Source organism: Exiguobacterium sp. s194, assembly GCF_018618275.1.
Lineage (GTDB): Bacteria > Bacillota > Bacilli > Exiguobacteriales > Exiguobacteriaceae > Exiguobacterium > Exiguobacterium chiriqhucha.
In genome coordinates, this window is sequence record NZ_JACSLT010000009.1 from 1 (window position 1) to 57026 (window position 57026).

At 53.5% G+C, this 57026-nt stretch carries 60 protein-coding genes and 2 other annotated features (1 of these 62 running past the window's edge); of the genes, 24 read left to right on the forward strand and 36 right to left on the reverse strand.

Annotated elements, in window-relative coordinates; genetic code table 11:
* Positions 1 to 140: 140 nt before the first annotated feature.
* The 4 genes from KNP85_RS11635 to pta all read right to left on the reverse strand — a co-directional run bounded on the left by KNP85_RS11635 (position 141) and on the right by pta (position 2426).
* Positions 141 to 329, reverse strand: a complete 189-nt coding sequence (locus KNP85_RS11635) for a hypothetical protein (RefSeq protein WP_138858686.1) — start codon at positions 327 to 329, stop codon at positions 141 to 143.
* Positions 305 to 604, reverse strand: a complete 300-nt coding sequence (locus KNP85_RS11640) for a rhodanese-like domain-containing protein (RefSeq protein ID WP_021066010.1) — start codon at positions 602 to 604, stop codon at positions 305 to 307. Before KNP85_RS11640 ends, KNP85_RS11635 begins: the two co-directional genes overlap by 25 nt.
* 36 nt (positions 605 to 640) lie before the next feature.
* Positions 641 to 1360 (reverse strand): DUF2711 family protein, encoded by a 720-nt coding sequence (locus KNP85_RS11645; protein WP_214803160.1) that lies wholly within the window; start codon positions 1358 to 1360, stop codon positions 641 to 643.
* A gap of 76 nt (positions 1361 to 1436) precedes the next feature.
* Positions 1437 to 2426 carry a phosphate acetyltransferase gene (gene pta, locus KNP85_RS11650; RefSeq protein WP_029594589.1) on the reverse strand — a complete coding sequence of 330 codons (990 nt, stop codon included), beginning with the start codon at positions 2424 to 2426 and terminating at the stop codon, positions 1437 to 1439.
* 338 nt (positions 2427 to 2764) lie between these two features.
* Here pta and hemQ point away from each other — a divergent pair, with 338 nt between their 5' ends.
* Positions 2765 to 3538, forward strand: a complete 774-nt coding sequence (gene hemQ / locus KNP85_RS11655; protein WP_021066007.1) for a hydrogen peroxide-dependent heme synthase — start codon at positions 2765 to 2767, stop codon at positions 3536 to 3538.
* Positions 3539 to 3777: 239 nt separating this feature from the next.
* Here the strand turns inward: hemQ and KNP85_RS11660 are convergent, their stop codons facing one another.
* Positions 3778 to 4713, reverse strand: coding sequence for an ATP-grasp domain-containing protein (locus KNP85_RS11660; protein ID WP_021066005.1), 936 nt, complete (start codon positions 4711 to 4713; stop codon positions 3778 to 3780).
* A 154-nt stretch (positions 4714 to 4867) separates the two neighbouring features.
* Here KNP85_RS11660 and KNP85_RS11665 point away from each other — a divergent pair, with 154 nt between their 5' ends.
* Positions 4868 to 6364, forward strand: a complete 1497-nt coding sequence (locus KNP85_RS11665) for a potassium/proton antiporter (protein ID WP_031199977.1) — start codon at positions 4868 to 4870, stop codon at positions 6362 to 6364.
* Positions 6365 to 6477: 113 nt separating this feature from the next.
* Positions 6478 to 6921 carry an Hsp20/alpha crystallin family protein gene (locus KNP85_RS11670; protein WP_214719152.1) on the forward strand — a complete coding sequence of 148 codons (444 nt, stop codon included), beginning with the start codon at positions 6478 to 6480 and terminating at the stop codon, positions 6919 to 6921.
* Between the two features lie 26 nt (positions 6922 to 6947).
* On the opposite strand, the gene trpA is transcribed toward KNP85_RS11670, so the two are convergent.
* Genes trpA through trpD form a run of 5 tightly spaced genes read right to left on the reverse strand, consistent with a single transcriptional unit; the run spans position 6948 to position 11182 of the window.
* On the reverse strand, positions 6948 to 7724 hold the full coding sequence (trpA, locus tag KNP85_RS11675; protein ID WP_214803163.1) for a tryptophan synthase subunit alpha: 777 nt from the start codon (positions 7722 to 7724) through the stop codon (positions 6948 to 6950).
* Entirely contained in the window at positions 7724 to 8905 is a 1182-nt protein-coding gene (gene trpB, locus KNP85_RS11680) for a tryptophan synthase subunit beta (protein ID WP_214803166.1), read from the reverse strand. Before trpB ends, trpA begins: the two co-directional genes overlap by 1 nt.
* The gene (locus tag KNP85_RS11685) at positions 8887 to 9459 is read right to left on the reverse strand and encodes a phosphoribosylanthranilate isomerase (RefSeq protein WP_214803169.1); all 573 of its coding nucleotides are present in this window, start codon (positions 9457 to 9459) and stop codon (positions 8887 to 8889) included. The genes trpB and KNP85_RS11685 overlap by 19 nt, the downstream gene beginning before the upstream one ends.
* A complete protein-coding gene (trpC, locus tag KNP85_RS11690; RefSeq protein ID WP_058764941.1) occupies positions 9435 to 10196 on the reverse strand; it encodes an indole-3-glycerol phosphate synthase TrpC in 762 nt (253 codons plus the stop codon). The genes KNP85_RS11685 and trpC overlap by 25 nt, the downstream gene beginning before the upstream one ends.
* Positions 10193 to 11182, reverse strand: coding sequence for an anthranilate phosphoribosyltransferase (gene trpD / locus KNP85_RS11695; RefSeq protein WP_214803172.1), 990 nt, complete (start codon positions 11180 to 11182; stop codon positions 10193 to 10195). The genes trpC and trpD overlap by 4 nt, the downstream gene beginning before the upstream one ends.
* A gap of 56 nt (positions 11183 to 11238) precedes the next feature.
* Positions 11239 to 11463 (reverse strand) — a binding site (T-box leader).
* 50 nt (positions 11464 to 11513) lie between these two features.
* Positions 11514 to 11743, reverse strand: a binding site (T-box leader).
* 189 nt (positions 11744 to 11932) lie between these two features.
* On the opposite strand from trpD, the gene KNP85_RS11700 reads away from it, so the two are divergent.
* A complete protein-coding gene (locus KNP85_RS11700; protein ID WP_412778522.1) occupies positions 11933 to 13300 on the forward strand; it encodes an amino acid permease in 1368 nt (455 codons plus the stop codon).
* Positions 13301 to 13395: 95 nt separating this feature from the next.
* On the opposite strand, the gene KNP85_RS11705 is transcribed toward KNP85_RS11700, so the two are convergent.
* From KNP85_RS11705 to KNP85_RS11715, 3 genes are all read right to left on the reverse strand, one after another.
* The gene (locus KNP85_RS11705; protein WP_214803175.1) at positions 13396 to 14928 is read right to left on the reverse strand and encodes a murein hydrolase activator EnvC family protein; all 1533 of its coding nucleotides are present in this window, start codon (positions 14926 to 14928) and stop codon (positions 13396 to 13398) included.
* A 459-nt stretch (positions 14929 to 15387) separates the two neighbouring features.
* The gene (locus KNP85_RS11710) at positions 15388 to 15753 is read right to left on the reverse strand and encodes a DUF423 domain-containing protein (protein WP_021065995.1); all 366 of its coding nucleotides are present in this window, start codon (positions 15751 to 15753) and stop codon (positions 15388 to 15390) included.
* 13 nt (positions 15754 to 15766) lie between these two features.
* Positions 15767 to 16372: a trimeric intracellular cation channel family protein gene (locus KNP85_RS11715; protein WP_021065994.1), complete on the reverse strand. Its 606-nt coding sequence runs from the start codon at positions 16370 to 16372 to the stop codon at positions 15767 to 15769.
* A gap of 93 nt (positions 16373 to 16465) precedes the next feature.
* On the opposite strand from KNP85_RS11715, the gene KNP85_RS11720 reads away from it, so the two are divergent.
* The gene (locus tag KNP85_RS11720; RefSeq protein ID WP_214803179.1) at positions 16466 to 18103 is read left to right on the forward strand and encodes an ABC1 kinase family protein; all 1638 of its coding nucleotides are present in this window, start codon (positions 16466 to 16468) and stop codon (positions 18101 to 18103) included.
* Here the strand turns inward: KNP85_RS11720 and KNP85_RS11725 are convergent.
* Entirely contained in the window at positions 18042 to 19634 is a 1593-nt protein-coding gene (locus KNP85_RS11725) for a GNAT family N-acetyltransferase (protein ID WP_214803182.1), read from the reverse strand. The genes KNP85_RS11720 and KNP85_RS11725 overlap by 62 nt on opposite strands.
* Positions 19627 to 20142: a glycerol-3-phosphate acyltransferase gene (locus tag KNP85_RS11730; RefSeq protein ID WP_214803186.1), complete on the reverse strand. Its 516-nt coding sequence runs from the start codon at positions 20140 to 20142 to the stop codon at positions 19627 to 19629. The genes KNP85_RS11725 and KNP85_RS11730 overlap by 8 nt, the downstream gene beginning before the upstream one ends.
* An 85-nt stretch (positions 20143 to 20227) precedes the next feature.
* Between KNP85_RS11730 and KNP85_RS11735 the strand changes: the two genes are divergently transcribed.
* Positions 20228 to 21640 carry an NAD-dependent succinate-semialdehyde dehydrogenase gene (locus KNP85_RS11735; protein ID WP_214716372.1) on the forward strand — a complete coding sequence of 471 codons (1413 nt, stop codon included), beginning with the start codon at positions 20228 to 20230 and terminating at the stop codon, positions 21638 to 21640.
* 38 nt (positions 21641 to 21678) lie between these two features.
* Here KNP85_RS11735 and KNP85_RS11740 read toward each other — a convergent pair whose 3' ends face one another.
* The 6 genes from KNP85_RS11740 to KNP85_RS11765 all read right to left on the reverse strand — a co-directional run bounded on the left by KNP85_RS11740 (position 21679) and on the right by KNP85_RS11765 (position 25767).
* Positions 21679 to 22311 carry an HAD family hydrolase gene (locus KNP85_RS11740; RefSeq protein ID WP_214803188.1) on the reverse strand — a complete coding sequence of 211 codons (633 nt, stop codon included), beginning with the start codon at positions 22309 to 22311 and terminating at the stop codon, positions 21679 to 21681.
* 119 nt (positions 22312 to 22430) lie between these two features.
* Positions 22431 to 22799: a rhodanese-like domain-containing protein gene (locus KNP85_RS11745; RefSeq protein ID WP_214803191.1), complete on the reverse strand. Its 369-nt coding sequence runs from the start codon at positions 22797 to 22799 to the stop codon at positions 22431 to 22433.
* 105 nt (positions 22800 to 22904) lie between these two features.
* Positions 22905 to 23177: a DUF5327 family protein gene (locus KNP85_RS11750; RefSeq protein ID WP_214803194.1), complete on the reverse strand. Its 273-nt coding sequence runs from the start codon at positions 23175 to 23177 to the stop codon at positions 22905 to 22907.
* Positions 23178 to 23245: 68 nt separating this feature from the next.
* Complete coding sequence (locus KNP85_RS11755) at positions 23246 to 24541, reverse strand: DUF2252 domain-containing protein (protein WP_214716378.1); 1296 nt, start codon at positions 24539 to 24541, stop codon at positions 23246 to 23248.
* Positions 24542 to 24554: 13 nt separating this feature from the next.
* Positions 24555 to 25505, reverse strand: a complete 951-nt coding sequence (gene msrA / locus KNP85_RS11760) for a peptide-methionine (S)-S-oxide reductase MsrA (protein WP_214716380.1) — start codon at positions 25503 to 25505, stop codon at positions 24555 to 24557.
* A gap of 79 nt (positions 25506 to 25584) precedes the next feature.
* A complete protein-coding gene (locus tag KNP85_RS11765) occupies positions 25585 to 25767 on the reverse strand; it encodes a hypothetical protein (protein WP_214716382.1) in 183 nt (60 codons plus the stop codon).
* Positions 25768 to 25855: 88 nt separating this feature from the next.
* On the opposite strand from KNP85_RS11765, the gene KNP85_RS11770 reads away from it, so the two are divergent.
* From KNP85_RS11770 to KNP85_RS11780, 3 genes are all read left to right on the forward strand, one after another.
* Entirely contained in the window at positions 25856 to 26191 is a 336-nt protein-coding gene (locus tag KNP85_RS11770) for a hypothetical protein (protein WP_214716401.1), read from the forward strand.
* A 90-nt stretch (positions 26192 to 26281) separates the two neighbouring features.
* A complete protein-coding gene (locus KNP85_RS11775) occupies positions 26282 to 27352 on the forward strand; it encodes a diguanylate cyclase (RefSeq protein ID WP_214803198.1) in 1071 nt (356 codons plus the stop codon).
* A 147-nt stretch (positions 27353 to 27499) separates the two neighbouring features.
* Positions 27500 to 28024, forward strand: a complete 525-nt coding sequence (locus KNP85_RS11780) for a hypothetical protein (RefSeq protein WP_058764968.1) — start codon at positions 27500 to 27502, stop codon at positions 28022 to 28024.
* Between the two features lie 247 nt (positions 28025 to 28271).
* Here the strand turns inward: KNP85_RS11780 and cydC are convergent, their stop codons facing one another.
* The 8 genes from cydC to arcA form a co-directional block, all read right to left on the reverse strand.
* On the reverse strand, positions 28272 to 29987 hold the full coding sequence (cydC, locus tag KNP85_RS11785) for a thiol reductant ABC exporter subunit CydC (protein ID WP_214803206.1): 1716 nt from the start codon (positions 29985 to 29987) through the stop codon (positions 28272 to 28274).
* Complete coding sequence (gene cydD / locus KNP85_RS11790) at positions 29984 to 31708, reverse strand: thiol reductant ABC exporter subunit CydD (protein ID WP_214803209.1); 1725 nt, start codon at positions 31706 to 31708, stop codon at positions 29984 to 29986. The genes cydC and cydD overlap by 4 nt, the downstream gene beginning before the upstream one ends.
* A gap of 128 nt (positions 31709 to 31836) precedes the next feature.
* Entirely contained in the window at positions 31837 to 32523 is a 687-nt protein-coding gene (locus KNP85_RS11795; RefSeq protein ID WP_214803212.1) for a Crp/Fnr family transcriptional regulator, read from the reverse strand.
* 134 nt (positions 32524 to 32657) lie between these two features.
* Positions 32658 to 35000, reverse strand: a complete 2343-nt coding sequence (locus KNP85_RS11800) for a glycoside hydrolase family 31 protein (protein ID WP_214803215.1) — start codon at positions 34998 to 35000, stop codon at positions 32658 to 32660.
* Positions 35001 to 35178: 178 nt separating this feature from the next.
* Positions 35179 to 36141, reverse strand: coding sequence for a carbamate kinase (gene arcC / locus KNP85_RS11805; RefSeq protein WP_029594557.1), 963 nt, complete (start codon positions 36139 to 36141; stop codon positions 35179 to 35181).
* A 15-nt stretch (positions 36142 to 36156) separates the two neighbouring features.
* Positions 36157 to 37632: an arginine-ornithine antiporter gene (gene arcD / locus KNP85_RS11810; protein WP_021065975.1), complete on the reverse strand. Its 1476-nt coding sequence runs from the start codon at positions 37630 to 37632 to the stop codon at positions 36157 to 36159.
* A 53-nt stretch (positions 37633 to 37685) separates the two neighbouring features.
* Positions 37686 to 38714, reverse strand: a complete 1029-nt coding sequence (gene argF / locus KNP85_RS11815; RefSeq protein WP_214715651.1) for an ornithine carbamoyltransferase — start codon at positions 38712 to 38714, stop codon at positions 37686 to 37688.
* Positions 38715 to 38730: 16 nt separating this feature from the next.
* Positions 38731 to 39960, reverse strand: a complete 1230-nt coding sequence (gene arcA / locus KNP85_RS11820; RefSeq protein WP_029594553.1) for an arginine deiminase — start codon at positions 39958 to 39960, stop codon at positions 38731 to 38733.
* 342 nt (positions 39961 to 40302) lie between these two features.
* Here arcA and mgtE point away from each other — a divergent pair, with 342 nt between their 5' ends.
* The 6 genes from mgtE (at position 40303) to KNP85_RS11850 (ending at position 46119) form a co-directional block, all read left to right on the forward strand.
* On the forward strand, positions 40303 to 41661 hold the full coding sequence (mgtE, locus tag KNP85_RS11825) for a magnesium transporter (protein WP_058764979.1): 1359 nt from the start codon (positions 40303 to 40305) through the stop codon (positions 41659 to 41661).
* 145 nt (positions 41662 to 41806) lie between these two features.
* Complete coding sequence (locus KNP85_RS11830; RefSeq protein WP_058765098.1) at positions 41807 to 43588, forward strand: solute:sodium symporter family transporter; 1782 nt, start codon at positions 41807 to 41809, stop codon at positions 43586 to 43588.
* Between the two features lie 108 nt (positions 43589 to 43696).
* Positions 43697 to 44722 (forward strand): serine hydrolase domain-containing protein, encoded by a 1026-nt coding sequence (locus KNP85_RS11835; protein WP_058764981.1) that lies wholly within the window; start codon positions 43697 to 43699, stop codon positions 44720 to 44722.
* A complete protein-coding gene (locus KNP85_RS11840) occupies positions 44722 to 45108 on the forward strand; it encodes a GNAT family N-acetyltransferase (protein WP_058764983.1) in 387 nt (128 codons plus the stop codon). Before KNP85_RS11835 ends, KNP85_RS11840 begins: the two co-directional genes overlap by 1 nt.
* Before the next feature lie 11 nt (positions 45109 to 45119).
* Positions 45120 to 45824, forward strand: coding sequence for an SDR family NAD(P)-dependent oxidoreductase (locus KNP85_RS11845; protein WP_214715664.1), 705 nt, complete (start codon positions 45120 to 45122; stop codon positions 45822 to 45824).
* 88 nt (positions 45825 to 45912) lie between these two features.
* Entirely contained in the window at positions 45913 to 46119 is a 207-nt protein-coding gene (locus KNP85_RS11850) for a hypothetical protein (protein WP_021065967.1), read from the forward strand.
* Between the two features lie 19 nt (positions 46120 to 46138).
* Here KNP85_RS11850 and KNP85_RS11855 read toward each other — a convergent pair whose 3' ends face one another.
* The gene (locus KNP85_RS11855; RefSeq protein WP_021065966.1) at positions 46139 to 46570 is read right to left on the reverse strand and encodes a hypothetical protein; all 432 of its coding nucleotides are present in this window, start codon (positions 46568 to 46570) and stop codon (positions 46139 to 46141) included.
* A 146-nt stretch (positions 46571 to 46716) separates the two neighbouring features.
* Here KNP85_RS11855 and KNP85_RS11860 point away from each other — a divergent pair, with 146 nt between their 5' ends.
* Positions 46717 to 47712, forward strand: coding sequence for an MDR family oxidoreductase (locus KNP85_RS11860; protein ID WP_214803218.1), 996 nt, complete (start codon positions 46717 to 46719; stop codon positions 47710 to 47712).
* A gap of 60 nt (positions 47713 to 47772) precedes the next feature.
* Here KNP85_RS11860 and KNP85_RS11865 read toward each other — a convergent pair whose 3' ends face one another.
* From KNP85_RS11865 to KNP85_RS11880, 4 genes are all read right to left on the reverse strand, one after another.
* Positions 47773 to 48117, reverse strand: coding sequence for a YflT domain-containing protein (locus tag KNP85_RS11865; RefSeq protein WP_021065964.1), 345 nt, complete (start codon positions 48115 to 48117; stop codon positions 47773 to 47775).
* A gap of 96 nt (positions 48118 to 48213) precedes the next feature.
* Entirely contained in the window at positions 48214 to 49674 is a 1461-nt protein-coding gene (locus KNP85_RS11870; RefSeq protein ID WP_214803221.1) for a UDP-N-acetylmuramoyl-L-alanyl-D-glutamate--2,6-diaminopimelate ligase, read from the reverse strand.
* Positions 49675 to 49829: 155 nt separating this feature from the next.
* Positions 49830 to 50030 carry a helix-hairpin-helix domain-containing protein gene (locus KNP85_RS11875; RefSeq protein WP_058764992.1) on the reverse strand — a complete coding sequence of 67 codons (201 nt, stop codon included), beginning with the start codon at positions 50028 to 50030 and terminating at the stop codon, positions 49830 to 49832.
* On the reverse strand, positions 50027 to 50260 hold the full coding sequence (locus tag KNP85_RS11880) for a hypothetical protein (RefSeq protein WP_021065961.1): 234 nt from the start codon (positions 50258 to 50260) through the stop codon (positions 50027 to 50029). Before KNP85_RS11880 ends, KNP85_RS11875 begins: the two co-directional genes overlap by 4 nt.
* A gap of 129 nt (positions 50261 to 50389) precedes the next feature.
* Here KNP85_RS11880 and KNP85_RS11885 point away from each other — a divergent pair, with 129 nt between their 5' ends.
* Together KNP85_RS11885 and KNP85_RS11890 are read left to right on the forward strand one after the other, a co-directional pair.
* On the forward strand, positions 50390 to 50605 hold the full coding sequence (locus KNP85_RS11885; protein WP_251128688.1) for a hypothetical protein: 216 nt from the start codon (positions 50390 to 50392) through the stop codon (positions 50603 to 50605).
* A 165-nt stretch (positions 50606 to 50770) separates the two neighbouring features.
* Positions 50771 to 51043, forward strand: a complete 273-nt coding sequence (locus tag KNP85_RS11890; protein WP_214803223.1) for an RNA polymerase sigma factor — start codon at positions 50771 to 50773, stop codon at positions 51041 to 51043.
* 6 nt (positions 51044 to 51049) lie between these two features.
* On the opposite strand, the gene KNP85_RS11895 is transcribed toward KNP85_RS11890, so the two are convergent.
* A complete protein-coding gene (locus KNP85_RS11895) occupies positions 51050 to 51838 on the reverse strand; it encodes an HAD-IIB family hydrolase (protein ID WP_214715671.1) in 789 nt (262 codons plus the stop codon).
* Between the two features lie 62 nt (positions 51839 to 51900).
* On the opposite strand from KNP85_RS11895, the gene KNP85_RS11900 reads away from it, so the two are divergent.
* The 5 genes from KNP85_RS11900 to KNP85_RS11920 all read left to right on the forward strand — a co-directional run bounded on the left by KNP85_RS11900 (position 51901) and on the right by KNP85_RS11920 (position 54733).
* The gene (locus KNP85_RS11900; protein ID WP_214715673.1) at positions 51901 to 52152 is read left to right on the forward strand and encodes a hypothetical protein; all 252 of its coding nucleotides are present in this window, start codon (positions 51901 to 51903) and stop codon (positions 52150 to 52152) included.
* A gap of 113 nt (positions 52153 to 52265) precedes the next feature.
* Positions 52266 to 52826: an RNA polymerase sigma factor gene (locus KNP85_RS11905; protein WP_214803226.1), complete on the forward strand. Its 561-nt coding sequence runs from the start codon at positions 52266 to 52268 to the stop codon at positions 52824 to 52826.
* Positions 52823 to 53536 (forward strand): anti-sigma factor, encoded by a 714-nt coding sequence (locus KNP85_RS11910; RefSeq protein ID WP_214803229.1) that lies wholly within the window; start codon positions 52823 to 52825, stop codon positions 53534 to 53536. Before KNP85_RS11905 ends, KNP85_RS11910 begins: the two co-directional genes overlap by 4 nt.
* Before the next feature lie 84 nt (positions 53537 to 53620).
* Positions 53621 to 54532 (forward strand): Gfo/Idh/MocA family protein, encoded by a 912-nt coding sequence (locus tag KNP85_RS11915; RefSeq protein ID WP_214803232.1) that lies wholly within the window; start codon positions 53621 to 53623, stop codon positions 54530 to 54532.
* A 15-nt stretch (positions 54533 to 54547) separates the two neighbouring features.
* The gene (locus KNP85_RS11920; protein WP_021065953.1) at positions 54548 to 54733 is read left to right on the forward strand and encodes a hypothetical protein; all 186 of its coding nucleotides are present in this window, start codon (positions 54548 to 54550) and stop codon (positions 54731 to 54733) included.
* Positions 54734 to 54770: 37 nt separating this feature from the next.
* Here KNP85_RS11920 and KNP85_RS11925 read toward each other — a convergent pair whose 3' ends face one another.
* Positions 54771 to 55688 carry a DMT family transporter gene (locus KNP85_RS11925; protein ID WP_214803235.1) on the reverse strand — a complete coding sequence of 306 codons (918 nt, stop codon included), beginning with the start codon at positions 55686 to 55688 and terminating at the stop codon, positions 54771 to 54773.
* A gap of 323 nt (positions 55689 to 56011) precedes the next feature.
* Between KNP85_RS11925 and abc-f the strand changes: the two genes are divergently transcribed.
* Positions 56012 to 57026: the 5' portion of a ribosomal protection-like ABC-F family protein gene (abc-f, locus tag KNP85_RS11930; protein WP_214803237.1), read on the forward strand. Its footprint extends 824 nt past the window's final position; 1015 of the gene's 1839 nt are visible here — the first part of the coding sequence; its start codon is at positions 56012 to 56014; its stop codon lies beyond the right edge, outside the window.

Below are 57026 nucleotides of genomic sequence, written 5' to 3' on the forward strand. Positions count from 1 at the left end.
TACTTAACTTACTACAACGAAGAACGTATCCAAGAAAAATTAGGCTACCTCACACCGATAAAATATGGTGTGGCGGCAGCCTAATCAAGGTGTTTTTATTAGTGTCTCATATAGCTAGGTCAGTCTACTTCACTCGTTTTTTATAGACTTTGGACGAGCTGAATCGTCAACATCATGACGATGACGATGAGCCAGACAGCCCAGACGAGCCTCCATTTATCGCCATCGACTCGTTTGACGAACGTATAGACGGTCAAATAGAGTGCGATTAACAGCGGGATGACGACCCATGGATTGTCGAGCATCACGCCTCGATATCGCCGTCCCACGCGAGCATGCCGCCTTCGACGTTGACGACCTTATAGCCTTCCGACTCCAAATAGTCGCATGCCGTCACACTGCGGCCGCCTGAGCGGCAGATGACGTGATAAACGTTATCTTTCGCGAGCTTGTCCGTGACGCCAGGAAATTCAGACAGCGGATAGAGCGGCACGTGCGGGATATGGCCCGCGTCGTACTCGTCTTGTTCGCGCACGTCAATGATATGGAGCGTTTCGCCGTTCTCAAGCTTTTCACGTAATTCAGTTGCATGGATGTTTTGCATGGTAGTTCCCCCTTAATAGTGTTGTCCCCTACTAGTTTACCTCAGTTTTCGATCAAGCAAACTCCAATTGATTGTCGTGTTTTCATCACAATAGAAGCCTTCGAGTTCGCACCGCTCGACCACCTGCTCGACCCAAGCTCGGCTGCCACAAATCAACGTGAAATGGCTATCCCAAGGCGGTACGATGAGCCAATCATGTTGATGTCCGAAGAACGTCCGATGACGCATCCCCCACGTATCGGAGGTTAGCGTCTCCCGAATGTTGATGAGATGCCGTTCCGTGCAGAACTCGTCTCCGCTCCACATCCACTCTTCTCCCATCTCAAGAAGTGCTCGTAACACCTGATTCTCTAAAAGATTCGACAGCTCCCCTTCGCCTGGTGGAAGTACGTTCTCGCGATTGCAAAATTCGATGATTCGATTCGCACCTTCTTGATCTTCGGCGTGCGGTTTCAGCGCCGCAATCATCGTCCGGAGTGCGTGATCGATGCGTTTGATGTCATCGAAATCAAGTCGGCGGCGCATATCTGCCCATGTTATGGCCCGAAATTGCTGTTCGACCTCGTTTTTATCCAACTCGACATAACGGTCAACCGCGGTCGGGTCGTCTTTCGGGACCAGAAACGGATGAAACACGACGAATACTGTTTCGAACACCCCTTTGTAATACGTTTTAATTGGATAATCATCCCCGCCACCGAACATGGCGTACCGATGCCCTTCCGGCAATGTGATGATGCCTTCCTCTTCATCCATTTCCTCGCCCCCTTTTCCAATAGTTTACAATGTGACCACAAAAAAAGCATCCTCCGCTCAGGAAGGATGCTGCGACTTACGCTTCGTTGCGCTCGTCGATGGCTTGTGCCGCTGTGATGAGCGTCAATTTATAGACGTCCTCTTCGTTACAGCCACGCGACAAGTCGTTGACCGGCTTGTTGAGACCTTGAAGGATTGGTCCGATCGCTTCGAATCCGCCGAAACGTTGAACCATCTTGTAGCCAATGTTTCCGGCTTCGAGGCTTGGGAAGACGAAGACGTTCGCATTTCCGGCTACTTCAGAGCCTGGTGCTTTCTTCGCCGCCACGCTCGGTACGAACGCCGCATCGAATTGAAGTTCGCCGTCGATTGGAAGGTTTGGCGCCTTCTCTTTGGCGAGACGTGTCGCTTCGATGACTTTTTCTGTCTCTGGCGACTTCGCTGATCCTTTTGTCGAGAAGCTGAGGAGCGCGACTTGCGGCTCGATGCCGAACGTCTTCGCTGTCAACGCTGACAAGTAGGCGTTCTCGGCGAGGTCAGCCGCATCCGGTGCGATGTTGATGGCGCAGTCCGAGAAGACGTACTGCTCGTCGTCACGTACCATGATGAAGACGCCTGACGTCTTTTTGATGCCTGTTTGCATCTTGATGATTTGAAGGGCCGGACGGACCGTATCGGCAGTCGCATGCATCGCACCTGAGACGAGACCTTCTGCTTTTCCTGTGTGGACGAGCATCGTACCGAAGTAGTTCACGTCTGACGACAACAATTCACGTGCCTGTTCCGGTGTCGCTTTACCTTTGCGGCGCTCAACGAACGATTCGACGAGTGTATCGATGTCTTCGTACGTCGCTGGGTCGTATTGCGTCAAACCTGAGATGTCAAAGCCGTGCTTCGAAGCGACCGCTTCGAGTTCAGCTTTTGGTCCGATGACGATCGGTTCAACCATGCCATCATTTTTCAAACGGACAGCGGCACCGAGGACGCGCTCATCGATCCCTTCTGGGAAGACGATGGTCGGGCGAATCGGGCTGACTTTTTGTTTCAACGTGTCAAATAGTTTCATAGTGAATGAACTCCTTTTCGATTAGAAGAAATCGGATTTTTTCTCTCTCGGACGCTCTCGTCCATATGCGAGTTTTATTATACACAGTACGATTTTTAAAATAAACTATTCTGCCCATTTCGTCATAAATCGCTTGAAATCAATCATTATATGAATAGAACAGTTTACCATTTCCGACTGATACAGCCCATTGTGAAGCCGTTTTCAAAAATCTTGCTCCCTATCTCTTTACCCCGCCCGGAGTGTGACTATCCTCACGGCGGCGTCAAATTTGCCAGACGGTCAAACGTGTATGGTAAAATAGTCAGCGAAGCCTAGTCTCGAAAGGAGTTTTTTTAATGTCAGAACGTCCAGCACCGACAACCGAAACGCAACACGCAGCCGCCACGTTAGACGGTTGGTATACGCTCCATGATTTCCGCTCCATCGATTGGACTCGTTTAAAAGCAGTCGACCCAACCGCCCGTCAAGAGATGATTGACGAGTTCGTCGCCTTCCTCGGCTCACTCGAAGAGGTCGAGACACGCGGTGAAGGAAGCCATGCCTTTTACTCGATCCTTGGTCAAAAGGCGGACGTCGTCTTGATGGTCCTTCGTCCGACGTTCAAAGAGCTCGAGCAAGTCGAACTCGCTCTTCGGAAGACGAAATTGTACGATTACATGATTCCAAGCTATTCATACGTGTCTGTCATCGAACTCGGCATGTATCGAGGTTCTGGAGACGGTGACCCGTACGAGAACCCTCACATTCGGGCCCGCCTCTATCCGACACTCCCGAAAGCGGCCCACATCTGCTTCTACCCGATGAGCAAGGCTCGTCGCGACGGGGACAACTGGTACACGTTGTCGATGGATGAGCGCAAAGACCTCATGTATCGCCACAGCATGATCGGCCGCAGCTACGCCGGCAAGATTCAACAGTTCATCGGCGGTTCGACCGGTTTTGACGGTTGGGAGTGGGGCGTCACCTTGTTTGCGGAAGACTCGCTCCAATTCAAAAAGATCGTCTATGAGATGCGTTTTGATGAAGTCAGTGCCAAATATGGCGAGTTCGGCGACTTTTATGTCGGGAACATCCTTCCAAAAGAAGAACTCGGCACATTCCTCGGGTAATCGAGGTTTACGCTATCATGCCCTCGGGAATCATTGTTGTAGAAGCAACATAACAATGATCAATGAGGTGAACAACGATGCGCGTGTTCAAGGAATCAGATCGAGACACTGCGAAACGTTTAGATTCGTTCATCGAACGAATGGCACCGACAGCAGAATTAGTCCAACTTCGATTTGAACAACAATTACAACATACACAGCGAAAGGGTCAGGCAAAAGCCTGACCCTTTCTTCTGTCTTTATTTCGTCGTGACCGCCAAGGCGTCCCCAAGGAACGTCGCAAGTTCGAGCATACCGTACTGCCCCGCTTTCGCTTCGGCGTCAGAATTATAGTTCGTGTTCGTGTTGACGTCATACGCGTAGACGTTCCCGTCCGCGTCTTCGATGATTTCAATCCCGGCGACCGCAATCTCGTTCTTCTGGAGGAACGTTTCCAACTGTTCGATGATTGGGTCATTGAATCCTTCGACGATTTCAAACTTCGCCGGTGGTGTCTCGCCGACCGGGCAGAACTGGTCTTCAATCGAGCAGGCGTCGGCCGGACAGAGTTCGAAACCGTCTGACGTATCGACACGCACCGCGTAAACGAATTTACCACCGATGAACTCACAGCGTGTGATGTACGGTTTGGGCGCCTCGATATATTGTTGGATGAGCGTTATCCCGTCAATCGATTCCTCGAACGTCGGACCCTCGACGTATGCCTTCAACGCATCGATCGAATGGAACAGTTGAACACCGAGTCCTTTGCCGGCTCGGTTATGTTTCGTGATGAACGGCGTCATCCCGAGCTTCTCGGCCGCCTCGATGATTTGCTTCTTCCCGACGGCTGCCACTGTCTTCGGTACACGAATTCCTTCTCGTTGAAGCGCCGTATACTGATTGACCTTGCTCACTTCGAGCCGAATCGCCCGCGTCCCGTTGAAGACGGTCCGTCCGTTCGCTTCGAGCCATGCGAGCACCCCTTCCGTCAGTTCCGGCGCGTAGCGGTGACCCCGCGTATGCGACGACGCGCTCATCCGGTTGTAAAACACACCTTCCGGCGGTTCGCTCGCCAAGTCGATCGTCCCTTGATCGAGGTGCCACAGTTCATACGGCAATGATAATTCTTCGAGTCGTCGGACGAGATGGTTCGTCCATTCGTTGTTTTCATGGAGCACGTGAATTTTAGTCATGTGAATCCCCCTTTTTGATGCCCCTACTGTACCACATCTATATCCGATTATTCCAATGTGCATAATTCTCGATGCGTCATTTCTTAATTCATAACCATTTCATGGTATAATGAACTTAATAATACATGTAAATATCAACGTGAAAAAGGAAGTGATGTGTTTGACCGCACCGATTTTGAGTACTGATATTTTGATTCTATTATTCGGTCTGCTACTTGTCGCCGGCGTGTTGGCCACACGCGTATCGACGCGTTTCGGCTTACCTGCCCTGATTTTGTTCATGGGCATCGGCATGCTGATGGGCAGCGATATTACTGGGCTGATTTTCTTCGATGACACCAATCTCGCTCAAATGATTGGGGTCGCGGCCCTCGTCGTCATCTTGTTCGAAGGTGGCTTACAGACGAAATGGTCGTCAATCCGGAGCGTGCTCGCCCCGTCCGCTTCACTCGCTACGATTGGCGTGCTGTTGACGACCGGGCTCATCGCTGTGGCCGTTCGTTTCGTATTTGGCTTCGACTGGGTGGAATCTTTCCTATTTGGCGCCATCATCGGCTCTACTGACGCGGCTGCTGTTTTCGCCGCCTTCAAAGGAAAGAATATCTCACCGAAAGTTGGTTCGACACTCGAAGCTGAGTCCGGCACGAATGACCCTATGGCGATGTTCTTGACGATTCTCGCCCTCGACTTCATGTTAAAACCCGACACGACGATTTGGGACGGTATTTGGATGTTCATCCTGCAAATCATTGTCGGCGCGTTCGTCGGTTACATGCTCGGAAACTTGTCCCGACTCATGCTTAACCATTTGCGTCTCGAGTCGAGTGGTCTGCATGCTGTCCTCATGATTTCAATGGCCTTCATGACCTATGGGGTCGCTGCTTACTTTGCAGGCAGTGGATTACTTGCCGTCTATCTCGCCGCGATGATTGTTGGGAATGCGCACACGGCCCATGAAGTGACAATCGTTCAATTCTCTGAGGCTTTGGCCTGGATCATGCAAATCATCATGTTCGTCATCCTCGGTCTGCTTGTCTTCCCGAGACAGTTGCTTGACCCCGAGCTCATCTGGAAAGGGTTATTGATTTCATTCATCCTGATGTTCATCGCCCGGCCGATTGCCGTCTATTTATCGACAATCAAGATGCAGTTTACCCACAAAGAAAAACTGTTTATCTCGTGGGCCGGACTAAAAGGCGCCGTGCCGATTGTCCTCGCTACGTTCCCGCTCATCGCAGGCATCGACAACGCCCAATTGATTTTCAACGCCGTCTTCTTCGTCGTCGTGACGAGTGCCTTGATTCAAGGAACGACATTGACACCGCTCGCGGCGAAACTCGATTTGCTCGGACCGGATAAAATCCGCTCACCATACACGATCGCACTCGTCTCGAGCAAGCAATCGCAACATCAGCTCGTCCCTTACGTGGCGACCGAAGAATCATCAATGATTGGCAAAACGCTCGCCGATATCACCTTGCCACCGAACACGGTCGTGAATGCAATCGTCCGTCAAGACTATCTCATCCCGCCGACGGGCCAGACGAAAATCGAGCCAGGCGACTTGTTATACGTCCTCGCCTCGACGTATCGCCACGACCAACTCGACCGCAAGTTCGGGGAAGACGGGTTAGAACGCGTCGAATTGTGACCCTCTTTTCTTCATCGAACTGTCACGTCAATTACGTTTATCCTTAGCTAAAAACGGAGAGAGTAAAAGTGACAACACTTCTACTCTGTCCGTTTTTTGAAGGGGGAATTTGTATGTTCGATTTGACGCCATTCCGGAAGAACGAGCTCGATCGATTGCGCAAAGATTTGTTCGGCGACGTCTTTGATCGGATGAATCAACTGTTCGATCCGAAAGACGGCGCGACGTCGTTCCTCGACTCGTTCAAACTCGACGTCCGGGACCAGGACGGCCAATACGTCATCGAGGCCGAGATGCCAGGCATCAAAAAAGATAACATTCACATCCGCTACGACAAAGACTATCTCATCCTCTCGGTCGACCAACGTGAAGAGAAAGCAGAAGACAAAGACTACGTCTATCGGGAACGCCGCGTCACATCGATGCAACGTTCACTCTATCTACCGAACGTGAAAGAAGATGCCATCAAAGCGAAACTGTCAGACGGCGTGCTCCACTTGACCGTACCGAAAGCCGATGACGGCTCGAGCACCCGTACCATTGAAATCGAAGAATAAATAAGGATCGTGCCGAGGCACGACCCTTATTTTTTTGCGTTGACCGTCCGCGCCGATGCAATCAACGTGGCCACGTCCTGTTCACGTCCCGCATGGAGCGCCTCGACGATGAAACTACCGACGACGACCCCGTCACAGGCTGACCCGAGCGTCCGGACCTGATCAGTGCGATGGACACCAAAACCGGCGAGCACCGGTACGGGCGAACGTGCCGTCAACGAACGCAAGTGCTCAAGTAACTCATCCGGGAACACGTCCGTCTTCCCAGTCGTCCCTTTGAGCGTCACCGCATAGACGAATCCTTCCGCCTGATCCAGAATCGTGTCGATGCGGGTCTGACTGCTCGTCAACGTGACGAGCGGTACGACCGCGACTCCGTGACGATCGATGCCAGCGAACAAATCGAGGCTCTCTTCAAACGGCAAATCGGGAATGATGACGCCGCTGACCCCAGACGCTGCCGCTCGCTCGAAGAAGCGCTCGACCCCGAACCGGAACACCGGATTCAAGTACGTCATCAGGACGATCGGCACCGAAAAACGACCCGTTCCTTCTATTAAACGGTCCAACACGTCCGTCAACGTCACACCTTGTTCGAGGGCGCGCATTCCAGCCGCCTCGATGATGGGACCGTCTGCCACCGGATCCGAGAATGGAATCCCGAGTTCGATGGCCGTCGCTCCCATCGCTTCTAGCCGTTCAATCGTCGGAATCAAGTGATCGAGTCCGCCGTCCCCGGCCATGATGTACGGGACGAACGCCGTCCCTTCACTCCGCTGTCGAATCGCTTCATCTAATCTCATCATTGAGTCACCCTTTCTCGAATCGTATGAACATCCTTATCCCCGCGACCAGATAGACAGATGACGAGCACGTCGTCCTCGTCCATCGTTTGGGCGAGCGTTTCCGCATAAGCGAGCGCATGCGACGACTCAAGTGCCGGAATAATCCCTTCTTGACGGCTGAGCGACATGCAGGCTGCGAGTGCGTCCTCGTCCGTGACCGCCGCGTAGCGGACCCGTTCGATATCTTTCAAGAAGCTGTGTTCTGGTCCGACACCCGGATAATCGAGTCCGGCCGAAATCGAGTGGGCTTCCTGGATTTGCCCGGCTGCGTCCTGGAGCACATACATGAGCGACCCGTGAAGCACCCCGACCTCGCCCTTCGTGAGCGTTGCCGCATGCTTGTCCGTGTCGACACCGCTCCCTGCTGCCTCGACACCGTATAAGGCGACTGTTTCGTCATTCAAGAACGGATAGAACATGCCCATCGCATTGCTACCGCCGCCTACACAGGCAACGACCGCGTCAGGGAGACGACCTGTCTTCTCGAGCACTTGACGACGTGTCTCTGTCCCGATAACGCTTTGGAAATCGCGGACCATCGTCGGGAACGGGTGCGGTCCGAGCACCGACCCCATCACGTAATGCGTGTCATCGACATGTTTGACCCAGTAACGGAGCGCCTCGTTGACGGCATCTTTTAACGTTCGACTCCCCGACTTAACAGGAACGACTTTTGCACCGAGTAACTCCATTCGAAATACGTTCAATTCTTGACGTTCGACGTCGACCTCACCCATGAAAATCGTACATTCGAGATTGAGCAGCGCACATACCGTCGCCGTAGCGACCCCGTGCTGTCCCGCGCCTGTTTCGGCGACGACTTTTTGTTTGCCCATTCGTTTGGCAAGGAGCGCCTGGCCGATCGTGTTGTTGATTTTGTGGGCACCGGTATGGTTCAAATCTTCTCGTTTTAAATAGACATTCGTCCCGAGGCGGCGGCTCATGTTCTCCGCATAATAGAGTGGCGTTTCCCGTCCTACATACTCACTGAGGAGATCAGCGAAACGTTCCTGGAATTCAGGGTCTTGTTTCGCTTCCTCGTAAGCCACTTCGAGCTCTTCGACTGCTTGCATGAGCGTCTCAGGGATATATTTTCCGCCATATGGTCCAAACTTTCCGTTCACTGGTTGTGTATACATTGTGTTTCCTCCTTGGCGCGTCGGATGAACGCGCGAATCTTATCGTGATCTTTCTGTCCGTTCGTCTCCACACCACTCGAGACATCGACGCCGTCCGGTCGCATGGCGCGAATCGCCGCACCGACATTGTCGACATTCAATCCACCGGCGAGCCAAAACGTCTGTTCCGGCCGTTCGAGCGTCGCCCAATCAAGCGTCTGCCCACTGCCCGGCGTCGGCGCGTCGAGTAAAATGATGTCGGCCTCCGACTCGTGATCCGCTTCGATGATCGGGAGACCGAACTGACGGAACGTTTCAAGCGGCCGTGTCCGGCGGTGTAATTGGATATCGGTCAACCCGCAAGCGACGGCAGCTTCGACCTCTTTGATTGTTGGATCGAGAAATACGCCGACGACTCGGACATCTTCCGGGATGAACCCCCGAAGCCGTTGCGCCGTCGCGATGTCGATTTGGCGCGAACTGTTCGCAAAGACGAATCCGATAGCGTCCGCTCCGGCCTCGATCGCCGTCGCGACACTCGCTTCCGTCGTCAATCCACATATTTTAACGAACATGATGTCAACTCCTCAATCAAGGCTGTCGGGTCGTCCTGTCGCATGAGCGCCTCCCCGACGAGAATCGCTCGGGCCCCGGCCGTCTGTAACCGACGGGCCGCCTCGCCTGTGCTGACGCCGCTCTCGCTGACGAACGCGACATCTGGATACTTCGTCATCAAGTCGACCGACGTGTCGAGCGAGACCTCGAACGTCTTCAAGTTTCGATTGTTGATGCCAATCAACACATCGCCCAGTTCGAGCGCCGTCTGGAGCTCGGCCTCATCATGAACTTCGACAAGCACGTCGAGGCCGATGGACCGCGCATACTGTTTTAACGTATGAAGCCGGCTCGGATGGAGCGCAGCAACAATCAATAGTGCCGCACTCGCTCCAGCTTCCTTCGCCCGGTCGAGCTGTCGTTCATCGATGATAAAGTCTTTGCAGAGGACTGGGATCTCAACAGCGGCCGCGACATCACGCAAGTCGTTGAACGAACCGTTGAAGTAGGTCGTATCCGTCAAAACGGAAATCATTGTCGCCCCTGCCTGTTCATACGTGCGGGCCCGGCTCACGACGTCCACTTCTTGGCGAATCACTCCTTTTGACGGGGAGGACCGCTTAATTTCGGCGATGACATGAAAGCCGTCCTTCATTAAAAGCGGTAATGAGATGGCTGTCGTCCGCGTCACCTCGATGTCTTCCATCTGATTGACCTCTTCGATTTTCGTTCCGATGATTTTCGTCAAGTAGCTCATGCGCCAACCTCCGTTCGTTGTAGTTGCTTGAGCACGCGGATGGCGTGCCCTTCATCAATGCTTGCCGTTGCCACAGCGACGCCTTCGCGAAGCGTTTGGACCGTCCCATACGTGCAGAGGGCGAGCGCGGCGTTCAATAAGACGACGTCTCGCGCCGGTCCCTTCTCTCCGTTCAAGACGGCGAGGAGCGTCGCCGCATTCTCAGCTGGTGTTCCGCCTTGGAGAGCCGACAGCGGAGCTCGCATCAATCCGACGTCGCGCGGGTCGACGGTGTAGCGGGCCACTTTGTCGCCGTTGAAGAACAAGACGTCGTTTCTCCCAGCGAGACTCGCTTCATCCAGCCCGCCTGCCCCATGGACGACCATTCCGCGCTCGACGCCGAGGTGGCGCATCGCCGTCGCCATCTTCTCGATGAGTGATGGATGGTACACGCCGATCAATTGCCGCTTCGGCTTGAGCGGGTTCGTCAACGGGCCGATTTGATTAAAGATCGTCGCCGTTGCAAGTCGTTTCCGGACCGGCATGACATGTTTCATGACCGGATGGATGTGTTGGGCGAACAAGAAACTTAAGTTCGTCCGCTCGAGGTCGGCGAGCATCGCCTCATGACTTTGGACAATCGGAATATTCAATGACTCGAGGACGTCGGCACTGCCTGACCGGCTCGACACGCTGCGATTCCCATGTTTGGCGACTGGGATGTTGAGCCCCGCTAAGACGAACGCGACCGTCGAGCTGATGTTGAACGTGTTCGCCCCGTCACCGCCTGTGCCACAGACGTCGAGCACAGGGAGCGTCGTCTCGGGGAACGTTGCCGCCTCACGAATATAGTCAGCGAGTCCGGCCATCTCCTCAGCCGTCTCACCGCGCGCTTTCATGGCGAGTAACACCTCGGCGATTTGCGCTTCATCGGCTTGGAACAGCTCGGCCGCTGCCAGTTTCATTTCATTCGTCGTCAATGGGTTCGTCAATAGTCGTGTTAACATGTCCGTTCCTCCTCAAGCATTTTGGGTATAAAAAAACTCCATACGACGTCTGTCGTATGGAGGACGGTATGGACCGCGGTGCCACCTCTCGTTGGATCGATTGATCCCACTTTCCGATGCTATCACATCGTATCCCGATAACGGAGGAAACCGTCATGACCTACTTGATTCAGCCATGCTCTCATGAGCCCATTCACATGATGGCCTCGGCCGGGATCCCACCACCCCCGGCTCTCTGAACGAGACTTGTTCACGCTACTCTTCTCAATCACTGATTTATGATGTGTTGAAACGAAAAAGGGTTACCCGCCCGACTCATAGCTTGCGCTATGAGAAGGACGAGTAACCCCGTGGTGCCACCTTCGTTGGTTCCGTAGAACCCACTTCACGGACAAACATCCGCTTTCCCATGGTAACGGTGGGTGACCCGCTAAAGCCTACTAAAAGTTTCGGTTTAGAGCTCGGAAGTCCATTCGCGACGTCCCGCATACTGATTCACACCAACCATCAGCTCTCTGTCATACGGGGACCGTCGTTACTTCTCTTCGTCGACGCCTTTATTCGTTTCAATTAAGTTAACTCGTACTATACAGGTCGAGAAACCTCCTGTCAAACAAAAGCATGTAAAAAAACTTTGCTTCTATAGGTGCGGCCGAATCGATACCGTCTTTTACGATTTCGCGAGTTGACACTTGATTTTTTTGTCTGCTATAGTCGTCCCCAACAACACTTCACTCAACTAAAGGAGAATTGACTTTGGAAACTAGCAAATTAAAACGTGAACTGTCCACGCGGCAGTTGACGATGATTTCGCTCGGTAGCGCCATCGGGACGGGCCTCTTCCTCGGAAGCGGGCTCGCCATCCAAACGGCAGGACCGAGCGTGCTCGTCAGTTACGCCATCGGGGCGTTCATCGTCCTGTTACTGATGGGCTGTCTGGCTGAAATGACCGTCGCCCATCCGACTTCGGGCTCGTTCGGCACGATCGCCGAACGCTATGTCCATCCGCTCGCCGGCTTTTTGGTCCGCTACTCGTACTGGGTCGCCAACGTCCTCGCCATCGGCGTCGAAGTGAGCGCAATCGCCATCTATATGCGGTACTGGTTCCCCGACGTGAACGGATTCGTCTGGGTCGCCGTATTTGGCGGGTTGCTCATTTACGTCAACGCCCGGCACGTCCATACGTTCGGGACGACCGAATACTGGTTATCGTTCATCAAAGTGACGGCCATCATTCTGTTTATCGTCCTCGGTGCCGCCACGCTGTTCGGTCAACCCGGTTCACCAATCGAATCGATCACGACCGGCGATGAAGGTTTCTTCGCTTTCGGGTTTTACGGGATGTGGGTGACGATTTTCATCTCGCTCTTCAGTTTCCTCGGGACCGAGCTCGTCGCCGTCACGGCCGGCGAAGCGAAAGACCCGGACCGCGCCGTACCGAAAGCGTTGCGCGCGACTGTGTTCCGTCTGACGTTCTTTTATCTCATTACGATTGGGATCATGCTCATGCTCATCCCATGGCAACAGGCCGGCATCGATCAAAGCCCGTTCGTTCTCGTCATGCAACAATTCGACGTGCCTGGCGCCGCTGGAATTTTGAACTTCGTCATCTTGATCGCCGCCTTGTCGGCGATGAATGCACAGCTCTACGCTTCAACGCGAATGATGTATTCCCTCGCCGAGGCCGGTGATGCTCCGCGCATCTTTAAAAAAGTCAGCGCTAGCGGGATTCCAATGCCCGCCTTGCTCGTCTCAACAGGCGGGATCATTCTCGCGGCGTTGCTTCAAGTGTTCATGGAAACATCGTATCCATTCTTGATGGGCATCTCGATGTTCGGAGCCATCTTCACATGGTTCATGGTATTCGTCTCCCACTTGTTCTTCCGTAAGAAGTGGACAGGACGCAAATTACCGGTCCGCATGATCGGTTACCCGTTCTTGCCGTTACTCGGTGCCGGACTATTGCTCAGCCTCATGATCACAACATGGTTCACCGACTTCAATATTCTGCTCAAGTTCGGGATTCCATGGTTGGTCGGATTGACCGTCATCTATCTCGTCCGTGAGCGGTTCCGCAAAGCAAAGGATCAATCAGACGACATCGAGCAAGCCAACTGAAACAAGCGCCTGTCCGCAACGGATAGGCGCTTGTTTTTAGTTTTGCTGGGACACAAAGCGAGGACCTGTCACGATTGACGGGTCCTCGTTGAATATCAGAAGAACTGACGTGGGTTGACTGTGCTTCCCGCGCTCGTTCCTGAATATGAATAGCTTCCTTGGTGAATCTCGAAGTGAAGGTGCGGGCCTGAAGAGTTACCCGTGTTGCCGAGTCCACCGATGTTCGACCCTTGCGTCACACGTTGACCGGCGCTTACTGAGACCGAGTTCAAGTGTGCATAGACCGTCGTCCAGACTTGTCCGTTGATGACGTGGGCGATCATGACGTGATTCCCATATGCGCCACCCCAGCCTGCACGGATGACCGTTCCCGTTGCCGAGGCACGGATTGGTGTTCCGACAGGTCCAGCGATATCGACGCCGTTATGGAACGAGTAGCCGAATTGACCGCTTGCCGGTCCCCATCCTTGTGAGAAACGTCCCGTTGTCGGTTGAATGAACATTGCGCCCGATGGTGCCGGTGCCGATGTGGTCGGTGCCGTCGGAGCTGGTTTAGGCGCTGGTGCCGGCGCCGGCTTTGGTGTTGGCGCAGCCGGTTTCGGTGCCGGTGTGCTATTTTGTGTCGTCTGGTTTGAAGATGAAGACGACTGGGTATTATTGTTATTGTTCTGCTGTTTTTGAGCTGCTGCTCGTTCTGCCTCGGCTTTAGCCGCTGCCGCTCTTGCTTCTTCTGCTTGACGGGCCGCTGCTGCTTGCGCCGCTTCTGCTTGGCGAGCTTCTTCAGCTTTACGGGCTGCTTCTTGACGAGCCGCCTCTTCAGCACGACGACGCGCTTCTTCTTCCTCACGACGTTGCGCTTCAATCTCAGCCGCAATCGCTTCTTCTTGCGCGATTAACGTCGCTTCGATTTCTTGAAGGTCGAAGATTTGCGATTCGAATTTGATATTCTTGTCCTCGAGCTCTTTGATGCGAGCTTCGCGCTGTTTCATCTTCTTCTCGAGTTGAGCTTGACGTACTTCTAGCGCTTTTTGTTGCTTCAAGAGCGATGTGCGTTCTTCTTTAAGTGATGCTTGCGCTTCTTGTAACGATTGACGCGTCGCTTCATAGTCTTCAAACAACTCTTGGTCGCTTCGTTGAATCGTTCCGGCCGTGATCATCCGTGTGATCAAGTCCGAGAAGTTTTTCGAACCGAAGATGAACTCAGCCCAATTGATTGAGCCGCCGCCATTCGTTTGCATCGTGGCCATACGCTCTTTCATCATTGCTTCTTGAGCCTTCATCTTCTTCTCATAGCCTTTAATGTCAGCTTCGAGGTCTTCAATTTTCAACTCAGTACGCTTGATTTCTTGGCGTTTCGCTGCGACATCATTGATGATGTCTTGAAGCTGGGCATCCATCTTGTTGACTTCAGCTTGAACTTTCGAGATTTCATTTTTATTTTGCTTAATTTTCGAAGACGTATTCGATTGGTTCTGTTTGACGTTATTCCGTTGCTCTTGCACTTTCTTCTGCTGCTCTTGTTTCTCCTTGATTGACGTCGAGGCATCAGCCACCGAGTGCGTCCCAAGAAGAAGCGCGCTAAGCGTGAGTGTCGAGACGGTGCGTTTCCAATTGATCAATGGGGACATCCTTTCTATTGATGGGGTTAGGGTTCACGTACTATTTAAAGGTCAGTCGTTTTGCTATGTAACAAAAACGATTAATTTTTTAGTTTCAACACGACTAATTATATCGAAGTGTCGAATGTTTTCCTGTTAAAGTTATATTTCACTTTTATTACGACGAAGGGGTGGGAAACCTTATACGGCTCCCCACCCCTTTATATTTCAACATTTTTTCACTTTTCTTTTCTCGAAACATAGTTGTAATAATAGATGAAAATAGGAAATTATTGACCTTATATTAAAAAAGTATAATCCAGGTATTTTTCTAAGTCTAACCATTTCCAAAAAACGTAAAAAGGGCCTGTTTAGTCTCTCGCTCCAGGCGAAAAAGGCTAAACGGGCCAATTGTTCGTTGGTGTGGAGACAAGGGGTCTCACACTCCGAATGATACAGGAGGACTGTTAATCAGGTGTTAACGTTTGATTACAGTTTGAGCGCGCCAATGATGACGAACACCCAGGCCGCGATAAACAAGACGCCGCCAATCGGTGTGACCGCTCCGAGCTTCGTGATTCCGGTCAGCGCCATCACGTAAAGGCTCCCCGAGAAGAAGATGATTCCGGCGAACATGAGCCAGCCTGCCGTGCTGAACTGGCTGATGCTCACTTTCATCAAGACGCTCGCCAAGGCGATAATCCCGATGGCATGAATCATATGGTAGAGCACGCCTGTCTGCCAGTTCGCGAGCATGTTCGGTGTCAGACGTTCTTTCAAGGCGTGGGCCCCGAACGCACCGAACGCGACGCCGAGTGCCATCAAGGCAGCGCCGATGATCAGCAATACTTTCATACTAGTTTCCCCCTTATCGCACTTTGCGTGCAGGTAAATTCCACTTTCGATAGTAGGATATCACTCGAAGCGTCGCCACGACAATTAATAGCGCATACACCGCAAGCCCACCTTCGAGCCGGAAATAATACGTGACGACCGCGATGATGATGGCCCAAATCGCATATACTTCCGATTGTAAGACGAGCGGCTTACGGCCGGCCAACAAATCACGGACAACACCCCCGCCGACACCTGTCAAGACGGCAGCCGCAATCGCTGCCGATAATGGTAAATCGAGCTTGATGGCGACTTGTGCGCCTTGAAACGAAAAGGCGACAAGCCCAATCGCATCGACGATGACACCCCAGCGTTCCCAATGGGGCAAAACGACGCTCGGCAGCAGGAAGATGAGCAATGCGACAAGAAAACAAAGGATGAAGAGATCATTTTGTTGCCAAATCAAGCTGACGGGGTTGCCGAGCAAGACGTTTCGAATCGCTCCGCCGCCGAAGGCTGTCGTAAAGGCGAGCAACCATACCCCAAAAATATCATATTTCTCGTCCATCGCGATGATGGCGCCGCTCGCCGCGAACGCGATCGTCCCGACGACGTTGAGTAATTCCCACTCCATAAACATCCCTTGCCCTTTCTTGAAAGCATTCTGTGGTAAAGTTAAGATACAAAAAATCAGACCAGTCGAGCGACTGCTTGTAAAGGATGTCGGTACTTTATGAAACGAATCGCCTTGTTCCGCATATGGATTATCGTCACAATGTTCGCCCGATTCATCATTAAAATTTACGCCTTCTCACGCAAACAGCAGCAAGGTCTCGCGTCGACCGAAGAATACGAGACACTCATGTTGAATCTCGCCCGCGAGTATAAGCGAAACGCGCTCCGACTCGAGGGGCTGCTAATCAAGCTTGGCCAATTCTTATCGATTCGAGCCGACTTGTTGCCCCCATCCGTTTTAAATGAATTGTCGGAGCTCGTCGACCGTGTCCCGACTTCAGGCTGGGACAAATCCCGCGCCATCTTGGAAGCAGAATGGGGCGTCCCTTACACACAGGTCGTGAAAGACGTCGGCATCGATGCCGTCGCCTCCGCTTCGATTGGGGAGGTATACGGCGCGACCCTGCTTGAGACAGGGAAGCGTGTCGCTCTGAAAATCCAGCGTCCGAACATCGAAAAAATCATTCGAACCGACTTTAAAGCGATGCGAATCGTCACGACGATGCTCAAGCGGACCTCGCTGGCAAAATCGACCGACTTAGATAGCTTATATCGCCAAATGATTTTTGTCATCGGGGATGAATTAAATTTCCAAACCGAATTAAAAAATGCCCTTTATTTCAAAGCGAAGTACGCCGAAAATCCGGACGTCTACATACCGGACTATTATGATCATCTCTGTTCGAACCGGGTGTTGACGATGGATTGGGTCGATGCGCGTCGCATCACCGACCTCGCCTTCTTGAAAGAGAATAACATCGATCGCTCCGCCCTGGCCGAACGCTTATTCACGATGGCGGCCGAGCAACTGTTGTTCGGCGGGAAATTCCACGCCGACCCACACCCGGGTAACGTGCAGATCCGAGCCGATGGCACGATCATCCTGCTCGACTTCGGAATGGTCGGCTCGACGACACCACAAGATATGGCGACCATCCGTAAAATCCTGCAGGCGTTCATCTCGCTCGACTATGACGGGGTCGTCGACGGCCTCGAAGACTTGCGCTTCTTGTTGCCGACGGCGAACAAGCACAATATCCGCCAGGCACTCGAGAAAGCGGTCACGTTCTATTTAGAGACCGATATCGACACGGTCGACACGAAATTGATTGAAAAAGTGTTGCAAGACATCCAGTTGCTCGTCAAGAACGAGCCGATTCAATTGCCAGCCGAGTTCGCGTTCTTCGGTCGAGCCGCCTCGACCTTGCTCGGGATTTTACAAATCCTTGATTCGAAAATCGATTTGTTTACGCTCGGTAAACCGATTGTCATTCAATGGCTCGAGGCCGACGGCACGACAATTCAAAACCGTTACGTCATGACGGCGCTCAACTACGGCAAGAAGTTGCTGAACGTCCCGCCGCTCCTCGATAACTATTTGAAAGAGCCGACCCGGAAGCGCCTGTCCGAACAAGCGATGTTCCAACGTGAGCTCGAGTCGAAAGAACTGCTCCATCGTCAAACGTTCAACGCTGGCTTGATTATCCTCGGCCTTGTCGTCGGGCTATTCGGCTATCTCCGACCGGATGAGTGGCTGTTCTGGTCAGGTGGCGTCGTCTCGGTCATCGCTTATTTCAACTCAAGACGCCTCGGTCGAAAGATTCGTCATTTGGCCCGCCAAGATTTCCGCGTCTGAACCCGTCACTCCCTGGAGTGGCGGTTTTTTTCTGGAGCCACGTCCCGATATAGGCGGCGACTTGCTGCAAATCCCGGTCGGTCGTCCATCCCATCGTCGCGACTTGGAGACAGTTCGCGTGCCGCAAATAAACGCTCTCGTACTGCACTTGATAGCCATGGAACGCCAATTGATGCCCTAGTTCAATCGAGGACAGTGTGTCTGGCAACGTGAGCGAAAAAATGCCCGGCGCTTGGTCGTCCCCGAGTTCAACCGATACACCGCGGCGCACCAGTTCATGTACGAACGCATCAAGTTTGGATTGATGGGTCGCAATCTCCGCGTCCGTCAGTTCGCGCAAGGCGACGTCCATCGCTTGAATGAGCGGGACCGATTGCGTGAAGGCGATTGGGTCATAGCCTGCCAAGTCCAAATAACGCGGAATCGACGGGTTCGGGACAGCTCGTTCTCGCATGGCGACAAACGCCAATCCAGGGGCATTTCGGAGCGCTTTGCCCGAGACGAACGTCACCAGATGCGCGAACGAATAGTCGGTCAGTTTCGTCCCGACCACACTGATGGCATCAATCGCAATCTTCGTCGGATGTGTTTGTGCATACTGACGCAACTGGTCCAAATCGACCAGCTTCCCCGTCGACGTCTCACAATGGACCGTCCAAATCCAATCTGGTGCATGTTGTCCGATTCGCTTTAAGTCGAGACGACGCCCAGCCGAAAGCGGGACGACATCAAATTCAAGACCAGCCCGATTGGCATGGTCAATCAGCCGCCGTCCGAACTCCCCTGTGTCGATGATCACGCCACGTCCGCTTAACTGGGCGGCGACGGCATCGTTCGCAATCGTCCCGCTCCCGAGCAATGTGTAAACATGGGGCAACTTGACGAGATGGCTCAGCCTCGACTGGACCGAATGGAGCAAACGGCTAGCCTCGGCCGACCGATGTGATATCGGCTGAGCGGCAAGCGCAGCGCGCACTTGATTCGACAGTTCGACGGGCCCGGCGAGGAGTAGCTTTGGCCGCAACGTTCGCGCGGTCTCTGACTGCATGAACCCATAGCGCGTCAACTGCATCGGCACGTATAACGCCTCCGACGTCCCGACCGGTTCTGCGAACGGGATAAACCCAAACCGTCGATATAGCTTCTGTTCGCGTACGGTTCCGCTGATGACAATCCCTTCCACACCCCGGTCTGTCGCTTCCATGAGCATCGCTCGCATAAGTCCGGCAAACGTCCTCGTGTTCCGATAGGCGGGCGTCACGGCCAATAGCCGGACTTCAATCCACTCTCCCGGTGGCAGCGTCACACCTTTTTGTTCAAGTGAAAACGGGTGCTCGTCCCTGATGGCACACATGGCAACGAGCTGCCCGTCCGCCAACCCAATCCAATATGTATTCGTGTCATGAAAGCGGTCGACGAGAAATCGGTCCGCGTTTGGATGGTGCTGCGGGATTTCCTCGACGAACGTCTCATAGTTCAGTCGGTGAATCGCCGAAGCATCCTCCGGCGTCGCTCTTCGAAATTCAATCACGTTGTTTCCCCCTTATGTGGTGATACACGATGAGTAGCATCGTCAAACTGGCCAATCCGACATCTGTTGCGTCCCCCCAGGCCGCGAGCGGCAGGAGCACGAGCATGACGAGCCCCGTCTCGCGCGAGTTACGCGTCACTTTGATGAGAAGCAACAACAGCAGAAGTCCCACGATAAACCATAGCGGGCTGTACGCTAATATAATTCCAGAAAATACGGCGTACCCCTTCCCCCCGGAACGAATATGCCAAATCGGATAAATGTGGCCGAGCGTCAAGGCGAGTCCGGTCTCAAAAAAGTACGGACCGCTGATTGACAACACGAGTACCGTCTTCAAGACGTCGAATCCGTAAACGAACAAAAAGGCTCGCTTCCCGCCAATCCGTAACGCATTGCGGGCACCGGTGTTCCCCGATCCGGTCGTAGCCAGATGTTGACCACTCCACATGCCGTACAAGCGCCCGCCCAGGATACTGCCGACGACATAACCTACGATGATGATCCACATGGCGACCCTCCTCTTTGTAAAATTGTGTATGATTTTTGAAAACGGGTACTTTTACAATGTGACCTAGACGAAAGGGGAAATCAAGATGCGAGTGGAGAACAATTTCATCAATGGAGAATGGATTGATACATCGGACACGATCGAGGTGCGCAACCCCGCCACCGGAAACATCATGGCCACGGTGACAAAGAGTGACACCGCCGAGGCGAAACAGGCTGTCGATGCCGCGCACGATGCCTTGAAGGACTGGCAAGAGAAGACCGCCGAAGAACGCGGCGCTCTCCTGCTCGAATGGAACCGCCTGATTGATGAACATACGGAAGCCATCGCTCGGACGATGGTCGAAGAACAAGGCAAGCCGTTACAAGAAGCCATCGGCGAAGTCCGCTATGCGAATGGCTTCATCGAGTGGTACGCCGCCGAAGGAAGACGCGTGTACGGCGAGACCATCCCGGCCTCGTCGAACAAGAAGCGAATCTTCGCCATCAAGCAACCGGTCGGCGTCGTCGCCGCCATCACGCCATGGAATTTTCCGGCGGCGATGATCACCCGGAAGCTCGCACCGGCTCTGGCTGCAGGCTGCACCGTCGTCCTGAAACCGGCCTCCGCGACGCCGCTGACGGCCATTGAACTCGTCAAACTGGCCGAGAAAGCCGGTTTCCCCCCCGGTGTCATCAATCTCGTCACCGGGAAAGCCTCTGACATCGTGAACACGTGGCAACACGATCCCCGTGTCCGCAAATTGACGTTCACCGGTTCGACCGAGGTCGGCAAGACGCTCATGCGCGGTGCCGCCGATACGATGAAGAAAATCTCGCTCGAGCTCGGTGGTCACGCCCCGCTCATCGTCACAGCGCAGGCAGACCTCGACAAGGCCGTGCCTCAAGCCGTCGCGACGAAATTCCGTAACGGCGGACAGACGTGCGTCTGTGCCAACCGAATTTATGTCGAGCAATCCATCGTCGATGCGTTCTCTGAAAAATTCATTGAGGCCGTCGCGGCGCTCGAAGTCGGGAACGGACTCGACGAAGGGACGGATATCGGCCCGCTCATCGACGAGGCCGCGGTCGAGAAAGTGATGAAGCACTTGGAAGACGCCCAAATCCGGGGCGGGGAAATTACGGGTGGCGAACAGCTCGACGGATTGTTCGTCCGGCCGGCCGTCGTCCGCTATGCGAATGAGGATATGCTGTGCATGAACGAGGAGACATTCGGTCCCGTCGCACCGATTGCGTCGTTCGATACGCTCGAGGAAGTAATTGAGCGGGCGAATGCGACCCCGTTCGGTCTCGCCGCTTATGTGTTCACGCAAGACATCAACGAGGCCCTCTATTTGGCCGAAGCGCTCGAATACGGCATCGTCGGCGTCAATGACGGTCTCCCGTCGACGCCGCAAGCACCGTTCGGCGGGTGGAAGCAGAGCGGTCTCGGCCGTGAAGGTGGTCACCATGGCATCGAAGAATTTTTAGAAATCAAATATATCTCGCTTGGACTTTAAAAAAATTCCGGTTGAACATCGCGTTCAACCGGAACTTTTTATGATTCGATATACGTAATCAAGTCGTTCGGCGTCGCAATTACATGATCCGCGAGCGCCCATTCGTCCTCGTTTCCAAACCCAAATCCAGTCAAGACGACCGGGAAGTCATGGGCCCGAGCCGCTTCGACATCCGATTTCCGGTCCCCGACCATCACATAGTCGTTCTCGCCGTGACGGAGGCGATGCGCCGTCAAAATGTCGGCTTTTTTCTCACCACTTACGGATTCGAGGCATTCTGGCGCCGTCATGAACTGGCGAATATTTTGCGAGTCGAGAATCAAGTTCAAATAATGGACACCGCAGTTGCTCGCGGTCGTCAACGTGTGCCCTTTTTTATGAAGCGCCTTGAGCATCTCATAGATGCCGTCGAACAAGACGAGCTGTCCTTCCATCGCCCGCTCGAGCGTCTCATGCCGCAACTTGCGGATTTGGCGAATCTCTTCAATCGTCGCTTCCGGGATGACGTGCTCCCAAAATGCGTTGCCGGCCAACCCGTAACCGGAACGAACCGCATCCTCACTCGGTTTCGGTAAATGTGGAAGTTGCTCCAACGCCTCGTGAATCGCTTGCGTCATCGGTCCGGTCGTGTCGACGAGCGTCCCATCGATATCAAATAAAATGACTGCCATTGTCTGGTCCCCTCTCTCTTTCCTATGTTCCTACCGTAGCAGAATCCCCTGAAAACCGAAAGCGGAAACGTTCCATAAAAATAGCTCTAGCTGAACATATTGTTCGGCTAGAGCTATTCTCATGATCCACGCCAGAAATTCATACCGCCTTTGACCGAGTAGACGTCCGTATAGCCGGCACTCTTCAACATGGCAGCGGCCCGCTGGCTTCGCATCCCGCTCTGACAGATGACGTAGACCGGACGATTTTTATCTTTCGGATACTGCGCGCTCGCATTGCCGAATCCTGACAAAGGCACGTTTTTCGCTTGCTTGATATGCCCGCCCTTGTATTCATGCGGTTCCCGGACGTCGAGCAATTGAATGTTCCGCTCTTCGGCAATCTTTCGTTTCAACTCATCCGTCGAGACCGTTTTCGTGCCGTTCCGCTTCGTCCACCAAAAATAAATCAATCCGATCACTACTGCAACAAACAAGAAGTCAAGCATAGTCACGCCTCCGTTAGGTATATTTTAGTTAATCCCATTATACCCCCTAAGGTATATAAGTCAACGCGAACGCCTCACAAAAAAAGCTGTGCCACGGGGCACAGCTTAAAAGTCGAGCAATGAATCAGTTTTCGGTTTGCCCTCTTCTTCAAGCGGAATTCCAAGGAACGCCGCCATCTGACGATCGAGCGGCGGCTTCGACTCGACCGGTTGGGCCACGGGAACCACTGCTTGTTGCGTCGGAGTCGAATCGGCGAGCAGTAGCTCGCAATACCCCATCAGCTTGGCCAAATGGCGCTTCTGGGTCTCTCCGCTCGACTGTTCGATTTGTGTCATCACTTGCTTCATCTGCAGGATGACCTGTTGTTCCGTAATCATCTATCGCACACATCCTTTACCGTTCCATTCTGAGGCAAACGAGGGGCTGGCCGCAAGTCCGATGCTCGTCAGACGTGAGTCTCTGAGCGCGTCGTGAGCCATGTCTGGAACGCTTCAAAATCAAACCGGACTTGATTAGCGTAAAATTGGGACCACCTTGTGATTTGACGGATAAACAGTGGGCGCGACACACCGATGGCCGCCGCGATGCGTTCACTCGCCTCATAATCGAGCACGTTTGCGTCCGCATCCGCCCGGGCATGAATCTTGGCGGTGATTTCCGCCTGCACTTTCAACGTCTCGATGAGCGATTCCTCATTCTTGATGTGCTTCGCTTTCACTTTTCGCTTATACGGTGACCGCTGACGGACGTAGTATTCATTCCCATCAATCGTCAAGTAGCCGAGATACGGGTCACGACTGTGCACCATGGCACGCTGGGCCGCGATGACACGGGCCCCTTGATGGGACAGCCCGTCCTCAAACAATGGATGCGTCGGCAAGAAGAGAGACGGGACGGCCGATTGGGCTTGTTTCATTTCAAGGATGATATCCTCGTCATGCTCCTCGTCCGCGCCTTCAATCAAAATATAATAGCGTTCGAGTCCAATCGAAGCGGTGCCACTCTCACGTTTAATGGCGATATCTTTAATCTTGTAATGGTCGGCGTGATGGCGATGTTTCTCCGATAACGACGACAAATAGTCCGGCCATGCCTGCTTGATTTGCTTCGCCGTCTTCGGACTGACCGGAACGAGGTCGTCACTCGTCGCAAAGTAACGCTCCTCATCCCGCACTTCCGTCCGCTCGGCCATGAACGCATCTTTCTTCTTCTCGGCCTTTTTAATCACTTTCTTGATCGCTTTGCACGTGTTCGCTTTCGTGAATTGGACATCTTCGTCTTTCCCATTCGCATAGCGCTCCATCGCGCGCGCATACGTGTCGGCATACGTCTCGATGGCCCGAGTCGCGTCAAAACCTGACTCGGCGGCAAACAAGTCGACCGAGATAGCCATGCGCAGCACGTCAAACAAATAAGAGCCGAGATACGCCTCATCAAAATCGTTCACATCGTAAATGATCGTCCCGGCGCCATCCTCGAACACACCGAAATTCTCAAAATGGAGATCTCCTTGAATGAACGTCGGATGGGACGCATCCGTATCGAACGCGAGCGGGACTTTCGCAAAGTCGTAATAGAACAAGTGCGAACTCCCCCGGAAAAACGAGAACGGCGTCGCGCTCATCTTGTTATACTTCTCGTCTCTGGCGGCTTCCGATAGATTCCGAATCGATTTGTCGTAGTAGTCCAATACGGTCGCGAGCGTCTCACGACGGATCTGTTGTTTGACGGATGTGAACATGGCCTTCTCTCCTTCACGCATCGAATAGGTGCTTGTACTCTCCATAACCTGCAGACTCAAGTTCTTCTTTTGGAATGAAACGGAGCGCTGCCGAGTTGATGCAGTAGCGCAAGCCACCGAGCTCTTTCGGACCGTCATCGAACAAGTGGCCGAGGTGGCTGTCGGCTCCCTTCGAACGGACCTCCGTCCGGACCATATGGTGCGTCGTGTCCATGTTCATGTCGATGCGCTTCTCTTCGATTGGACGCGCGAAGCTCGGCCAACCGCAATTCGATTGGAATTTATCGCGCGACGTGAAGAGCGGTGTCCCATCGATGACATCGACATACAGCCCTTCCCGCTCCTCATCCCAATATTCGTTTTGGAACGGAGGCTCGGTGCCGTTCTCTTGCGTGACTTTATATTGCATCGGCGTCAGACGATCTTTCAATTCTTTCTGAATCTTCTTGTCACTCCACGCCTCTTTCACGAACTTGGCCCGGCCAGAACCGACCCGGTACATCTCATAACGGAATGGGTTTTTCTTGTAATAGTCCTGATGGTAGTCTTCTGCTTCCCAGAACGTCTTCGCTGGGCGAATCTCCACTTCGATTGGTCGATCGAAGCGGCCTGAGTCTTCGATTTCTTGTTTTGAGCGTTCAGCCGCCGCACGCTGTTCTTCTGAATGATAGAAAATCGCCGGTCGATACGATTCACCCCGATCGTTAAACTGTCCGCCGCCATCGGTCGGGTCGATTTGACGCCAATAGATGCGCAACAGTTCCTCGTACGAGATGACTTCCGGATCGAACGTGACCTCGATCGCCTCTAGGTGACCTGTCGTCTCTGAACAGACTTGTTGGTAGGTCGGGTTGTCGACATGTCCGCCCGTATAGCCGGAAATGACGCGCTCGACCCCCTCATATTTATGAAACGGTTTGACCATACACCAAAAACAGCCTCCCGCAAATGTAGCTTTTGTCATAATAAATCCCTCCTTACTATGTAGTGTACCCAAAAAATCTCACAGACAACAAAAAACGAGAACCCCGAACGTGTTCTCGTTAGTCTTCTTCGACCCGATTCATATGTCGCATCACTAAAAATAAGATGACGCCGACGATGGCCGCTCCGAGAGCAGTCAATGCCAGATTGCCTCGAGCCGATAATGTATAAAAGATGGCTAACCCGATCAAGATGAGCGCAATCGGAATGAAGGCTCGTTTGAAATGGTCCCAATACCGCACGGACAGTCCCCCTTTTTCTCTATCATACCAAACTTATTTGCTAAGATAGAGTGGAAGATGATGTTCCATTTCGAAGGAGGCACCTAATATGGAAGTTGAACGATTATGGGCCAATCGCCCGACACTGATGTGGGAAGACCGAATGAACGAGGGAGATGACGTGTATACCGTCGAGATCATCTTTGCCGTCGATGCCGCGCTTCGGCGGTACGTGACCGCCTTGACACAGGCAGACGGCACGGAAGCAAACGTGTTAGCGGCCGTCCGCGACGTCGTATTGCGTTTAAACGAAATTGACGAAGAACACGACCATTTCATCGAGACGGTCGAGCGTGAGGAATTGTACGACTTCATTCAAGCCGGTGCCATTTTAGCCGGTTATGAGACGACAGAAGACGTGACGGAAGAATGGCGGGAATGGTGAACACATTATCCCCATCCATCAAGCGTCAACCTGGTTGTAATGTGCTAAACTGAAACTAATTATTTCCATTTCACGTTAGGGGATGCGTTCATGCTCACGATCATCAACTCATTTTTTCTAAATCTGTGTATCCTATTCACGCTATTCACGATTTCGTTTCTCCCTTTCCGAAACCGTCCACGGCTCACACCGAAATCACCTTTAAAAAGCAGAATTCTGCTCGGCGTTCAAACCGGGTTCGTCGCCTTGATTTTACTAGCGAACGCACTGCCACTTGAAGGGATCCTAATTGATTTGCGCTCCATCCCAATCTCACTTGCCGTCCTGTTCGGTGGATGGGTCAGCGGAACGGTTGCAGCCGTTATCTTTTTGACTGCTCGTTTTTTGATGGTCACCGACGGGGCGTACATCGGCTTTTATCTGGCCGTTTTGAGCATGATTGGGCTCGTCCTTCCCATCAGTCTATTGCGCCTCAAACTCGATAATACCCGCAATACGCTACTCATTTTCACGACAATCAGTATCGCTGTTTTCGGTACCGCCATCTATTACGCGTTACCGCTTCAATTGTTCTACCCTGTCATTTTTGCCTACGTCGTGATGGCATACGGCGGTGCCTGTGCTTCTTACCGGTTGCTCCAAGAGTTGCGACGTCACTTTGAGAACGTCCAGCACCAGCAACAACTTGCTCGGACGGATGCATTGACCGGCATCGCCAACCGACGTCTATTGAATGAAGCCATGGCCAACCTGAACGTCGAGGCGAAAGAGTACGCGTTGATCCTCGTCGACATCGACCATTTCAAGCGCGTGAACGACACGTACGGTCATGACGTCGGGGACGACGTATTACGTGAGCTCGGCATGTTACTCGTCGCCGAGAGCGACGAACGGCATCTTGTCGGTCGTTTCGGCGGAGAAGAATTTTTAATCATCATGCCGAACGCCAATCGAGAGGACGTGACTCGCCTCGCCGAATCTATACGAGAAAAAGTCTCGACATTCCCGTTCGAGACGAGCGCCGGGACGTTACATATCACGGTCTCGCTCGGCGCCTGCCATTCAAACGACATCGAAGTCGACAGCGTGTTGAAGCATGCCGACGAAGCGTTATACCACGCTAAGGAATCTGGTCGCAATCGCTTCATCTTGGCGTCGTAATCGGCGAATCGTTCGCAAAAGATTGCGGTTTTACGCAGTTTTCCCGCTTTACTTTCAACTAGTGAATCGGTACACTAGGCTAGACTTTGATTCGATGATTCTTACAGTTGATCATAGATTTGGACAGAAAAAGGGGAAACACATTTCATGACAGTATTGTTATCACTATTCGGTTTGATGTTTGTGGGATCGTTCATCCTCGACTATCAACGTGGCAAGACGTTCCGCCAGTCGCTCTTCGGGGGAGTCGACACGATGAAACGGAACTTACTGATCTTTTTACGCACGTCACTCTCAATGATGATTTTCATCGGCCCGCTCTTGCTTATCTCCATGTTTGCCTTCTCAGAGCTCGTCTCGTTCGAAACGGTCGCTGCGTTCATGATTTCCGTGCTCAGCATCGGTTTTGCGGAACGCATCATCGGGATGATCGTCGCACCGCTCGTCCGGACGTTCTGGCATCAGCGCGGCAAATTGATGCCGCTCTATCTAGACGCTGGCCTCTACATCTTCTTGCTGTCGATTCTCATCCTCGAGTTCTTGATGAACATTCCAGGTGTTGAACTCGGCGCATCAGCCATCGCTGTATTTTATGCGTTCGCGCTCTTCTATATCCGCTATTTGTTCAGCTTAATTCGCTTCACGTTCCGCAAGGGCGTACCATCAAGCTGACGATCGACCGCAACCCGAACCGGTTGCGGTTTTTTTATATCATTTTCTAATTGACAATGAGAATCGTTATCATCTATACTCAAGATGTAGCTCCCAAAAGCTTGACGTAAGCGTTCCCCAAACCATTGCGTCACGTGGATTCCCCTCCACGACACTCTTTTTGAAAGCAATGCGACAACCCCCATTGGTTGCACCCAAATTCGCCATCCAAAAAACGAGCGGCTCTCCGACGGAGCCGCTCGTTTTTTCATGCGAAAATATCTTGCTCGATCTGTTTCAAGCCATAGAAGACACCGCGGGACCGCATCAGTTCATCATACGTTCCCGTCTCTACGACGCGACCGCCTTCCATGACGATGATGTGATCGAAGCGCTCGAGCCCGGTCAGGCGATGGCTGACCATGACGAGTGTCGATGACTCGGCACGGCGGAAGACTTCGGCGAACACGTCCGCCTCGGTCCGCGCATCGAGGGCCGACGTCGCTTCATCGAGAATCCAGAGCACCCCGTTCTTCAAGAGCGCCCGGGCGATGGCGAGCCGTTGCCGTTCTCCGCCCGACAAGTTCGCCCCTTTCTCGAGGACAGGCTCATCGAGTGAGAAACCGAGCCGGACGCTCGCGAGCGCCGCTTCCATCTCAGCGTCGGTGAACTCTCCGGCTAACGCCAAGTTCTCGCGCACCGTCCCGAAGAAGAAGTGATTCTCTTGAAGGACGACGCTGGCTTCACGCCAGACCGATGCTTGGGTCACATCGTCCAACCGTTGCCCATTCAATCGGATCTCACCGGAATCAGGTCTGACGAAAGCGAGCAACAGTTGCAGGAGCGTCGATTTCCCTGAGCCGCTCGGCCCGACGATGACCGTCTTCGTTCCGCTTCGTAACGTCACATCCACGTCGCTCAGGACGTCGCGGTACGTATCCGGATAGCGATAGGTCACGCGCTCGAACGATACGTCCGGAGCGGATTCGAGTACCATGTCCGTCCGGGTGGCCTCGGCCGCGACGATTGCTTCACTCGGCTCGACGACTTCGAGCAGTCGATCGGCCGCTTGCTTGCTGTCGGCAAAGTGGCCTGGGAAGACCGCCATCGGTGTCGCGTTCTCAAACGCGGTGAGCGACATCATGATGAGCATGGCCAAAAATAGGCCGTTCAACTCGCCGTCGACGACGAGATACGCCCCGATGGCAAGAACACCCCACGAGACGAGCAGGGATGCCGCCACGACGAGTGACGAGTTGAAGAACTGATTCGTCACATCCCGCTTCTGCGCTTCGGCGTAACGGTCACTCTGTTCGAGCAGCTCGCCGCGTGTCCGTCCAAGTTGATGATGAAGCAACAAATCGCGATATCCGTACATCATCTCTGTCATCCCACTCGACAGGTCACCCCGTAAGGCGCGAAGCTCGCGGTCGTGCTTGGCACGGATTCGGGCGAAGAACGCCGGAATCAAAAAGCCGGTCACGAACACACCGAACAAAATCCAGAGGCTGACCCACATCGAGAAATACGTGACGAAAAAAATCGTACTCAAGAAGACGAGCACCAAGATAATCGGCGGATAGAATACCCGTAAAAAGTAGTTTTGCAAGTTCTCGACGTCACCGACGACGCGAGCGAGCAAATCCCCGCTCCGATACTTGGCAAAGATGCTCGGCACGAGCGGTTCGAGCTGGCGGTAAAACCGGACCCGCAACTCGCTCAAAATTGTGAATGTCGCTCGGTGCGAGGCAAGGCGCTCTTGATAACGCGCACTCGCCCGAATCACACCGAACAATTTAATCAAAACGACAGGCACCATGAGCGCATAGAGCGGCGGTACGAGACCGGCCCGTGAGACGAGGTAACCGCTCGCCGCGAACAAGGCGACGGCCGCGATGCCGGCCACGTACCCAAAGAAGATCGAGAGGATGATATCCTTCTTCTCGCGCATCATCCATTTCGTGATCGTCCAAAGTGAGTTCATCCTCTCACCCCTTTCTGTAGCGTGAACAAGTCAGCGTATTGCGGAACGCTGAGCAATTCGTCATGCGTGCCTTGGGCGAGGAGCTTCCCATCGTCCATGAACCAAATCGCGTCCGCCTGCTTGATCGTATGCAAGCGATGCGCGACCGTGACAAGCGTCGCCTCGCGCGACAACTCCTCAATCGAGCGCCGAACGATTTGCTCCGTCACTAAATCGAGCCCTGTCGTCGGTTCATCGAACAAGATGATGCCCGGTCGTTTCAAGAAGGCGCGGGCCAAGGCGAGCCGTTGCCGTTCGCCTCCAGACAATCCATAACCGCCTTCACCGAGTTCGGTATGAATGCCGTTCGGCAATTGCGCGATGACATCGTTCAATCCGGCTGCATTCGCGGCTTCAAGGATGTTTATCTCGTCGGCCGTTTCCCCGAGGGCGATATTATCGGCGACGGTACCGGCGAACAAATACGGATTTTGTGAGATGTAGCCAATCGTGTCATACCATGACGAATCGGTGTATGTCTCGAGCGGTTCTCCGTCGACGAGGACACGTCCACTGTCCGGTTTCACGAGCCCGGACAACACGTTCAAGACGGTCGTCTTGCCGGACCCGCTCGCCCCGACGAGCGCCACGTGGGCACCGGCAGGAATCACACCGCTTAATGGATGCAGCGTAAAGCGTCCACCTTCATAGGCGAACGAGACGGCGTCGAGCTCGAGGTCGGGTGTCGGGCTCGTCAACGTCCGGTCGCCCCAGGTCAAGCGTTCATCCGGTGCATCGAGCGCCTCGAAAATACGGTCGGCCGCCCCCATGCTGCCTCGTCCGGTGTGGAACGCACCGCCGAGGTCTTTGATGGCCAAATAGTATTCCGGGGCCAAGACGAGAATCAAAAAGCCGGAGAAGAACGTCAAGTTCTCCCAGACGACCATTTGGAGCGCCACTTCGAGTGCGACGACGCCCGTGCTGAGCATCGAGATGAACTCGAGCATGAGACCCGACAGGAACGCCGTCTTCAAGACGACCATCGTCGCGTCGCGGAAATCGAGACTGCTCTTTTCAATCGCTTGCGCCTCACGCTCGGTCCGACCGTATAGTTTGAGCGTCGTTAATCCTTGCAACACGTCCAAGAACTTGCCGGAGAACTGATTCATTTTCTCCATCTGCTGTTCTGACTTCTTCTGGGTCGCAATCCCGATGATGATGAAGAAAATTGGGATGAATGGAGCCGTCACCATCATGATGACGCCTGAAATCCAATGTTGGCTGAAGACGACGACGAGAATGAGTAGTGGAATAATCGACGTTTGAATGACTTGCGGCCAATATTGGCTGAAGTAGGCATCGACTTCGTCGACCGCGTCCATGAACACGCTCACCTTTTTACCGGATTGACCGGATATTGACGTCTCAATCGGATTCGACGTATAGCGGTCGAGCAATTGCAATCGGAGTGTTCGTTTCGCCTTTTCTGACAGGCTCGCTCCAATCCTCCCCGACATATAGCCGAAACCAGCTCGTGTGACGAGCGCGAGGATGAGCCACCCGAGCGTCGGAACGATGCTTTCAAACGATGCATTTTTTAAAAAGACTTGATCGACAATGTCGACAATCAAATAGGCTTGAGCTAAAATCGACAACCCGATCATCACTGCCGCGATGATGAGTCCGACGATATGGCGTTTTTCTGCTAAAGCAAGAGCTTGCAGTCGTTTCACTGCGTTCATCCTTTCTATCAATCAGGAGACTTTTTCTTTGTGAGGATTCTCACTAATTATACCTGATGCACCCTTGCAAGGCGAACGCTGCGCTTCCTCAGACATGCAAAAAACGCCACGTCCCACACGCGGCGCCATCACAGCGACTGTTCAAAATATTCAGGATGACCGATCATCAATTCCCGCGCATCAAATTGAAGCACGTCTTCTTTTCGCAACCGCGACAAGATGTTCGATACGGTCTCTCGTGACGTGCCCGACAAGCGCGAAATCTCAATCGTCGTGAACGGGCAGCGGACACGAACGCCCGTCGCTTCCGCCTCCCCGAGGTCTTCAATCAAGTAATGAATCGTGTTGAGCACCCGGTCGGTCGCACTCGGTGTGATGATGTCCTGGACACGGCGCTCGTGCAAATCGAGAATCCGGTTCATCTGTCCGACGATGTGGAACAACATCGATGCGTTCCGCGAGACGAGTTGTTCGAATCGATCGGTCGGCATATAGATGACCTCGATATCGGTCAACGCCTCGGCTGAATGTTGATAGTACGGTTCCGTCAGCAAGCCGCGATACGGGAACAACTGCTTCGGTTTCAAGTAGTCCGTATATTGATGTGTCGCCGTCTCGTTGCAACGTTCAAGCTTCACATAACCGCTAATCAAGAAATAGACCCGTTCCCGGGGATCGCCCTCTATGAACAAGAGTTGACCTTTCCGATACGTGCGGCAATAGACATGCGGCAACAGCGCCTCGAGCTCTCGTGTGGCACATTTGGCGAACACATCAAGCTGTCTCAAATCGTCCACCGTCCATTTTGGTTTCATGTCGCATCCTCCAATCCATCTCGCCTCTCTTTTAAGTATAAAGCGACCTCTTATTGAAAACGCTTACAAAATCCGACGATTTTCTGACAAAAAAAGAAGGGCATGAACCGCCCCTCTTCGTCACAATAAAGTATTCAGTCGAGCATCAATTCCATGATCGCGTCTTGCAGGTCGCGATCGAGTTCGAGCGCATGTAAATCGAACAGCCATGCTTCGAGTCGCGTCTTCGCCGCCGCTGACCGGTATAACCGGTCTTTTAAATCGTATGAGATTTCCGCACGGTCCAAGAAGCGATACAACCGATCGAGACGATGGTCGTTCGCCGTCACATCGACCGGGAGTTCCACGGTCAGCTCGTCTCTGATCGGTCCGAGCTCGAGGCGAAGCGTCTGTGTCTCCCGTTTGTATTCACCAGACCCGGTCACCCCTCGAAGGAGCAACGTGACATGGCGGTCCACCGGTAACACAGACCGGTCACCTGTCACTTGGATATGAAGACTCCGTTCCTCCCAATCGAGCGTGAACGTCGTCTCGGCGTAGGCTCCCGTCTCATAGCCACGGTCCTTCCCATTGTCTTCATAGAGCGTGAACGTGTTCGAGGCGCCTGGGAAGATGAGCACTTCCAAATCGGCCGGGTTGTCGGTATCGTTTCGACCCGAATGGTGTGGTGCCATCGGGATAATCGCCCCGGCTTTGGCGAACACCGCCTGATCTTCGAGCCCACGGAACATGCGAACCGATTTGTCTCCGCTGTAGCGATGACCCGTGAAGAAGTCGAACCAGTCGCCTTTCGGTAGCCAGACGTTCGTCGCCGCCACGTGGAGCTGTCGATTCATCGGTTCGACGATTGGGGAGACGATGAGTTCACTGCCGAAGTAATACTCATTCGGCACCTCATATGCCGCGTCTTCGTCCGGGTGCTCGTAATACATCGGTAAGACGAGCGGCAAGGCGCCGACATGGTTGCGCCAGTTCATCGTATAAATGTATGGAATCAATTGATGGCGCAGACGCAAGAACGTCTTCATCGACCGTTCCGCCTCGAGACCGAAGCGCCACGGTTCTTTGCCGTTGAACGTACTCAATGTCGAGTGCAGTCGCATGATCGGACTGAACACCCCGAACGCGACCCAGCGTGCGGCGAGCTCGTCGTCTTTCGAACCGCGATAATGCCCGCCGATGTCATGGCTCCACCAGCCGTAACCGATATTGGCCGCCGTCGCTGTAAAGTACGGTTGGAAGGCCAGGGACGCCCACGAAATCAGCGTGTCACCCGAGAATCCGACCGGATAGCGATGACTGCCCGGCCCCGCGTAACGGGAGAAGATGAGCGGACGGTTGCCATCCCGGGCGATATCGGTCGCATGATAGTGATTCAACATCCAGAGCGGGTCGAGCCCCTCCATTTTCGAGGTCGAGCCTTGTTGCCAGTCAATCCACCAAAAATCGACGCCGTCGACTTCATGCGGATGGTGCATCTGCTCGAAATAAGCTTGAATGAAGCGCTTATCAGAGAAGTCGAACGGGATGCGGTCACCCTGGGACGGGTCGATGCCCATCGCCTCGGCCATCGCCGTATACTGATCTTCGAAGGCACGCACGCCGTCCGCCGGGTGCAAGTTCAACGTGACGAGCAGACTCTCTTGTTTGAGCCACGTCAAGAAGCCTTTCGGGTCCGGGAACAGGTTTTTATTCCATGAATAACCCGTCCATCCGCTCCCGTATTCTTCGGGGACATCTGTGACGTGCCAATCCATGTCGATGACGCTGACCGAGAACGGGATGTCTTCTGTCTTAAACCGACGCATGAGTTCTTTATATTCCGTCTCGTCGTAGCGCCAATAGCGGCTCCACCAGTTGCCGAGCGCTTTTCGTGGCAACAGCGGCGTCGGGCCTGTCAGTTGATAGAAGTCACGCAGCGCCCGCTTATATTCATGTCCATAACCGAAATAGTACAAGTCATGGATATGCTTCCGTCTCGGTTCCACAAAACGATCCTCGGTCATGATGAACGAATCGGAGTCATCGATGACGGCATATCCTTGTTTTGAGGCGATGCCCTCACCGAGTTCCGTCGCCCCGTCGACATGGTCGAGCGTTCGCGCCGTCCCTTTCAACGTCCGCTCCGGTCCGTTAAATGTATAGCGGCTATAGTACGTACTGAAGTTCCCTTTCACATCGACGTAGAGCGCGTTCGGCGCGAACGGCCCTTTCGTGTAATAGAGGTGGACGTGCTCCGTGATGATTTGCAGTTCTGTCTCATCCTCGATCACGCGAAACTCCGGGACTGCGAACGCCCGGTTAAAGACGACTTGGGTCGGCCGGTCCTCGAACACCCCATCTTCCGCGTATTCCATCCGAATCAATTGGCTCGTCAGCACCGTGAAGCGATAGCAGCTCCCTTGGACGATTGCTCGATTATCTGCCTGTGGCTTCATTTGTTGCGTATAGACGTTCTCCTCTTCAAATAGACGCATAAGCTCGAGCGTTGCCGCTCTTCGTCACTCCCCTTCTAAATTGTGCAAACGTTTACACTCAAAATGATAGCAATGTCTAAATCGACATACAACATTCCTTCCCCATGTCGGACCATAAAAAACGACGAGCTACCAATTCAGAAAAAAACCACAGACGCTGATGTCTGTGGCGTTGAGCTTATTGTTGGAGCGTCGCGGCGAGTCGGACGCGCGTCCCGACCTCACCTCGGACCGCCGCAAGGGCTTGTTCGAGCGACGTGATGACGGCAACCCGGTCGTGTCCTGATTCGGCGAACTGAAGGGCCGCCCGAACTTTCGGCAACATACTGCCCGGTGCGAACTGGCCTTCGGCGATATACGTCTCGAGCTGTTCTTTCGTCGTCTCCTCGAGCGCCCGAGCCGACGGGGTCCCGAAATCGACGAATACGTGCTCGACGGCCGTCAAAATGAGGAGCATGTCGGCGTCGACGAGATCGGCGAGTTTCGCAGCGGCGAAATCTTTATCGATGACCGCCTCGACACCGACATAACCATCTGGTGTATCGATGACGGGAATCCCGCCGCCGCCAGAGGCGACGACGATGTGCTCATGGGCGACAAGGTCACGGATGACCGCGTGTTCGAGAATCGCCACTGGAAACGGACTCGGGACGACGCGGCGATAGCCGCGACCGGCGTCTTCTTTGAACACATAACCGGTCGTCCGTTCCATCTGTTGCGCTTCCGCCTCGTCGTAGAAGGGACCAATCGGCTTCGTCGGGTGACTGAAGGCACTATCGTTCGGGTCGACGACCGACCGCGTGACGATTGGCGCGACCGAACGTTCCAAACCGCGCGATCTCAGAGCTTTCGTGAGGGCATTCTCGAACCAATAGCCAATCATCCCTTGTGTCATCGCCCCGCAAACGTCGAGTGGCAAGGCCGGCGTCGCCGGACTATCTGACGCAGCCTGTTGCAACATCAAATTCCCAACTTGCGGCCCGTTCCCATGGGTGATGATGACCTCAATCCCTTCGGCGACAAGCGCGGCAAGAGATTCAGCCGTCGCCTCGACGGCTCGAATTTGAGCCTCGGCCGTCGCATCTTTTCCTTGTTGAATCGCATTTCCACCTAGTGCGATGACTACTCGTTTATTCCGCATATTGGTTTCCCCCGATCAAAAGACTGAGATATTTCCTGAGACGATGCGCACGACGGCCAAGATGGCGAGCGCGGTCAAGACACCGGCCACAATCCATTCCGTCTTCGTCAACGTCTTGATGCCGTTCTCACGCTGTGCCTTGATGTAGAGCAACGTACCTGGTGCGTACAGTAAGGTCGTCAAGAGCAGATAGTCGATTCCAGCCGCATAGATGAGCCAAATCCCGTAAATCGAGGCGACGGCTCCGATGATGAGATCGCGGGTCCGACGTTCACCGGCGTTGTAGCCGATGCCGTTCTTCGCGACTTTGACTTGATAGAAAGCCGAGAAGACGTATGGAATCAAGATGGCGCTCGAAGCGAGCGAGAAGGCGAAATTATACGCCGCATCCGAGAACAGGAACGTGAAGAGGAACAATTGAATCAATCCGTTCGTGAGCCAGAGCGCGTTGGCCGGCGCGCTGTTTTTATTCTCTTTCGTGAACCATTTCGGGAACACGCCGTCTTTCCCGGCCACGAATGGAATCTCGGCGGCAAGTAACGTCCAACCGAGCCACGCCCCGAGGACAGAGATGACGAGACCGCCGTTGATGAGCATCGCGCCCCACGGTCCGACCGCCGACTCGAGCAAGTACGCCATCGCCGGTTGTGAAGCGTTCGCCACGTTCTCTGGATTCATGAGACCGAGCGACATGATCGAGATGAGCAGATAGATGACGAGTGTCCCGAGCAACCCGATGACCGTCGCTTTCCCGACGTCCGAGCGCTTGCGGGCCCGTCCGGATAAGACGACCGCCCCTTCGACACCGATGAACACCCATAGTGTGACGAGCATCGTCGAGACGACCTGGTCTCTCACACTACCCCATGAGAAACCACCCTGGCCCCAGAAATCGAACGTGAAATTATCGAGGTTGAAGAAGAATAAGGTGATGGTGATAAAAGCAAAAATCGGTACGAGTTTCGCAATCGTCGTGATGATGTTGATCATGGATGCTTCATGAATGCCTCGTAAAATGAGCGAATGAACGAGCCACAGCATAATCGAGGCGCCGATGATGGAGGCGATGTTTTGACCGCCTTCGAAGATTGGGAAGAAATAACCGACCGAACTGAACAGGAGCGTCGCATAGGCGACGTTACCAAGCCATGCGGAGAGCCAGTAGCCCCACGCCGAGTTGAACCCCATGAACTGACCGAAGCCGGCCCGGGCGTAACTGTACACCCCGCCGTCGAGGTCTGGACGACGCATCGTCAAATTTTGAAAACTGAGACCGAGTGCGATAATCCCGATTCCGGTGATGACCCACCCAATCAAAATCGCCCCCGCGTTCGCACCTTGGGCCAAATCGGCCGCTAAGTTGAAGGCTCCCCCGCCAATCATCGAACCGACGACGAGTGCCGTCAACGCCCCGAGCCCTAATCGTCGATCCTTTTTCTCCGGTTGTACGCCAGCCGTTCCACTTGAGTCATGCGCTATTTTCGTAGACATTGAACTCATCCCTTTCGTTTAGTACGAACCGGAGGGGAAACCCCTCCCGTCCGTCAGCGTTCAAGCCATTCGTTCGTGTCGGTGAGCGTCGCCGCCATCACAGCTTTAATCGTGTGCATCCGATTCTCCGCCTGATCAAAGACGAAGGAATGACGACTCCGGAACACCTCGTCCGTGACTTCCATCTCGGTCAGACCATATTCGGCATGGATGGCTCGGCCAACCTCGGTCTCCAAGTCGTGGAAGGCTGGCAGACAGTGAAGGAACATGACGTCTGGATTATTCGTCTTCGTGAGCATGTCCATGTTCACTTGGTAAGGATGGAGCAACTTGATCCGCTCGGCGAATTCCGCCTCTTCGCCCATCGACACCCACACATCGGTGTAAATCACGTCGGCGTCGGCGACCGCTTCATCGATACTCTCGGTCAACGTAATTTTCGCTCCCGTCTCGGCAGCGACCGAGCGGGCAAAATCGACGACCTCATCTGACGGCCAGAGCGATTTCGGCGCGCAGATGCGCATGTCCATTCCGACTTTGGCCCCACCAATCAAGAGCGTGTTGCCCATATTGTTGCGTCCATCGCCGACATAGACGAAGCGAATGCCAGACAACTCGCCTTTCTGTTCTTTGACGGTCAAGAAGTCGGCCAAGATTTGAGTCGGATGATATAAGTCCGTCAACCCGTTCCATACCGGGACACCAGCATCTTTGGCCAAACCTTCGACCGTCTCATGGGCGAACCCACGGAACTGGATGCCGTCGAACATACGTCCGAGCACGATGGCCGTGTCTCGAACCGATTCTTTTTTGCCGAACTGGATATCCGATTTCCCGAGGTATTCCGGATGCATGCCGAGATCGATGGCCGCCACAGTAAACGCACAACGCGTCCGTGTCGATGGTTTTTCAAACAAGAGCGCCACGTTCTTCCCTTCACAGATGCGATGCGGGACGCCTTGTTGCTTTTGACGCTTGAAGGCGGCCGATAAATCGATCAAATAGTTCAACTCGTCTCCTGAAAAATCGTTCAATGATAGAAAATGACGGCCTTTCAAATCAAAGTTGTACGTTGTGGACATGCTCGTTTCCTCCTCGTTAAATGTCTTCGCGGATAATCGGACAGCTCATACAGCGTGGACCCCCACGACCACGCGACAGTTCACTCGACATGATTTCGATGACTTCGACGCCCTCGGAACGGAGCAACTCGTTCGAGACGTAGTTGCGGTCGTACGTGACGACGACGCCTGGGGCGATGGCGAGCGTGTTCGATCCATCGTTCCATTGCTCGCGGGCAGCGGCAATCGGGTCCCCGCCCCCACATGGAATTAAGACGATCTCATCGAGACCGAGTGCGGCTTTTAACACGTTCAACAGATCCGTATGCTGCGTGATGTGAAGTTCGCCTACGGCGTTCAACGTCAGTTCAAAGATATTCATCTTGCCTCCTGGACCTTGGATGAACGGATGAATCGTGAACTTGTCATGGTCGACCATCGTAAAGACCGTGTCGAGATGCATGAACGCGCGCGATTTCGGAATCTCGATGGCGATGACTTTCTTGAATGTACCGCCTTTTTTCAACAAGTTGAGGGCGACCCGTTCAATCCCTTGGGCCGTCGTTCGTTCGGAAATCCCGATGGCGACGACTTCCTTCGACAACACGAGCTCGTCCCCCCCCTCCATCGCGAAACGATAGTCGCGGTCCGACCAAATCGGGATGTCGTGTTTCGCGAATCGCGGGTGATAACGCATAATATATTGTGTGAACAACGATTCACGACGACGAGCCGGCTCTTTCATCCGGTTGATGGATAGCCCGTTGCCGATTGCTGCCGCCGGATCACGGGTGAAGTATAAGTTCGGCATCGGATCGAGATAGAACGGATACGTGTCCTCAATCATCTCGTGTAAGTGGCGCCGTTTTTCGGGCTTAATCTCGGATTTCCGAATCCCGGCCATGACGGTCTCAATCAACTTTTCATTGTCGTAGGCGAGCAAATATTCTTTCAGCGTCTCGTACGAACCGTTGATATTTGATTTGGACTCTGACAAGATATCAGCGACGAAACGTTCACGGACACCCGGCAACGACAACGTCTCAGCCATTAAATTTTCTAGATAAAGCACTTCGACGCCTCGGTTTTGGAGCACGCTCGCAAAGTAATCGTGTTCTTTTTGAATGACTGGAAGATGAGGAATGTCGTCAAACAGGAGTCGTTCCAAATATTCCGGGGTCAAATTTTCGAGTTCGCGTCCTGGACGTTTTAAAAGGACGGTCCTGAGTTCACCAATTTCTGAATACACGTGGATCGGATGTTTCAGCGTAGTATCCCGTGCGGTTTGTTGATCCGTCATCGATATCATCTCGCTTCCTCCTTGTGATTCGGGTGTGTTGCTACCCTTACATTATCAACTTACCCATTTCCACGATGGGCAAGTCCGACGTTTGGACTGTGGTGGATTCCACAGAAAAGTGCATAGATCATGACGTGACATGAATGAACAATCACTCGAGAAACGGTGTGGCCCCTCGAATCGAGAGAAAGGGACGTATACACGCTGTATAGATTGTGAAAAAAATTCATAGCTTTTTTTTGATTTTGTTTGAGACCGCTCAAACTCGTGACATAATATAGACAAATGATGTGAAAAGGAAGTGAGTCGATGGCAATCGAACGTACAGAACGCGCCCGTCATGAATCCCAAGTGACAGCGCTCATTCAAAAAGGGGACCCGGTCGATTTCCGCGACGTGTTCCTCACCCTCCACCCTGGTGAACAGGCCGACCTGTTCATCGAACTTGAACGTCCGGGCCGTGAGTTCGTCTACGAGGCGTTATCCCCGGAAGCGTTCACCGACTTGTTTGAAAAACTTGAACTGGACGAACAGGAACAGTTCATTCAAGAGATGCCACGTCCGTTCGCCGTACGTGTGTTGAACGATATGTTCTCGGATAACGCCGCCGACTTGATGACCGAGCTCCCTGACGACTTCATGAACGAACTGTTCGAGTTGATGGACGAGACCGAGGCGACCGAGGTCAAAGACTTGATGCGCTATCCGGACGATACGGCCGGTGCCATCATGACGACCGAGTTTATCGTGTTGAAGGCGGACAAGACCGTCGGTGCGACACTCGAAGACTTGCGCGAACTTGGACCGGAAGCCGAGACAATCTATTACCTGTACGTCATCGACACCGATCGCCGGCTCGTCGGCGTCGTCTCGCTACGCGACTTGATCGTCTCCCCGCTCGACGTGCAAATCGCGGACATCATGGGCCGGCGCGTCGTGTCGGCCCACGTCCTCGCCGATCAGGAAGACTTGGCCCGGACCGTTCAGAAGTATGACTTATTGGCCCTGCCTGTCATCGACAGCGAGGACCATCTGCTCGGGATCATCACGGTCGACGATGTCATGGACGTCATCGAACGCGAGACGACCGAGGATTTCGAAGAGCTGTCGGCGACGAAAGGTTCGTCGGACATCAACATGGGACCGGTCGAGGCGGCGATGAAGCGCGCGCCATGGATTATTAGCCTCATGTTCCTCGGGATGATCACTGCGTCGACAATCGGTGGTTTCGAGGACACGCTCGAAACGATCGTCTTGCTCGCCGTCTTCATGCCGCTCGTCATGGGTTCGGCCGGTAACGCCGCCACCCAATCGCTCGTTGTCGCCGTCCGCTCAATCGCGCTCGGGACGATTAATCGAAAGAACGTGTTGAAGATGATTCGTCGTGAGTTCGGGACGGGGCTATTGCTCGGTCTCGCCTGTATGGTCGTCATCTTCGGCGTCATCACCGTCCTCTATGACAGTGCCTTAATCGGCATAATCGTCGGTCTGTCGATTTTTGCGTCGCTCAGCGTGGCGACCATCGTCGGGACGCTCGTGCCGCTCTTGATCAATCGATTGAAACTCGATCCAGCCGTCGCGTCGGGTCCGTTCATCACAACAGTCGTCGACAATCTCGGCTTAATCATTTATTTCACGGTCGCGACTTCGTTGCTTCGCTTTTTTTGACACCTGACCTCTCAGGTGTCTTTTTTTGTTGTGAGGTTTGTTACAGTTCTTTTACAAAAGAGAAAACGGGAAATAATCATACTTCGTGAAGGGTAGTTATGAAAAAGTACTTATAAATAAGAAGAAGTTGAGGGAGGGAATGTCGTTGACCATTCAACAAGTTGTTTACATATTAATCACAGGGGCCTTATTCATGGGGCTCGTCGCTTACGTCTCTTATCGCATGACGAAAGGGAAAGTCGAGAGTGCCGATGACTATTTCTTGGCAGGACGGGGGCTAACCGGCATCTTTATCGCCGGATCACTCTTATTGACGAACTTGTCAGCCGAGCAGTTAATCGGCTTAAACGGGCAATCGTTCGCCGGCAACATGTCGGCTATGGCGTGGGAAGTCACAGCCGGAATCGCCGCCATCATCATGGCGCTCTTTTTACTGCCGCGTTTTCTCGGAATCGGGATTTCGACGATCCCTGAATTTTTGAGCCAACGGTATGACGAGGACGTCCGTCGCTTGACGGTCCTGTTGTTCTTGTTCGGCTATATGTGCGTCACGATCCCATCGATGCTCTATTCCGGCGGATTGGCCGTCCTGCAACTGTTTGACGTACCGGAATTACTCGGAATCAGCTTCGAGCAGTCGCTCTGGCTCGTCATTTGGTTCATCGGGATTATCGGAGCCGTTTACGCCATTTTCGGTGGTCTCCGCGCCGTCGCCGTCTCCGACACGTTGAACGGGATCGGATTAATCATCATCGGTTTCCTCGTCCCGACGCTCGGCTTCATCGCGCTCGGTGACGGAAACCTCGTCGATGGGATGAAGACGATTGCAACCGAGAATCCAGAGAAACTGAACGCGATCGGTTCAGAGAACGATTCCGTTCCGTTCTTGTCCATCTTCACGGGGATGATTTTTGCGAACTTGTTTTATTGGGCACTCAATCAATATGTCATCCAACGGGCACTCGGGGCGAAGAACTTGGCCGAGGGTCAAAAAGGGGTACTTTTCACCGGTTATTTGAAGTTGCTCGTCCCGATTTTCATGCTGCTTCCAGGGATTATCGCGTTCCATTTGTATGGCACGAACGTCGATAAGGCGGACCTCGCTTATCCGAGCTTGATTGCCGACTTGTTGCCGATGTGGCTCATGGGCTTCTTCCTCGCCGTCTTGCTCGGTGCCGTGTTCAGCTCGTTCAACTCGTTGCTCAATAGTATCGCCACCTTATTCGTGCTCGATATTTATAAGCCGAAGTTCAAACCGGACGCGTCTGACAAAGATTTGATTCGTGTCAGCAAATGGTTCGGGACGTTCGTCGCGCTCGTCTCGTTCTTCGTCGCTCCGAACTTGATGTACGCACCGGACGGACTGTGGGACTTGATTCGCCGCTTCACCGGTTTCTTCAATATCCCGATTCTCGTCATCGTCTTAATCGGGATGCTCGTGAAGCGCGTACCGCCGATTGCCGCGAAACTCGTCATCGGCTTCCACGTCGTCACGTATTACTTCCTCGTCTGGGGAACGGAGCAGTGGTTCGGCTTCGACCTTGGCATCAACTTCATTCACATTTACGGGATTTTGTTCGTCCTCGAAACGACCATCATGCTCGTATTCGCAAAAGTTCGACCGATGCAACACATCAATCCGATTCGCATCGATCTTGGCCGCGTCAAGCCATGGCGTCATGCAATTTCGACTTCCATCATCCTTGTCGCGTCGATGATTTTCGTCTACTTCGTCTTCTCACCGATCGGTCTCGCCTATGCGGACGGGATCGTCTCGAGCTGGTTCTGGCCGGCGACCATCGCCTTGTTCGTTGTGACGGGTGGCCTCGTTTGGGCGTCCTATCGCTACTGGCTCCCGAGATATGAGGTTTACTTGACGAATCTCGGTACGACGGACACTGACCGTGAAGAAGCGATTGGTGAATAATCAGCGTCTCCTCCGCCTTTGACGGAGGAGACATTTTTTTTGTGTGGTTAGGGATTGATTGGCCGTATGCTATGCTAAAAACACTAGACAAACTTTCGGAGGTGCCCAATGAACAAGCTTTTGGACGACGACTTTACTGACCTTCCCATTAAACCTGATTTTTCTGGATCGGCGCTCGTCATGCGACAGAACGACATCCTGTTCGACCATCAACAAGGTTATGCGAATCGTGCGGAACGCATCGAAAATCGAACGTCGACCCGATTCGGTATCGCTTCGGGCTGTAAGTTGTTCACGGCCATCGCCGTCTGCCAGCTCATCGAACAAGACAAGTTGGCATTCACATCGACGCTCGGCGAATGCCTCACCATCGATTTTCCAACGTTCGATCCGGCCGTGACAGTCGAACAGTTGCTCACTCACACGTCCGGCATCCCCGATTATTTCGACGAGTCTGTCATGGACGATTTTGAGGAATTGTGGCGGCAACGTCCGATGTATCATATCCGGCAGCTACGTGACTTTCTCCCGATGTTCCAACACGAGCCGATGCGACAAGAACGAGGCGTGTTCCAATACAATAATGCCGGTTATATTCTGCTCGGCCTCATCGTCGAACAAGCGAGCGGGTTGATGTTCTCGGACTATATCGAACGATTCGTGTTCAAGCCGGCCGACATGACCGATTCGGGGTACTTCTCGCTCGATGCCTTGCCGGCGAATACGGCGCTCGGGTATATCGACAACGCGGACGGCTCGTGGCGGACGAACCACTATTCCATTCCCGTCAAAGGCGGAGCGGACGGCGGCGCGTTCGTGACGGCACAAGATATGACCAAACTTTGGAGCACCTTGCTCGCTCATCGCCTACTTGGCGAGGAGATGACATCACGACTGCTGACTCCTCATGTGAAGGTAAACGATAAAGGCGCACATTATGGCTACGGTCTGTGGATTCAACTGAACGCGAAGCGACACGTGTTTAAATATCATGTCATGGGTTATGACCCCGGCGTCAGTTTTCATTCTGCGTACTACCCGGCCACAGACATCGTCTCGGTCGTCTGTTCGAACGAGTCAGATGGTGCGTTCGACCTCATGAAAGCCATTGAAATGAAAGTAGGTGAAGGTTGATGATCATTCGTCCTTATGAAGAATTTGATTTTGAACAGATTCAAGCATTGAATGAAGCGGAAGGTTGGAGTCAACTCGTGCGACAACATGACTTGACGAAACAGGCGTGGCGGCAATCGAACGTTGCCTATGTCGTCGAGTCAGAAGGACTGGTGATTGCCTACTTGCGTGGGTTGACCGACACGACCGTGAGCCTGTACGTGTGCGAACTGCTCATCGCGGCCTCGCACCGTCGCCTCGGGATTGGCGAGCAGTTGTTGTCACACGTACATGCGCTCTACCCTGAGACGCGCCTCGAGATGCTCGCGAGTGCTTCATCCCACACGTATTACGAAAAATTGAACTTCCGTCCGTTTTACGGGTACCGGAAGACGATTCACGAATAGGAGGAGCTGTCATGAAACTAGCCATCGTGACCGGTGCGTCGCGCGGTCTCGGCCGTGCCATTGCCGAGGAACTATTGAAGCGGGATTACGAGGTCGTCAATTTTTCACGGACGCAGGCGACCGATGCCTCGTTCCGTCACGTCGAGGTCGATTTGGCTGATCCGACAAGTACACTGGCCGCGCTCGAACACGTGAAGCCGCTCATCGAGACGGCGACATCCTTGCTCGTCGTCCAAAACGCAGCCTTGATTGAACCGATTCACCGGTCCGGCCAATTGGACGCCGCGCAGCTCATCGCCCACGTCCAAGCCAACCTGCTCGCCCCGATGCTCTTGACGAACGCGGTGCTCGCGTACGATCTGCCCGTCTCGCTCATCCACGTGACCTCTGGGGCCGCAAAGCGCCCGATCTCGGGCTGGAGTGCATACTGTGCGACGAAAGCCGGGCTCGACCATTTCACCGAGACGGTCGCCCTTGAATTGACCGGTACGAACGATAAAATCGCCTTGTTCAACCCAGGCGTGATGGACACCGCGATGCAGGCAAGCATCCGGGCCTCATCAGAAGACGCGTTCCGTGACGTGGAACAGTTCCGTTCTTACGTGACAGAAGGCCGATTGCGCACCCCTGAGACGGTCGCCCATATCTTGGCGGAACACTTACTAGACGAGCCGTTCGAGAATGGCAAGACGTATTCCGTATATGACCTCGCTTGATTTTTGACCTGGTATAAAATTCAGTCACCCTTTTCTTACTAGACCGCCTACACTAAAGGCAGACGAAACAAGAAAGGATGACTTAATCATGAAGACGATTGCAGGAGGATTATTATTTTTCGGATTGTTCAGTCTGACGCTGTCGTTCACGATGATTGGAGATACCGCCATCGTCGGCGCGTTAGTGAGCGGTGTCGCCGTCTTGTGTGGGGTCGGGCTCTGGTTCGGTGCGACGGAACTGACACGCATCCGTGCCTCATTCCTCGACAACAAAAAAACGTCTTTCCCTGAATGAGGGAAAGACGTTTTTGGATTCATTGATTGTCTTCGTCTTCGTAATCATCATCCACGTATTCTTCGAAATCATATTCTTCGAAGTCCGCTTCGTCGATGAAGATGTCGCGGTCATTGACGACGTGAATCGGACCGTTGGCCACATCGATTCGAATCGTCCATGCCCATGGAATGCGCAATCGGCTATAAACGCCTGTCCAGAATTCCATCGATTCTTGCTCGTATCGCTCGAACTCTGCCAGCAACTCTTTAAAAGTGATTCCTGACAACTGGAAGTTTGAGTCTTGGATTCGCTCAAGGGCATTATGCGTCGCCTCGAGCTCCGCCGCACGTACCATTTCTTCGGCCGTAGCCATCTCAAGAATGGTTCCATCCGGTGGCAGAATGTCGTATACGTTAAACAATTCGCCTTCTTCTACTTCTTCATCAAACTCATAGTCGTCGTGCCGCATGCTTCATTCCTCCTCACTCTAGTTGAATCTCTTTCATTGTACCATTCCACTCCCTGTTAGAACGAAACATTCGTGTATATATTTTGGCAGGTGGGGAATGATAACAAAGGAATAGAATACGTATCAGCGAAAGGGGCCAATTGACCATGAACGAATCATTTCAAGCACTCGTCCTCGACAAAAAAGACGACCGTCTCCATTCCACGGTGACCGACGTCAAATTCGACGCCCTTCCGAGAGAAGAAGACGGCAACGTCCTCGTCGAAGTCCATTATTCAGCGCTCAACTACAAAGACGCTCTCGGGCTGACCGGATCCGGCAAAATCGTCAGTCATTATCCGTTCATCCCCGGGTGCGAGTTCGTCGGGAAAGTCGTTGAATCCGACCATCTCGATTTCAAAGCCGGCGACGATATCATTGCGACCGGTTTCGGCATCGGCGAACGACATTTCGGTGGCTTCAGCCGTTACGCTCAAGTCCCTGGGAACTGGCTCATCAAACTACCGAAAGGCATGGCGCTGCGAGATGCAATGACAATCGGAACGCCAGGACTTACCGCCATGTTCGCTGTTGAGGCGCTCGAACACGAGGGTGTGCATCCTGGTCAAGAAGTACTTGTGACCGGTGCTTCCGGGGGAGTCGGCAGTTTTGCCATCGCCTTGCTCCACAAGCTCGGCTATCACGTGATTGCCTCGACCGGCAAACAAGACCCGGCGTATTTGCGCGACCTCGGTGTCGAGAACGTGATGGCCCGAAGCGAGCTCGAAGGACCGGCCCGACCGCTGGATGAACAGCGGTTCGATGCTGCCATCGACTCGGTCGGAGGCGAGACGCTCGGTAATATCCTCAGCCGAACGCGCTATGAAGGGACGGTCGTTGCGTGTGGGCTTGCCGGTGGCCATGAGCTCCACACGACCGTCTATCCGTTCATCTTACGAGGCGTACGGCTCATCGGCATTGATTCGGTCATGCAACCGATCGCCCGTCGCGTGAAAGCGTGGGAACGGCTCCATGAAATTATCGACACACGCGTGCTGAACCATATGGTCCATGAGATTCCGTTGCATGATGTTCCGCGTCACGCCGAGGCGATGATGCGCAGTGAACTGAGCGGCCGGACCGTCGTCCGCATCCACGACTAATACAAACAGGGCTGAATCCTTCGATTCAGCCCTGTCTCTGTATTCTCCATGGTGGTGGAATTATAATGTGAATCCGGCTGGTGCGTCTTTGACGACGACAATCACCTTGCCTTGATCTAATTTCTTCTCAAGTTGATCGGCTTCGGTCGATGAGAAACCGAGCTGTTCGAACTGGGCTCGGAGCTCGTCCCCTTTTTTACGGAACAAGTTTTTCGCGGCCGTCCCCAGGCCGACGTCCGATGCCGTCACCGTATTCGCGTCGGCGTTATCGGCCACACGGTCGGTCCGGTCATCGTCGTGGGTGATGACATAAATGTGCTTGTCCTCAATCCCTTTCGCTTTCATCGATTGAATGGCGGTCACGACTTCTTCATCATTTGTAAACTCTTTGTACAAAACTGACATGTCTGTTCTCCTCCTTCGATAGCGTTACATGAATAGTTATTACCTTTTTCTCCAAAAATCACACATTAAAAAACGATGACAGCTGTCATCGTTTCGTTAAACGGCCGGTTCTTGGCCCTTCAATTTTTTTAATTCATCGAGCAGGATGTCTGATTCGTTGAACGGAATCGACTCTCGGCCGACGCGTTCGACGTGGTCATGCCCTTTTCCGACGACGACGATGCGTTTGCCGTCGAGCGCTTGTTGCGCCGCGTGGCGCAGGGCGTCCCGTCGTTCCTCGAACGTCACATAATGCGTGTTCGCGTCGATTCCGGCGAGCAGTCCATCGATGATGCGCTTCGGTTCTTCCGTGCGCACGTCATGCACCGTCACAATCAAGTCGTTCGAATAGTGACTCGCGATGCGACCCATCTCCGCCCGTTTGGTCGGGTCACGGTCGCCCGCCGCACTCAACACGACAACGAGTTCACGTTCCCCTTGCTGAAGCGTCGACAGACACTTCTCGAGGCCGTCCGGCGTATGGGCATAATCGAGATAAATCTCGGCGTCTTCCGTATCGAGTCGTTCGAGCCGACCTTTCGGTAGCGTGAGTCCCGGCACGTTGGCGATAATCGATCGCAGCATCAGTTCCGATGTGGAGACGAGACCGATGGCCGCGGCCAAGTTAGCGGCATTGAATGCGCCCATGAAGCGGACCGGAGCCTCAATTGTCAGCGCGTTCATTTTAATGACGACCGTCTGGTCATGCCAGATGACTTGAATATCAGCCGGTACGTCCGCATGGGTGCTGTACATGATGCGCCGACGAGTCGGGGCAAACGCGGCCATCGTGTCACTGGCCGAATCTTCAGCGTTTAAAATGATGGCATCCCCGTCCGTCGTCTCGACTTGTTCGAACAATCGGGCTTTGGCTCGGGCGTACTCATCCATCGAGCGATGGTAATCCAAATGGTCATGCGTCAAGTTCGTGAACGCCGCCGCGTGAAACCGGACACCTTCGACACGTCCTTCCATCATCGCATGCGAGGAGACCTCGACGACACAATCGGTCACGCCGGCATCGGCCATCTCGGCCAGCAAACGATGTAAGACGACGGCCTCAGGCGTCGTATTTGGTGTGTTTAATGTTTGATCTTTATAACGTGCTCCAATCGTGCTTACAATTCCGACCGGTCGGCCGGACAGACGAAATAAATCATATGTCAATGTCGCGGTCGTCGTCTTCCCGTTCGTACCGGTGACACCGTAAATGCGCATCCGATGTGAGGGGTGGTCATAAAAGGCACTGGCCACCACGCCGGCTGTCCGCTTCGTGTCCGCGACGACAAGGTTCGGCACCTCAAGGTCAAGCGGGTATTCCGAGATGACAGCAACCGCTCCTTTGGAGACGGCCTCCTCAGCGAATTCATGTCCGTCCACCGTATAGCCGCGGATACAGATAAATAAATTCCCTGGACTGACCTTTCTGGAATCTGTCTCAATTCCGGTCACCCATGGATCGCGTTCGATGTCATCCATCTCATTTCCTAGAATGGCGGATAAACGTTTCGTCCTCATGCTGTGTACTTCCTTTCTCATGGGTGTCGCTAGGTTCGCAAACCTTATCGTCATGGTACTAGATATTAGGCTGTAATGGAGATGACAAATATATTACTTCCCTTTTTACGTGCGATACAATCGCCCAACCAAAAAATTCCTAGTCCAGGACGGGACTAGGAATTTATTTCGTTGTCGGTGAACCGAAGTCCTTGCTCGTGAAGCGCGGTTTCCAAGATTCGCAGTACACTTGGCCCGACCCCATGCAAGGCCGCAATTTCTCGTTTCGTGTACGTGGACAACTGCTCGAGCGTATCGATATAGGTAGCTCGAAGCGCCCGTTCGGCCGGTGCCGAACATTTCGGAAGTGGTGTCATCCGATTCCCTCCTCTCGTCCTGAGGCACGTTCAATCGTCGGGAGACAGGCGAGGACACGTTCCATACAAAATGTTCGACGCGCTTGTTTGTTCACGTCCCAGGCGACGAGTCGATCGCCTTGCAGCTTCATCAGCTTGACACGTCGCTTCGAAATGACCCCGTTCCGATCGATATACATCATTTCCACGACCCGTCCATTCCGCATCCAACGCATGACTTCTTGCCTCATCTAATCTCCCTCCTTTGTTACTCTTAGTATACAGAACATTTGTTCGTAATTCCAGTCTAGAGGTGTGCGTTCGCACAATTTCACGTATGCTAGAAGAAACGAAAGTTTCGCGAAAGGGGTTTACCCGATATGACCTATTTGCTGTTGGCCGTTTTGGCCATCGTCTTATTCATTTCCATGATTTATGCGGCCAAAGCCTTGCCAAATTTAAGCAATGTTTTATTCAACCGCGGCAGCCTGTTCGGTCAAGACACCGAGACCGTCACGTGTCCGAACTGTAAGAAAACGTTCAAACGGTCCGGCGGGAACACACAGACGTGCCCGCACTGTTATACGTCGTTTTAACTACAAAACAGCCAACATTCCGCTCATCAGCGGAACATTGGCTGTTTTTGAATGTGCTCGAATCGGAAAGTAACCGTTTACGTTCACCCTATAAGTGAAATAAGAAGGTTACGTCATTTGCCCGCAACCCAACCACGAGAGAGTCTCATTCTGAAGGAGTCCACCATGTCATTCATATCCGATCACGATTTATACGCACGCATGTTAAACCGCGACACTTCTGCGCTCGAACTGCTTTACGACCGCTATGAGCGCATCTTATATTCACTCGCCCTCCGCTTGACGACGCGAGCCGACTTGGCCGAGGCAGTCCTCTCCGAAGTGTTCACAGAGCTTTGGAAACGTCGTCTGCCGCTCGATTTGACGACCCATCGGCTGAAAACTCATTTGTTCGAACGTGTGGAGACCGCAGCGCTACGTCTAGTCGCCAGCGCTTAAATCCGTCTACCGCACCGCTCGATGCAACACTTCTAGAATCCCATCCGCATACATGCCCTCGGTGACACGACCATGTTCTCGTTTGGCTTCTTCGGTCCCGTTGCCAAGTACATAGCCGTTGCCGACATACCTCAACATCCCTAAATCGTTCCCACTGTCCCCGAACGCATAGGCGTGCTCGGTCTGAAACGTATATCGGTCGCACACGTAGTCGACTGCAGCGATTTTCCCCGCCCCTTGTGGGATGAAATCGATATCGTAGGCGTCTGCCGGGTCCCCGGCGAGCGGATTGCACCGACTGACGTTGACGGCGATCCCGAAGTCACGGGCGCTCGAACGAATGTGCTCGAGCTCATCCTTGCTCTCGCCGAAGTAATAATAATTGTGCATCCAGCCGCTTATGCCAAGGTTCGTCTGTGGTTCAATCGTGAGTGTTCGCCCTAGCCTGTCGACGACTTGGGTGACACGGTCTGAAAAGTCATCGGGAAACCGTGACGAATAACCGGAATCGAGCTCCAGTTGTCCGGACGCTGTCACTTGATACAGCTCTGTCCCGAGACTCGCCGCAATCCGGTGCGGGAAATAACGCATGTCTGCCCGTGCCATTTTTTCTCGAATCGTTTCAAGTGAACTCCCCGTCACCCACATCGTCGAGAACCGATGTGAGTGCACATCGAGAAAGTCTTCAAGTTGGCGCAATCGCTCCAACTGGTCAACAGAGCAAGCGTGCGGAAAATACGTCTCATCAAAATCAAAACAGACGAGCACCCGTCCCTCGCTAGTAAATCGTTTCATGGTCATCCTCCTTGTGTCGCCATACCCCATCTCGTATAGTAAAAGAGAAAGGACGTGGCAACATGAAAAATCGATTAAGCCGTTACTACTGTCAGTATAGCGGAATCGTGATCGGGTTCGGGCTCGTCTTCACCTTTTTGTTTGGGGTCCGGTCCTATTCAGTCTGGCAACAATGGCTCCCGAGCGGCTCGGCGCTTCTCGTCACTTTGTTCACAGCAACGCTGTTCAGTTACGTGGCCTACCGCCTGCTCAGCGCCTTGAATCTACGCCTGTTCCGCCGTATCGGAGGGATGACGTCCAGTTGTTCCCGTTAGACGCGGGGAAATCTTGACTGTTCACAAAATAGTCACGTCAAATAGGCATCCATTTTACGGTTTCATCCGTTAGATCAATACAAGGGATTCCCTTATGTGTAAAGGAGCAAGCCATGACTGATATTGAATTGTACGAGCGTGTCAGGCAAAAAGACAAACAAGCGCTCGAGACACTTTATGACCGCTATGAACGAATCCTCTACGCGTTCGTCATGCAGTTGACGAAAGACCGCGACCTCGCCGAAGAAGCGATGCAAGAAGTATTCATCAAGCTATGGCGCGGTGGCGGCGTGTATGATGAGACAAAAGGAAAATTCAAATCGTGGCTGTTCACGATGAGCCGTCACGTCACAATCGACTTGATTCGCAAACGAAAACCTGACCTGCAACTGGATGAGTCCTACGCGGAAGCCATCCCGTCCCCGGCCCCGTCCGTCGAGACCGAGGTCGAATGGCAAGAAGAGCGGACCCAAATCGAGACGGCGATGGCCGAACTGCCGGCCGAGCAACAACAAGTCGTCCGTCTCATGTACTTCCAAGGGCTCAGCCAACAAAAGATTGCCGATACGTGCGGCATCCCGCTCGGTACTGTAAAAGGAAGGATTCGATTAGCGTTGAAACAGTTACGAAGGCATTTATCCCATGATTTGAATGATAAGGAGGTGGAACGATGAACGCTTGTGACCAATTGATCGATTATTTCAACCAGCATTTGACAGAAGACGAACGCATCCGGTTTGAAGCGCATCTCGCGACATGTCAAACATGTCAAGAAGAGCTCGAACAACTCGAGGCCCTCGTCGGCGGCGTCGCGTTCCTCTCTGAACCGGCTGAACCGCCAAGCGGGATGAAGGCACGCATCCTCGACAACGTGTTCGCAGAAGACAAGACGGAGACGGAGTCGAAGCAAGACGAACCGACCCCGATCACACCGTTCACAGCCACGAAGAAGAACCAGAAGACGCCATGGGGGGCGCTCGCTCTCGCGGCCGCACTCATGCTCTCCTTGATCGGGAACGGCTATCTGCTCTTGAACCAAGATGACCCGAGCGGAATCGCCTTGACCGAGACCGTCCCGCTCGAAGGCGAATCGGAAGGCGTGGCTTACCTCGCCGAACAGGACGGCCAGCGCCAGCTCATCGTCCAGACGAACGGACTCGATGCGCTCGAAGCGAACGAAGTGTATCAAGTTTGGTTGTTAAAAGACGGCTCGCCGATTCCGACGGGGGCGTTCGTTACGGACGACAAAGGGAACGGGACCGTCATCTATACGCTCGATTCGACCGAATCAGAGGTGGACTGGGATACCGTTGCTGTCACGAAAGAACCCGAACGGGGCAACACGGCACCCGAGGGCGACATCGTGCTCAGTGCCAGCCTATAAGCAAGGACCGAATGACCTGACGCACCGCGCGTACGTGTCATTCGGTTCTTTTTTCGTTATGATGATAGAAAAGGAGTGGTACATATGCGTCAGCCTAAAATTGGTGTCGTCGGTCTCGGCGGCATCGCTCAGAAAGCGTACTTACCGATTTTAACGAACAGCACGTCGTTCGAACTCGTCGGTGCCTATTCCCCGACCGTCGCCAAACGTGAGGCGATCTGTCGGGCCCACCGGATGGAATCATTCACAGGACTGCCCGAGCTCGCGGCAGCCGTCGACGCGGCGTTCGTCCACAGTTCGACCGAGACGCATTTCGACGTCGTCTCTTATCTGCTCGCAAACGGTGTCGATGTGTATGTCGATAAACCACTCGCTGCGACAATCGAACAGGCGGAACGTCTCGTCGAACTGGCCGAGCAGACGAACCGGAAGCTCATGGTCGGCTTCAATCGCCGGTTCGCCCCGATGTATCAGCACGTGAAAGAAGCAGCCCCATTCCACACGCTCGACTTCGTCAAGCATCGCGGGGACGGATTGCGCGGCCACGACTATCAGTTCACATTGCTCGATGACTATTTGCATGTCGTCGACACGCTCCGGTACTTCGCCGGAAGCGAGTTGCGCTTAGTGACGGGCCAAATCGCGACGACCGAGGCGAACGGTCTCCACTTCGCGCGCCATATCTGGCAAGACGAGCACGGACTGCACACGACGTCGATGCACCGTAAAGCCGGGACGAATCATGAAGGACTCAGCGCCATCCGCGACGGACTGCGCGTGACGGTCGATGAGATGGTGACGCTTCAACGGTTCGAGCACGGCGCCCATTCAACGAAGACGTTCGGGTCATGGGACACGCTCCTGACCCAACGAGGCTTCCAAGGGGCAATCGACCACTTTATCTCGGCAGTGACCGAGGATACAGCCATCATGACGGACGGTCGTGAGGCGCTCCTCACACAACAGCTGGTGACGGATTTGTTCGGCTCACACTAAAAGGAGGCGTATCAAATGGATTTCTTTTTCTATATTATGGTCATCGTCGTCGTGTCCATCGCCGCAGATACATTTAATAAGACACGGAAGGCTCGTTTAGAAGAACTTCGACTCAAAATCGAGCAAGAGAAACTCGCGATTCAGCGGCTCGAACTCGAGATGAAGCGCGACGAAGACAAACTCGATCATCACGGATTTTAAAAAGACGATCGGCCCAGAGCGGGTCGGTCGTCTTTGGTTATAAGATATGGCGCTCCTCAGCTTGACGTGTCTCGCGGACACGCTTTTGCCGTCGCTCGGCGAGTGTCGACCACGTGACGGCCGTGACGATACAGGCGGCGCCGATAAAGAAGTTGCGGTCGAGTCGTTCGTCGAGGACGAGCCAGCCGAGGTAACCCCCGACGAGCGGTTGGAAAAAGAAGAATAATGACCCGACGCTCGCATCCATAAGCTCGAGCCCTTTGTTCCAAAAGAAGAACGCCCCGGCTGTCGAGATGATGCCGACATACAATACGCTCATCCACAGCACCATGGTCATATTCGGTAAGCCGGATGCGGCCACTTCCCCTCCCATGAGCGGCGTCATCAACACGAAGGCGATACCGATGGCGAACGTCGTGATCGTCAACGACGACATCGTCTCGGATGCGATTTTCACATAGATGGACATGAGCGCCCACGTGATGGCCGCACCGACCAAGACGAGGCTGCCGATGAAATACGTGCCTTCGACGTGCCAACCGATGACGATGATGACCCCGAGCGTCGCCAACAGGAGTGACCCGATTTTGACAGGTGTGAGCCGCTCTTTCAAGATGACTCGGGCGAAAATCACCATGAACGCCGGTGTCGCCGCCGTGACGAGCGATCCCGTATGGGCGTCGGATAGTTTCGTGCCAATGAACTGAAACGAAATCGAGGCAACGTATCCGATGACGCCGACGAGCGCAATCCATTTCCAGTCGCGTCGACCGATTTGCTCGCGCCCGAATGCCCACCACATCGCGAACAGGACGACAAACGCGACGGCATAACGCATCCAGATGAGCGTGAACGGTTCGATATAGCCGAGCGCATATTTACTGACGACGTACATCCCGCCCCAAATACTGGCGGCGAGCGTTAAACTGATGGCACCGAGCCATTCTTTGCGCATGGCGTCCCTCCTCCCTGATGTCTAAACAATACGACATCGGTCCTCGATATTCCTGTCCCCTAGTTGTCGAACGAGCCGAAATCGCTTACAATGAGCGTAATGATGATAGAAAGGAGGGAGAAAGGTGAACTTTGTCGGACGTACGCATTGGTCAACAGAACATTTGTACATTTTGCGTGCGATTTTTCACGATGTCGCATAAACATAGGACCCGTCTGTCCTTTTTTAGACATTGCTGAAATACGACAAAGCGCCTCTCTCTTGCCGAGCGCTTCTTTGCGCTCGGCTTTTTTGATAGGCCTCTACTTTAGGAGGAACCACTCATGTTAATCGAGTTACAACACATCCAAAAACAATTTGGCGGCCATGCCGTCTTGACCGATGCCAATCTTCATGTGAACGCCGGCGAACGAATCGGACTCGTCGGACGGAACGGGAGCGGCAAGACGACGCTTCTGCGTCTCATCGTCGGTGCCGATTCGCCAGACGAAGGGACCATTTATCGCAAGCAACGGTTACACATCGGCTATTTGGCCCAAATCCCGGCCCATCCCGGTAAGTCAGGTCGAGACGTGCTCTACACCGCGTTCGCCGAGTTGACGCGACTCGGTGACGAGATGCGACAGCTCGAGGAACAGATGGCCTCAAATGACGACATCGACGCGCTGCTCGAGACGTACGGTGCCTTGCAGACGCGCTATGAGAACGGCGGCGGCTATGCCATCGATTCGAAAGTGAATGCGATGATCGATGGATTACGGCTCACAAGTTTCGTCGACCGCCCATTCGACACACTCAGCGGCGGCGAACGGACCAAAGTCGGGCTCGCCTTGGCGTTGCTCCAAGAGCCGGAACTGCTCATCCTCGACGAACCGACGAACCATCTCGATTTAGAAGCGATGACTTGGCTCGAGTCATTCCTGCGTGACAGTCCGTCCACGCTTCTCCTCGTCTCACACGACCGCGTGTTTCTCGACGCCGTCGCCACACGCATCGTCGAATGTGAGGACGGGGAGTTGGCTAGTTTTGATGGCAACTACAGCGCGTTCGTCGCCCAAAAAGAAAAGAAGTTGCTCGATCAATTCCATGCCTATACGGAGCAACAAAAGAAAATCAAGAAGATGAAGGAAACGATTCGACAGCTAAGACAGTGGGCGAACGAAGGCAATCCACCGAACGAGAAGTTTTATCGGCGCGCCAAATCGATGGAGAAAGCGCTCGCCCGCATCGAGACGATCAAAAAACCACGACTCGAGGCCGTTCAACCGGACATTCAGTTCACGGCTCAGGGGCGGACCGGACGCGATGTGTTCGAGGCGACCGACGTGACGGTCACTT

Coding starts and splice junctions, on each gene's coding strand:
- KNP85_RS11640 (WP_021066010.1), bottom strand. CDS start 604: ATGCAAAACATCCATGCAACTGAATTACGTGAAAAGCTTGAGAACGGC.
- KNP85_RS11645 (WP_214803160.1), bottom strand. CDS start 1,360: ATGGATGAAGAGGAAGGCATCATCACATTGCCGGAAGGGCATCGGTAC.
- pta (WP_029594589.1), bottom strand. CDS start 2,426: ATGAAACTATTTGACACGTTGAAACAAAAAGTCAGCCCGATTCGCCCG.
- hemQ (WP_021066007.1), top strand. CDS start 2,765: ATGTCAGAACGTCCAGCACCGACAACCGAAACGCAACACGCAGCCGCC.
- KNP85_RS11660 (WP_021066005.1), bottom strand. CDS start 4,713: ATGACTAAAATTCACGTGCTCCATGAAAACAACGAATGGACGAACCAT.
- KNP85_RS11665 (WP_031199977.1), top strand. CDS start 4,868: ATGTGTTTGACCGCACCGATTTTGAGTACTGATATTTTGATTCTATTA.
- KNP85_RS11670 (WP_214719152.1), top strand. CDS start 6,478: ATGTTCGATTTGACGCCATTCCGGAAGAACGAGCTCGATCGATTGCGC.
- trpA (WP_214803163.1), bottom strand. CDS start 7,724: ATGAGATTAGATGAAGCGATTCGACAGCGGAGTGAAGGGACGGCGTTC.
- trpB (WP_214803166.1), bottom strand. CDS start 8,905: ATGTATACACAACCAGTGAACGGAAAGTTTGGACCATATGGCGGAAAA.
- KNP85_RS11685 (WP_214803169.1), bottom strand. CDS start 9,459: ATGTTCGTTAAAATATGTGGATTGACGACGGAAGCGAGTGTCGCGACG.
- trpC (WP_058764941.1), bottom strand. CDS start 10,196: ATGAGCTACTTGACGAAAATCATCGGAACGAAAATCGAAGAGGTCAAT.
- trpD (WP_214803172.1), bottom strand. CDS start 11,182: ATGTTAACACGACTATTGACGAACCCATTGACGACGAATGAAATGAAA.
- KNP85_RS11705 (WP_214803175.1), bottom strand. CDS start 14,928: ATGTCCCCATTGATCAATTGGAAACGCACCGTCTCGACACTCACGCTT.
- KNP85_RS11710 (WP_021065995.1), bottom strand. CDS start 15,753: ATGAAAGTATTGCTGATCATCGGCGCTGCCTTGATGGCACTCGGCGTC.
- KNP85_RS11715 (WP_021065994.1), bottom strand. CDS start 16,372: ATGTTTATGGAGTGGGAATTACTCAACGTCGTCGGGACGATCGCGTTC.
- KNP85_RS11720 (WP_214803179.1), top strand. CDS start 16,466: ATGAAACGAATCGCCTTGTTCCGCATATGGATTATCGTCACAATGTTC.
- KNP85_RS11730 (WP_214803186.1), bottom strand. CDS start 20,142: ATGTGGATCATCATCGTAGGTTATGTCGTCGGCAGTATCCTGGGCGGG.
- KNP85_RS11735 (WP_214716372.1), top strand. CDS start 20,228: ATGCGAGTGGAGAACAATTTCATCAATGGAGAATGGATTGATACATCG.
- KNP85_RS11740 (WP_214803188.1), bottom strand. CDS start 22,311: ATGGCAGTCATTTTATTTGATATCGATGGGACGCTCGTCGACACGACC.
- KNP85_RS11745 (WP_214803191.1), bottom strand. CDS start 22,799: ATGCTTGACTTCTTGTTTGTTGCAGTAGTGATCGGATTGATTTATTTT.
- KNP85_RS11750 (WP_214803194.1), bottom strand. CDS start 23,177: ATGATTACGGAACAACAGGTCATCCTGCAGATGAAGCAAGTGATGACA.
- KNP85_RS11755 (WP_214716378.1), bottom strand. CDS start 24,541: ATGTTCACATCCGTCAAACAACAGATCCGTCGTGAGACGCTCGCGACC.
- msrA (WP_214716380.1), bottom strand. CDS start 25,505: ATGACAAAAGCTACATTTGCGGGAGGCTGTTTTTGGTGTATGGTCAAA.
- KNP85_RS11770 (WP_214716401.1), top strand. CDS start 25,856: ATGGAAGTTGAACGATTATGGGCCAATCGCCCGACACTGATGTGGGAA.
- KNP85_RS11775 (WP_214803198.1), top strand. CDS start 26,282: ATGCTCACGATCATCAACTCATTTTTTCTAAATCTGTGTATCCTATTC.
- KNP85_RS11780 (WP_058764968.1), top strand. CDS start 27,500: ATGACAGTATTGTTATCACTATTCGGTTTGATGTTTGTGGGATCGTTC.
- cydC (WP_214803206.1), bottom strand. CDS start 29,987: ATGAACTCACTTTGGACGATCACGAAATGGATGATGCGCGAGAAGAAG.
- cydD (WP_214803209.1), bottom strand. CDS start 31,708: ATGAACGCAGTGAAACGACTGCAAGCTCTTGCTTTAGCAGAAAAACGC.
- KNP85_RS11795 (WP_214803212.1), bottom strand. CDS start 32,523: ATGAAACCAAAATGGACGGTGGACGATTTGAGACAGCTTGATGTGTTC.
- KNP85_RS11800 (WP_214803215.1), bottom strand. CDS start 35,000: ATGCGTCTATTTGAAGAGGAGAACGTCTATACGCAACAAATGAAGCCA.
- arcC (WP_029594557.1), bottom strand. CDS start 36,141: ATGCGGAATAAACGAGTAGTCATCGCACTAGGTGGAAATGCGATTCAA.
- arcD (WP_021065975.1), bottom strand. CDS start 37,632: ATGTCTACGAAAATAGCGCATGACTCAAGTGGAACGGCTGGCGTACAA.
- argF (WP_214715651.1), bottom strand. CDS start 38,714: ATGTCCACAACGTACAACTTTGATTTGAAAGGCCGTCATTTTCTATCA.
- mgtE (WP_058764979.1), top strand. CDS start 40,303: ATGGCAATCGAACGTACAGAACGCGCCCGTCATGAATCCCAAGTGACA.
- KNP85_RS11835 (WP_058764981.1), top strand. CDS start 43,697: ATGAACAAGCTTTTGGACGACGACTTTACTGACCTTCCCATTAAACCT.
- KNP85_RS11840 (WP_058764983.1), top strand. CDS start 44,722: ATGATCATTCGTCCTTATGAAGAATTTGATTTTGAACAGATTCAAGCA.
- KNP85_RS11845 (WP_214715664.1), top strand. CDS start 45,120: ATGAAACTAGCCATCGTGACCGGTGCGTCGCGCGGTCTCGGCCGTGCC.
- KNP85_RS11850 (WP_021065967.1), top strand. CDS start 45,913: ATGAAGACGATTGCAGGAGGATTATTATTTTTCGGATTGTTCAGTCTG.
- KNP85_RS11855 (WP_021065966.1), bottom strand. CDS start 46,570: ATGCGGCACGACGACTATGAGTTTGATGAAGAAGTAGAAGAAGGCGAA.
- KNP85_RS11860 (WP_214803218.1), top strand. CDS start 46,717: ATGAACGAATCATTTCAAGCACTCGTCCTCGACAAAAAAGACGACCGT.
- KNP85_RS11865 (WP_021065964.1), bottom strand. CDS start 48,117: ATGTCAGTTTTGTACAAAGAGTTTACAAATGATGAAGAAGTCGTGACC.
- KNP85_RS11870 (WP_214803221.1), bottom strand. CDS start 49,674: ATGAGGACGAAACGTTTATCCGCCATTCTAGGAAATGAGATGGATGAC.
- KNP85_RS11875 (WP_058764992.1), bottom strand. CDS start 50,030: ATGACACCACTTCCGAAATGTTCGGCACCGGCCGAACGGGCGCTTCGA.
- KNP85_RS11880 (WP_021065961.1), bottom strand. CDS start 50,260: ATGAGGCAAGAAGTCATGCGTTGGATGCGGAATGGACGGGTCGTGGAA.
- KNP85_RS11885 (WP_251128688.1), top strand. CDS start 50,390: ATGACCTATTTGCTGTTGGCCGTTTTGGCCATCGTCTTATTCATTTCC.
- KNP85_RS11890 (WP_214803223.1), top strand. CDS start 50,771: ATGTCATTCATATCCGATCACGATTTATACGCACGCATGTTAAACCGC.
- KNP85_RS11895 (WP_214715671.1), bottom strand. CDS start 51,838: ATGAAACGATTTACTAGCGAGGGACGGGTGCTCGTCTGTTTTGATTTT.
- KNP85_RS11900 (WP_214715673.1), top strand. CDS start 51,901: ATGAAAAATCGATTAAGCCGTTACTACTGTCAGTATAGCGGAATCGTG.
- KNP85_RS11905 (WP_214803226.1), top strand. CDS start 52,266: ATGACTGATATTGAATTGTACGAGCGTGTCAGGCAAAAAGACAAACAA.
- KNP85_RS11910 (WP_214803229.1), top strand. CDS start 52,823: ATGAACGCTTGTGACCAATTGATCGATTATTTCAACCAGCATTTGACA.
- KNP85_RS11915 (WP_214803232.1), top strand. CDS start 53,621: ATGCGTCAGCCTAAAATTGGTGTCGTCGGTCTCGGCGGCATCGCTCAG.
- KNP85_RS11920 (WP_021065953.1), top strand. CDS start 54,548: ATGGATTTCTTTTTCTATATTATGGTCATCGTCGTCGTGTCCATCGCC.
- KNP85_RS11925 (WP_214803235.1), bottom strand. CDS start 55,688: ATGCGCAAAGAATGGCTCGGTGCCATCAGTTTAACGCTCGCCGCCAGT.